This is a genomic window from Thermogemmatispora onikobensis (assembly GCF_001748285.1).
Classification (GTDB): domain Bacteria; phylum Chloroflexota; class Ktedonobacteria; order Ktedonobacterales; family Ktedonobacteraceae; genus Thermogemmatispora; species Thermogemmatispora onikobensis.
In genome coordinates, this window is sequence record NZ_BDGT01000003.1 from 57,672 (window position 1) to 115,342 (window position 57,671).

The following is a 57,671-nucleotide window of genomic DNA, read 5'->3' on the forward strand; positions in this document are numbered from 1 at the left end:
TTACGATCGGCCTCACCAGCCCCCTGCTGACAACTTTCTCTACGCTCCTGCAACCTCAGGAGGCGGCTGACCCCCTCAAGAATAGCCAGCTTGTCTCGCTGCTGGCCGGCCACTGGGGCAATATCTGGCTCCAGAGTGAGGTGGCAATCAGCGCTAGCGCTTTGCTGGTCTTCGCGAGTAATACTGCGATTATCGGCGCTTACCATGTTTTCATGGCCCTTTCGCGCATGGAGTTCTTGCCCTCCTTCGTGCTGAAGCGGAACCGCCTGCGTGGCACACCTCACTATTCGATCGCCCTGGCTACCGGCGTTCCAATCCTGGTCTTGTTGTTGGTTCACGGCCAGCTGGACTTGCTCGGCGATATGTACGCCTTTGGCCTGCTGGGAGCCTTCTCGTTGACCTGCCTCGGCCTGGATGTCGTTCGCTGGCGCGAGCGCCACACGGCGCAGAATCGCGCTGCCGCCCTGGCAGAGCTGCGCGCGAGCAGCCAGAATGGTCATGCACCTACAGAGACGGATCTGGCGCTCACTTCCGAGAGTGGCCTGGCCCTTAATGGCCACCATGAGCTTCAGGCCCCACGACACCCCACTCACGGCGAGATTGTGGAGCGCTCCGAGCGCTCGTACGAGGGCTGGCGCGGCCTCTGGTATACCATCGATTTCTATCTGGGGATCATTACCACTTTCCTGGTGACACTGGCCTGGTCGATTAATCTGGTGGCCAAGCCACTGGCTACGGCCTTCGGCGGCTCGGTCGCTCTCCTGGGCATGGGGGTAGCTTTCTATAACTACCGCAGCCACCGCCTGATGGGCCGCCTGCCTGTGCCAGTAACCACAATTGAGGACCACCTCCACGGCTCCATTCTGGCTGTGCTGACAGCCCACAATCCTCATAACGAGGATGTGATCCGTACAGCAATCCACAGTGCCGACGGGCGCCCGGTGGTCTTTCTCTATGTCGGCGAGCCGCGCGTGGCTCGCACGCCACGCCTCTTCGAGGTAGTTGATCCCTACCTGGAGGATGAACAGGCCAAAGAACTCTTCGGCAAGGCCGAGAGCCAGGCTCGCCGCGCTAAAATCAGTACTCGCCGCTACGTCTACCGCCCCTATGAGCCGGGAACAATCGCCCGCGTCTGGCAGATCGTTCACCCTCACGATACGATTGTTCCCGCGAACGAGGTGCCCAGGATCGAGGATATCAATCCCGATCGCATCAGTTACGAGATTACGCCAGGTGGCGGCATGCAGGTCGCACATATGGTGAAGCGTTGGTAAAGTAATGAGGTCGGCAGGCGTTCAAGAGGCCCTCAGCTAGAGGGCGCCGCCGCTCGACTCATGCCAACCGGTCGCCTCAATGCAGAGTGGGCACAGAGCCATGCCCACTCGTAGGGGAGCAGGGCCCACAGCCTGGCCGAGCGACTCGCGCGGTCGCCACTGTCCGCCTCGCTCGGGGCTGCGGTTCTAACCGTGGTACAATAAAGGTTGTGAACTCTCTCTAGCTGAGCTACGCTGACAGATCCTGTTTACCAACGTATTTGTCGCTGTTGATGGAGGAAGGAGCAACACGTATGAACGAGCGCATTCGCGAGATTCTAAGCTGGTACGCCGGCGAGAACCCCGGCGTCTTAACGAACCTGGCCCGTATTCTGAATCATGGCCGCCTGGGAGGAACCGGGAAGCTGGTGATCTTGCCAGTCGATCAGGGCTTCGAGCATGGCCCTGCGCGGAGCTTCGCGCCGAACCCGGCTGGCTATGATCCTCGCTACCATTTCCAGCTGGCGATCGAGTCTGGCTGCAATGCCTACGCTGCCCCCCTGGGCTTCCTGGAGGCCGGCGCCGCAGAGTTCGCTGGCGAGATCCCTCTCATTCTGAAGTGCAATAACCACGACCTGCTCTACGAGTCACGCGATCCTCTGCCAGCTCTCACTTCGAGCGTCGAGGATGCTCTGCGCCTCGGTTGCTCGGCGATCGGCTTTACAATCTATCCCGGCTCGGCTGCCCGCGATACGATGTATGAGGAGCTGCGCGAGCTGACTCGCCAGGCCAAGGACCACGGCCTGGCCGTGGTGGTCTGGTCCTATCCCCGCGGCAGTGGCCTGAGCAAGGAGGGCGAGACAGCCATCGATGTGGTCTCCTATGCCGTGCATATCGCCGCCCAGCTCGGCGCAAACATCATTAAGGTGAAGCTCCCCAGTGAGAAGATTGAAAAGCCGGAGGCGCAAAAGGTTTACCAGAAGTATGAAATTCCGATCGCTACCCTGGCTGATCGCGTGCGCCATGTCGTCCAGAGCGCCTTTAATGGCCGGCGCATTGTGATCTTCTCGGGCGGGCCGGCGGCTGCCGACGAGCAGGTCTTTGAGGAGGTGCGCGCCATTCGCGATGGCGGCGGCTTCGGCTCGATCATTGGTCGCAATTCTTTCCAGCGCCGCAAGGAGGAGGCCCTGCGCTTCCTGAGCACCGTGATGGGCATCTACGAGGGGTCGAGCCGCTAGGCGTAGCTGTCCTGCCCACAAGCGCGCTGGGTTGCGTTGTCCAGCGCTGCTGCCTGAAATGTCCCTGGGGCGGGTCACTTTGGTTTGGAAGCGACCCGCCCTGGTTATTGCTTTGGCTCAGCGCTAGAATGGGCAGCAAGCAGCTCGGCCCGCCTCAGCGCTTGACCTGGCTACCTGTTTTTCTTTTCCAGAATGGCTTGTTTCCCTCACCATCCTGCCTTCTTGTTCGCTTGTTTGCCTCTTTTCGCCTTGTCTGGACTGCCCCTTGAGCGGGTTTGCTCCGCGTTGACTGCTCTGCTAGCGCGCTCCCCGGACCTGCTTGATGGCGAGGGTGCCGATGGCAAAATAGAGCGTGGTCACAGCAAAGAGGACAGTGTAGCCGAGATGATTGGGCAGGCTCTGCAGTAGCTGGAGGATGACGCCGCCGATGGCCGTCCCTATGACCTGGGGGAGAATGCCCATCATTGACCAGAAGCCCATAAATTTACCGGCCTCGTTGGTTGGTGGCAGCACATCGGTGGTCAAGGCCCAGTCGACGCTCGTGTAGGCCCCGAAGCCGATACCGAAGATGAGACCCGCAATTAAAGCTCCATATTGGGTCTGAAAGAAGATGAAGACCAGACAGACAATGGCCATCATTGCCCCAGAAAGATAGACCAGTCCTTTACGGCCCCAGTGATCCGAGGCCCAACCGCCGACGATCGAGGTCAACAGAGCCGTGAGCAAGAGCGCCGGTTGAAAGACGAGTCCGTTGAAGAACTCACCCGAGAAAGGGGTATTGTAGATAATGGTCCGTACCCCGGGCCCTCCCAGAACGTTGTCAAAGTAGTATTGCAGGAAGTAGTAGACGGTCCAGATCCCCATCATGACAAGAAGCCTGGCGAGCAGTACCCAGGCCATGTCAGGATAGTGGAGGGGATTGAAGAGAAAGCGTCTGACGAAGCGTCTGAAGCTGAAACGCTCCTGACCTACCAGGGAGAGGGGCGTTTCTTTGACGGTGAGAACCGTGTAGGCAACGAAGATGATCTGGACAGCAGCAATAAGGAGGAAGATCTGAACAATCTCTTGACGGTAAACGGGAAGGGGATCGTGCTTGTTGACAATGGCTCCAGCTACCAGCGAGCCGACGGCTGTTCCCAGGAGCGAAAGAAGTCCATTGAAGCCGGCAGCAAGGCCACGCTGGCTCTGGGGAACTTTGTCAGCAATGATAGCGCTCCAGGGAGAGTTAGCGACGTTGTTGGTGATCTGGAGAAGAATGAAGAGGACGGCAAAGAGGACGAGCAAGGCCGTCGAGCTGGCCCAGCCGGGGGCAAAGGCGAAAGCTACCAGGACGACGATATTGAAGATGGTGCCGATGATCATGAAGGGACGCCGCCGCCCCAGGCGGAAGGTGGCATAGTCAGAGATGGCCCCGATCAGCGGATTGACAATTACGGCGACAATGGTCCCCCAAAGAACAACAGTGGTGAGGTTGATGGCTTCCTGGCTGACCGGCAGGAATTTGGCCACCATGCTGGGGATGACAATGGCCAGCAGCGCCTGCCAGTGAAAGTTGTTGGCGAACCAAAAGACGTTGATGTTAATATGTTCGAGGAGCGACACTCGACGGATGGGAAGCTCCGCAGCCGCTGCGGCGCTCATGGCCACTTCGCCTGAGTCTTTGCCGATTTCCATGAGGTTTCTCCCCCTCTCTTCTCTTGGCCTGGGTCTGACCTCCGGTCTGGCTGACGGCTCAGACACGGGTGAGAGACCAGCTGATCTGCCTTGCCAACGCTGGCGGCACACTACATTGCCTCTCCCTCTGCCCGTGCTTATAGCAAGACTGTACCCGCTCCTCTGCACATCTGTCAAGTCTTGACTCTCTATGCCCTCTTCTGCCCGCATATGACCCCGGCTGCCAGGCACTTGACGCCCCGCTCTCTGGCTGGCATCCTTTTTCTGCGTGGAGCAGGGAGATGGTCCAGGCGACAATCGCCAGCGGCGGCCTCTCCGGGACCGCGTCGCCAGGCTGCGGCTTCGCTCCGTGATCCGCAAGTCTGGTCATGACTGCTCGTGCTTGCTCCAGTCTGGTTAGCAAGGAAGGGTTCTTGATGCACTTTTTCTCATTTGAAACACGACGCAGTGCACCCTGGCGTATTTTTGCAGCCTGTCTGACGCTGCTGATTCTGACAGTGCAATACACGAATTATAGCCCGCTGATCCCCGAGCTGCGAGCCACGCTACAGATCAGCGCCGGTGAGGTCGGCCTCTTCTCAACCCTCCTCTTCCTGGGTCTTTCCCTGGCCTATTTGCCTGCAGGCGTGCTGATCGATCGCTACGGCGCTCGTCCGGTGCTGCTGGCCTCGACGCTGCTGGCCACCGGCGGGGCTTTGTTGTTTCCCTTGATTCCACACTTCGGCTGGTTGTTGGCGATGCGGCTCGTGACGGGGTTGGGAATCGGTGGGGCTTTCGTGGCGGGCGCCAGCGTGGCGGCAGGCACTGGTCGCCTGGCGGCCCTGGGCCAGGGTCTCTACGGCGGCTCAACTCAGGTCGGGGCGGGCCTGGGCCTGCTCCTGAGTCCTTATCTTGCACGGCTGTTCGGCTGGCGCGGTGCTTTCTTTTGCTGGGGCTTGCCGGGCCTGCTCGGCGCGGTGATCTGGCTGCTGGTGGACGTTGAGGAGCAGCGCCCGCTGCGCCAGGGAGGACTCAGAGACGGGCTACGTTCGAGAGCGGTTTGGAGTCTGGGACTGGCCCACATGGGGACCTTCGGTTTGGGGAACGCCATCGCTACCTGGCTCGCACTCTACCTGGTGCAGTTGGATCACCTGCCGCTGACGCTCGCAGCGACCTGTGGCTCGCTGGCCTTGCTGAGCGGCATGCTCTTCCGTCCGTTAGGGGGCCTGGTCCTTGGGCGGCACTGGCTGGGAAGTATCACCCTCCTGCGTCTGATGGCCTTGCTCTGCTCGGGAGGTGTCATCTGCCTGGCACTGCCCTGGCATAGCACCCTGCTGAGCGGAATCGGCATCACTTTGACAGCGATTGGCTCTAGCGCTCCCTACGCGGCCATCTTCAATGAGGCCGCTTCGCTGCGCAGCGTTGGCAAAGGCGTGGCCCAAAGCCTGGTGAGCGTGATCTCTTCGCCTACGCTGATCATGGGTCCACCCCTGATCGGTTTCTTGCTCGACCAGACGGCCAGTTACAGCGACGCTTTCGGGACAATGCTCCTCTTTAGCGCCGTGGCCATTGTTGCCGCACTGGTCGCTGGACCAGCTACCGCCCGCGAGCAGTGGAGCGCCTCCTATCCTGCGATTGACCCTATTCAAGGCGCAGCGACTACCTCGGATGACCCTTTGCCCTCCACTCGCAGCGAATGACTGGCAGCAAACCTGCAGCCAGCTGGCCTCGATTTTAGCCAGCACGCGCGATGGTGGTCCCTGTGAGAAAAGTACTTGACAAATGGCAAAGGGTAGGATATGATACTTGCCGTCAGCAAGTGAGTCGCTCATGTGGCGCATTCGTCTAGCGGTCTAGGACACCGCCCTCTCAAGGCGGAGATCACGGGTTCAAATCCCGTATGCGCTACCCCTTCCTGCCCGAGGCGTGCGCCTCGGGCCTTTTACTGTTGCGTGCTCCTTTCTCCTTCTCTACCGCACCACCGTCTTAGCAATCAAGCCATACGCTCGTCTGTATCCATCCCCCTCCCCTCCGATCCGCTGCTTTCGCAGGAGAGTACTCCAGGGCTTCGGCCCAGGCGGCCTTCAACCACCTCACTGCCGGGCTTTTTCACCGGAAACCCTTGACAGATGGCCACGAATAAGGTATGATAACCGCTGCCAGCAGGTGAGCACCTGCTGACGCAAGTGAATCGCTCACGTGGCGCATTCGTCTAGCGGTCTAGGACACCGCCCTCTCAAGGCGGAGATCACGGGTTCAAATCCCGTATGCGCTACCCTTCCTGCCCGAGGCTCACTGGTCGGCTACGCCTCGGGCCTTTTACTTTTGCTTGCGCGGCAGCTCCAGCGCACGACCTTACGCAAGGAGAGGTCCTTTTCTCTTCTCGCCACCGCTGGCTTTTGCTATAGTTATTAACAGGGCACCGCACCCGTTCATGCAGCGGGCACTGCACTACCTACCTGGCCAGTGACGCTGGCTCCCGGATCAGCTGGCCCGTGCCAGGCTGATGACAGCAGGATCTCGCTCGCCTGCCCCTTGCTATCTCTCCATGACGAAAGGGATGTCTTTCTATGTATAAAAAGGTTGTTACGGGTCTGGTACTTCTGGGACTCCTCACACTGGTTCTGGCAGCCTGCGGTATTCGCGATACCGCCGCGGGTGCTGCAAACACTGGTCCGACGGTGAAGATGAGTTCAACAGCGTTCGAGGTAACGCAGATCACCATCAAGAAGGGCCAGGCGCTTACTCTGGTGGACGATGTGGCCGTTCCTCATGTGATTAAAAACGGTGTCTGGAAAGGCTCTAACCCCGCAGTGGAGAAGGAGGGTGGCGCCCCCACAGTGGATCTGAACTTCAATGGAGTTCAGGGCGAAAGCGCCAGTACTCCGCCTTTCACCACCGCTGGCACCTATCATCTGCTCTGTACCATCCATCCCAATATGCAGCTTACTGTGATCGTCCAGTAGCAGGACCAGCGAGGCCGTTCCCAGACTAGCCAGAAACCGCACGGTTTGTGCATGAGCAGGAGGCCGCTGAAGGCGCCCCTTTGATGTGGAACAGCGGCCCACCGCATAGAAGCGAGAGGGCCGGGTCGCCGGAGATCGCTCTTTCCTGCCACTGAGGACAGGAAGCCCTCTGGTCCGCCGGCCCTCGCATTGAGGTCTTCTTCCCCCCAGGTCTCCCTTGCCATCGGATGCCGTTGCTTCCTCCCCCGAGCTATCTCCCCAGGCGAGCAGCAGCCGCTACTGCGGGTCCTACTTACCCGCTAGTACTTTTTGTCACAAGCAGCCGCTGATCTGTGGCTGGACAGGGCCAGTATGCTATACTCAAGTCAGCCTAAGCAGCGGCCCCTCCTCCGGCAGCCTGAAATGCTGGCTGAATAGAAAGCAGTTGCTGCTATCTTGTAGATGATGACTGATGAAGAGGACACCTTTTCCTTCTTCCATTTATAAAAGTGTATTGAAGTTTAGCTCTCTGGGTCTGTTTTTAGCTTTTTGCGCAGTAATTGCAGCCTGCGGCAATAATAGCTCGCAAGCGAACCTGGAGAGTCCGAGCGCAACGGCTACCATTGTCTTTGGCACGAACGATTCTCCCACACCGTCCCTGCCAGACTATCTCTGTGGCGCGTGGGCAACCGATACAACACCGCGTCTCAGCCAGACTAAGATGATCATGGTTTATGCGAAGTTTGTGCACACCGTCGATGGGAACCCTGTGGGAGTGGGAGATGCAACTGCGACAGCCACAGTGCGCTGGTGGGATGGCAGCAAGACGACGCAAACAGCGCAAACAACCAGCGACGGCCTGGCCGTATTTTCAGTCCCACCCCGAGCGGACTCGATCGGTAAGCTGACGCTGGTGAATGTGACCTTCAGTAAAGCAGGGACGCCAGGCTGCACTGTGCCTCAGCCCGCCTATTTCACAATTAGTGAGGGCGCGGCACCCACAGTGACCAGGACGGCTAGCCCGCAGGCAACCGGCAGCCCGACGCAGGGGACGCCAACGGCTACGGCTACTGCCTCTCCCTCGCCGTCCCCAAGCGTGACGGTCACCGTGACACCTCCTCCTGGCTCACCCCGGGGAACGGTCACACCTCGTCCGTGAGATCTTTCTCTGGCTCGCTTGCCAGGTAGCGAGTTGAGGAGCGACCCGGCCCAGCGCTCGAAGGCACGCAGGCATAAGATGCCAGGAGCGTCTGAGGCCGGGCCGCTTTTTTGCCTGCACTTCTCTTCTCTCAGGAGCGTTTCCCGCCACTGTCCCGGACGACACAAGGCTAGATCCCTTGAAACCTCTCTTAATTCGAGGCATAATTGCTGTAGAGAGAACTGTACCGGCGTGATATGCTTCTACCTCGCTGCTCCTTCAAGCAGGTTAAGAAGCGTGCTATACTATCATGTGATAGATAGTGTTTGCTGATATCTCTCCATTGTTCAAGACGAAGGCTGTTTCAGGCGTATTTAGATATAGGAAAAGTACCATGACACGCTCTTCAGAGGAGAGACCACCCGAGCGACGTATTCCAACCCCCGACGAGAGTCAGCACTCAGCCAACGAGTATGAGGCCGCCTCCGCCAGCACGCTCAAGTCGTGGTCAAGCGGTCAGAACCGCGAGATCGGCCTGGCCCAGGCCCGTAACCTTCAACGCCAGCTTGTCATACTGCGCGAGGAGAATAAGCGCCTGCGCGGTGAGCTGGCCGAGCAGCGCGCCGAGCTGGAACGCCTGGTCACCGCTTATAACGCCCAACAGGCCAGCTTCGATGAGGAACTGGCCGCCCTGAAAGAGGGACACCAGCAACAGATCGAACAGTATCAAGCCCACCTCCGCGATATGTTGGCTGAGAATCGCCAACTCCAGGCGGAGAAGCAACGCATTCAAGAGCAGTATAAAGATCTTCAGAGGAGTTTTCAGCAGTCAGTCGAGGAAGAAGCCCACAAAATGATTGCTGAGGCGGCCAATACGATCATCATGCGCCCTGAGCATGTTCCTTCCCTGCTTCAGGATGTTAAAAAGACAATTGAGTTGCAGATACGCCAGGAAGAAGATAAACAGGCCGCCGCCACCCTCTATCTGATCCGCAATGCCCAGCTCCGGGCCCGCGAGCTTGAAGAGGAGCTGGCCCGCGAACGCCAGCAAATCGCCAGCGAGCGCCAGCAGCTTTTGCAGATGCAGCAGAGTATTCGCGAGCAGGCCGAGCTCCGCTACAAGACCCTGACCTCCCACCTTGGCGGACGCTGGTCGTTGGCTGTGACCCTCTCGGTTCTCTTGCTCATCGTACCTCTTCCAGTGCTTCAGTCGCTCTTCTACTTCGTCTTACACTTCTCAACAGCTGTTTCCTTCTACGTCCCAATTCTGATCTGCCTGGGACTGGTCGCCATCTTCGCCCGCCTCCGCGTCGCAATGGCAACATACTACGCCAGCGCTCCTAGAAAATCTTCTACTTCTAAAACTTGATATACTGCAAGCATAGGAGATGTGGCTCATAGCAACTCCCTTCTTGCCCTTCTCTCCCCTATTTTTCTTGTATAACAAGAAAACCTGAATTACTCTAGACAAATCTTTGTCTTTCATGTACCCTATTCAGAGGGAGAGTAACAACTCCCTAGTCTACGGTCGCTGCCCCCGTTCGTGGCAAGGAAGGAACGGAAAGGGGAAGGTTATGTCGAATCAGTTGCAACTGGAACAGGCCACTGAACAGGACGAGATCATCAATGAGGTCTGCGACTTAGCCAGCAAGCTGGCCAGTGTCTTCCATGAGCCTCCCTGCTACTGGACCGCCGCCATGCTCCGCAAGTGCTATCAGCAATCATACCTGGCTTTCTCCGAGGCGCTACGCTCGCCCAGGGAGCAGCGTCGGCACTGGTGGGTCATTCACTATGCAGACATGGCGCTCTATGCGCTCTGTTGCCGCGCTGAAGGAAGCTTTGAGGAACTGGAGGACTTTCAGGATGTCACCCAGGCCCTCAATCGCACCTATGGGTATCGCATCACCCTCCGGCAGGCCGCGAATGCCGCTATTGCTCGCCATTCGCTCTACCTGCGCGGCTCCCTGCCCTCGCGCGAAGAGACTCGGCGCGCCGTGTTGGAGGCTCTTCACATTGAAGCCTGACGCCTGTCCCTGGCCCGGCTTCTTCTCTCCCTCTCGTGGTCCAGTCCAAGCATGCCGTCAGCTCACTTGGTGTCTGGCTTTCGCCTGCGCCGCGCCGCACCGCTTTTCCTCGCCGCTCGGCAGACACAGGCGAGAGCTGACGGCACCCCGGTCGTAACCTAGGCCAAGACGCTGAAGCTTCGCCGCCTTTCTGTGAGTGTATTACTTGGGGCCAGGCCAGGGCGGGACTGCGAGCCTTGCTTACACAGCCTGCTCGTTTCTTTTCCGCCATCGCCTGGTCCTCCTACTTACTGATCTCTGCCGTCGATCGTTCCGTTGGGCACGCGCCTGATAGCCTGCCCGTCTTCGCCGGCAGAGCGCTGATTGAGATGTTTCTGGCCAGATAGCAAGATAGCAGCTGGCCAGCCTCTCTGCTACAATGAGGGTAGGGAACACAGAAGACCGCTGGCCGGCCCTTTTCCTTATCCGCAACGTGCCCCTGATCTGATTTAAAAAGACCGGTCCAGACGCCAAGGAAGCAGGAGAGACCTCGATGGCAAATGGTACACAGGTAGAACCCTCCCTTCAGCCTCACGTTATCTGGCAGGATGGTATTCATCCTGAGCCTTGCATTGTGGTCATTTTTGGAGCTACAGGCGATCTGACCCGACGCAAGTTACTCCCAACCCTGGCCCACCTGATGCATGCCCACCCGCAGCCAGAGGGCTTTATGGTGGTCGCTTTCGCCCGTCGCCCTTTCACACAGGAGCAGTGGCGCCAGTTTGTTGTACAGGCTCTCGCTGAGAATAGTCCACCCGAGTTGGGCCTGGATGAGGAGGCCAGACAGTCCTTCGCTCAACGCACTTTCTATTGCCAGGCGAGCTTGAACGAGTCTGCAGGTTATCAGAAACTTGCTCAGCTACTTGAACAGTTGGATCAGCAGTATCAGACCCGCGGCAATCGCATCTTCTATCTGGCTATCCCCCCCGATCTCTACGCCCCAGTGGTGCACCAGCTTGGCGAAAGCGGCCTCGTCCATCGCCCCCACGGCGGTCACCGCCCCAACCATCATGGACCCTGGAGCCGCGTGATCATCGAAAAGCCGTTTGGGCACGATCTCCCTTCTGCTCAGCGACTCAACCGCGAAATTGCCCGCATTTTGCACGAGGATCAGATATACCGGATCGACCACTATATGGGAAAGGAGACAGTGCAGAATATTCTGGCGATGCGCTTCTCAAATGGCGTCTTTGAGCCGCTCTGGAATCAGAAGTATATCGATCACGTGCAGATCCTGGTTGCAGAAGATATCGGTACCGGCGGGCGGGCCGAGTACTATGATAAGGCCGGAGCCATTCGTGATATGGTACAAAATCATATCTTCCAGGTGCTCTGCTTGACGGCAATGGAGCCTCCCGTCGCCTTTGAGGCTGACGCCATTCGCGACGAAAAGGTGAAGCTGCTGCGCGCTATTCCTCCTCTGACGCCCGAGGAGGTGGCGCATCAGGTGGTGCGCGGCCAGTATACGCGCGGAACGATCAACGGTCAGGAGATCCCCGGCTACCGTGAGGAAGAAGGGATTCCTGCCGATTCGTCAACCGAGACCTTTGTGGCGCTCAAGCTCTTTATCGAAAATTGGCGCTGGGCCGATGTACCTTTCTATATTCGTACGGGAAAACGCCTTCCGAAGCGCTGCACTGAGGTGACTATTCAGTTTAAGCGCGTGCCCCATCTGCTCTACAAGCCGAGCGAGGCCCGCGAGCTGGTTCCTAACCGCCTGACGGTACGCATCCAGCCCGAAGAGGGGATCACGTTGAAGTTTGGGGCCAAGGTGCCCGGCGCTGCTCAGCGACTTAAGTCGGTTGATATGACCTTCTCTTATGCGTCAGCTTTCCAGATGGAGCCGCCCGATGCCTACGAGCGTCTGATCGCTGATTGTATGCTTGGGGATTCGACGCTGTTTATCCGCCGCGATGAGATTGAGACCGCCTGGCGCATCATTGACTCTATTACGGCGGCCTGGCAGCAGATGCCGGCGGAGAGCGTGCGTCCCTATGCCGCCGGGACCTGGGGACCAGCCGAGGCGGATGAGCTGATCCAGCGCGATGGTCGCGAGTGGGATACCCCTTGACGGCAGAGCGGCTATGCTGGCTGTTCCGCCCATAGGCTCAGTTCGGGGCCTGGTTCGCTCGACCAGGCCCCTCTCCTCTCCCTGGTTCCAGGGAGGGCGCTAGCCTGGCCAGGGTCCTGCCGTCACCTCACCAGTCGCCATACCCTTCATCGGAGAACTCCGTCACGGAAACAGGACGAGCCACCTTCTCTAGCGATTGCCGCTCTGCATCAACCCCATAAACCATTTCGATCCCTCCGGCAGCCGCCATGACTACAGCCCCCAGCAGGTAGCCGAAGAAGACATTGATGGCTTCGCCAGACTGGATCAGTAGACCAAACCAGCGGCTTGATAATATGCGGGCATCTGGCAACCAATACGTCGATTCTCTCAGCCCCGGTTTCAGCCCCCGCTATTGCTCTCGGACAGGCTCGTGAGCGTCTTTTCGGCACCAGCCGGGGTTTATCTATCTACTGCTTTCGTCTGTAGTCTGTGCAGTCTGCCTGCAATTTTATGGTATCATGTATACAAACAGACACGCTCGCCTCGCTCGTATGCAGGCCGGCTATTTCAGTCAGCCCACTGAAGGGCAAGGAGAAGAGACGCGCATATGAGCCACTCTCAAGGGGGAGATCAGCTTCCTGAGCTGAAGCTGAGCCAGGAGCAGCTGGCGGAGCTTCGCCAGCGCTATGCCGAGCTGATTGGTTTTGTTCCCCCGCGTGTTCAAGCCCGAACCGATCTGCTAGCCCGCCTCGATCCCGACTTCCTTCTGCTCCAGGAAGAGATCCGCCGGCGCGCTATGTACCCCTCCTGCTTCGATACGAAGACAGCTCAGCTGATGCTCTTTGGCATGCTGCTGGTGCTGCTCTCCGATGCGGCTCATCTGCATGCCCGCGCCGCCCGGCGCGCTGGCGCCACCTGGGAAGAACTCAACGCGGTGGTCAATCTGGCTTTTCTCTTCCGCGGGTTGCCCGCCGGCAACCTCGGCGCTCAAATTCTTCAGCAACTGGTCGCGGATGAGGACCAGCACGGTTCAAAGGAGTCGGAACCACGCTGATGCGACGCGAGACGGCAGAGCAGGAGATGAGCCTTGTCGGCCACAGGCACCGGTCTCTATTCCGCGCTGTGCTCAGCGACTGGGGCCTATCGCAGCCGCAGGCAAGGCCCGGGCCTGTTCTCCGCCGCGCTGCGCTGCAATGCCGCAACCAAGAGAGGAGATGGCCCCATGACGGATTTTCAGGAGCCAATCAGGGACGTTGCCCACTTGGGCCATGTCGAGCTGCTTACCCCTCGACCTGCCGAGAGCCTCTGGTTCTTCACGGAGGTGCTCGGGATGACGGTGACCGACCGCCAGGGCCAGTCGGTCTACCTCCGCGCTTACGGCGATTACGAGCACTGTACCCTCAAGTTGACTGAGGCCCCGCATGCCGGCCTCGGCCATGTCGGATGGCGCACAGTGAGCCCCCAGGCGCTGGAGCGACGCGCTCAGGCGCTGTCTTCTCAGGGCTACGGCCAGGGCTGGATCGATGGCGATGTCGGCCACGGACGCGCCTACCGCTTTACTGATCCCGATGGGCATGTCATGGAACTGTACTATGAGGCCAAAAAATATCTGGCCTCGGCAGAGCTGCGCTCTCGCCTCTATAATCAGCCCCAGAAGTTCACCGGCCACGGTGTGGGCGTGAAGCGCATCGATCATGTGAACCTGATGTGCCACGATATCACTCCTAATCGCCTCTTCTTGCAGGAGCAGCTTGGGTTCCGCCTGCGCGAGCTGCTGCAGCCAGAGGAGAACGGCGTTGAGGAAGGGGCCTGGCTCAGTGTGACGCCGCTGACCCATGACATTGCTTACATGCGCGATTTCAGCGGCGCGCATGGGCGCCTGCATCACCTCGCTTATTGGCTCGATAGTCGAGAGGAGGTGCTGCGCGCCGCCGATATTCTTGCTGAGCATGATATCTTTATTGAGGCCGGGCCTGCTCGCCATAATGTCTCTCAGGCGTTCTTCCTCTATCTGTACGAGCCTGGCGGCAATCGGATCGAAGTCTACTCGGGCGGCTACCTCGCCTTTGCTCCCGATTGGGAGCCGATCGTCTGGCGCCGCGAGCAGCGCGGGCGCGGCGTCTATTGGGGCGGCGCTTTGCCCGAGAGCTTTAAGACCTACGGGACGCCGGTCATCGAGCCTGTGCAGGCCGGCCAGGGTGAACAAACACCAGCTCCTGTCTTCGATCCGCTCTGACCTGCGGCGAGAGTATCCTGCTCTCGCTTCGCCACGCCCGGCCCAGCCGGCGGCCATGTCACTGATCTCCATCGGTTCCTGCCTGGAGCGCCCGCGCCAACCAATGACTGGGCGTGCTACTTGCTCCAGGACCGCACCGTCTCTCAATCGGGCCTCACAAGACAGGACCTGATGCGACGGTTGCTCCCCCGCCGCTCAGGTCAGGTCGAGATGTTGTTTGTTGGCTGTTCGCCTTTTCGCGTTCGCCAGCCAGGCCCCAGCCCAGAGGACCAGCAGACCAGCAGCAGGTATGAGAGAGCCACAGCCCCCGCCAGGGTGTAGCCTGGCCAAGATAGCTGGCAAACCCCGCCCTCTTGATCACGGCTGCCCGCCAGAGGGAGAGGAACCAGCCAGGCGATGCGAAGTGCATGAAGAAGGAGATGCGCAATGGCCTACCATAGCGAAGTTATCGGCAGCTTGCTACGTCCCCCCTATCTCCATCAGGCACGTCAACAGCTAGAGGAGGGAGCGATCAGCGCCGCTGAATTTAAGACGATTGAGGACCGGGCCGTCGATGAGGCGATCGCGCTGCAGGAGGAGGCCGGCATCGAGGTGATTACCGATGGAGAGCAGCGGCGCTATGCCTTCTTCGGCCATCTCATCGAGGCCCTCGATGGCTTTGATAAGTATGGCGGCTGGGCTATTCCTTTCCGCGATGAGAGCGGTGAGGAGTTAGTTATGCGCCGTCCGGTGGTGGTGGATCGCTTGCGCTGGCGTCGCAATATGTGCAGCGAAGAATGGGTCTATCTGCGTGCGCACAAGAAGCACGCGGGTAAGGTGACCATGATTAGCGCCCAGCAGGCGGCAGCCTACTACGATCCCGAGAAATCAAAGGGCGCTTACCCTACGCTCGATGCGTATCTCGCCGATATCGTGGATATCTCGCGCCGCGAAGTCGAGGAGCTGATCCGCCTGGGTTGTACTTATATCCAGATCGATGCCCCTCAGTACGCCGCTTTGCTCGATCCGCAGATCCGCGAGGGCTATCGTCAGCGTGGCAACGATCCTGAGAAGCTGATCGATCGCTGCATCGAGCTGGATAACGCTATCATCGACGGCCACCCGGGGATTACCTTCGGTATCCATATCTGCCGCGGCAACAATCAAAGCAAGTTTTATGCCAGCGGCGACTATGGACCGATCGCACGCATTTTCCAGAAGACGCATTTCCAGCGGTTCTTGCTGGAGTATGACGATGAGCGCTCGGGCGGCTTTGAGCCACTGCGCCACATGCCAGAGGACCGCTTCGTGGTCTTGGGCCTGGTGACAACCAAGAAGCCGCAGCTGGAGAGTCGCGATGAGCTGCGTCGGCGCATCGAGGAGGCGGCGCGCTATATCCCGTTGGAGCGCCTGGCACTTAGCCCACAGTGCGGCTTCGCTTCTACGATCGAGGGAAATCGTCTCTCATTGGAAGACCAGCGCCAGAAGCTGGAATTGGTGGCGAGCGTGGCCCGCGAGGTCTGGGGCTAAGCCACCAGGCAGGTAAAGATCGCTGCGGACGTTTCGCACTGCTCTTCTTCCTCTCCCAGCCAGGCGACGACGGGCCAGGAGCCGGAAAGAAGGATGGCCTATATCCCTCCTGACCCGTCGTTGCTGCCCTGCCCGTTCTTGATGACCTGCCTAGCCCAGGCGTGAGAGTAGCTCCTCCGCCGAAGCTCAACTCCTCTTCCTCCTTCATCACGAGCAGCCTTCCCTCTGACTCCACCTGCCAGAGCTGGCGCACAGGTGAGACAGGCCCATTCTTTGAGAGAATCCTGAGACACACCCCCGAGCCCCTGCCTCTTTTTTGACCGTTCTCAGGCTATACTGGTCTTTGTCGAGGATAGGTAATGGCATGGCAGCAGTGGAGAGAGCAGTGGTTTCGCCTGCCTCTGCTGCCTTGCCACGGCGGGAGGCGCTATATCATGGCGAGCTTTGGGGCCACTATTCTGGTGGTCGAGGATGAGCCGGAACTGGCCGGCGCTCTGGAGCGCAGCCTGGTTGCTCACGGCTACCAGGTTCTGAGTACCGGCAGCGGTGAGGAAGCGCTGGCGCTGTTCGCTCGCATTCATCCTGACCTCGTGCTGCTCGATTTGCTGTTGCCCGACGTGAGTGGCCTGGAGGTCTGTCGACGTATCAGAGTCGTTTCGGCGACGCCGATTATCGTGCTCTCGGTGAAAAATAGCGAGCACGACAAGGTGGAGGCCCTGGATTTGGGAGCCGACGACTATGTGGCCAAGCCCTTCGGAATCGCTGAGGTGCTGGCCCGTATCCGCGTGGCTTTGCGCCGGGTGGAGCGACAACACGGAGACGCCACGGAGGGACAGGTACGTATCGGGCCTCTGGTGGTCGACCTGGGAAGTCATCGTGTTCTGCTCAATGGGCACGATATAGCCCTGACCCCTACCGAGTATGAGCTATTGAGGATCTTTGTGACACATCGTGGTAAGCTGCTGACCCGCCAGATGCTCCTGCAAATGCTCTGGGGTGCCGCCTCGCATGATCGTATGCACAGCCTCCATGTCTATGTGGCACAGCTCCGCCAGAAGATCGAGCCTCGTCCCAATGAGCCACGCTTGATCCTGACTATTCCTGGGGTGGGCTACCGCTTCAGCGACGAGGTCGAGGCTGCTCGCGAGCTTGATTCTTGAAAGCCTTGAGTTTGTCTTGAGGCATTGCCCCGCTCTCTGGAGAAAAGTTTGAGCAAAGTGAGCCAAACTCGGAACGCATCCTGAGCGTTCTTGCTCTACACTGTGGCTGAGAGCAAGTCGAAGTAGTGCTGTGCCAGGACTTCGCTATCGTCGGCGATGGCGAGGCCGAAGAAGGGAAGGAACAGATCAAGATGACTCGACGCTGGCTCCTCCCTTTTAGCTGGGAGGTCAATGTAGAGGCAATCGATGCCATCGTGCGTCTCGCCGCGCTGGAGGGCGCAAGCTTGATCGCGCTCTCTTTGCTGCCAGGCACGATGATACACTCACCCCAGCGCCTGCGCGCTGAGTATTGGCAGCAATCGCAGGATTTTCTGGAGGTGGTGCGCTGGAAGCGCCAGCGCTACGGGGTCCAGGGCGAAGCCTACGAGCTAGTGAGTGAGGACCCCGGACAAAGCATTGTGAGCTTTGCTTACGAGTTCGCCTGTGATCGGGTGCTTGTCATTCGCCGCCGGTATGGCGATGCGTTGTTGCCCGCTTCACAGGTCCAGCGACTTTTGCGCGAGCGCCTGGTGCCCCTGATGCTTTTGTATTGGCCGGAGCAGTCCGCCGATCTCTCGCTTGTGCAACGGCTCCGCTCCTGGCTGCAAACCCACAGGCCCAAACCGCTGGCGCGCCTTGGTAGCGCTCGTTGAAGAACAGAGCCGCCCATGACTCGTCAACTCCGTTACGCTCGATAGAGTAGAGGGGTATATCCAGCGATGAAATCAGGGAATATCGTGATTGCGACAGGTGATGCATTCCTCGGCCCGCTGTTGCAGCGGGCGCTGCAGGCTCAGGGCTATGAGACCGTACTGTGCACTCGCGCGGCGGCAGCTCTGGCTCTGCTGGCTGCACGAAGGCCCGTTTTGCTGATTGTCGATCAGGCTTTGAGCGACGATACTGGCTGGGGTCTGCTCCGTCAAGCCCGCGCGCATGACCTGCTCGCTCCACACCTTACGGATCAGGGCGACTCCTGTCTCCCTGTCATCCTGTTGTCTGCTAATCCTCTCCAGACGCGGCCTAGCCCCGAGTTGCGTCCGTTCGCTTGCCTGCCCCGTATCTGCCCACTCGGCGCCGTGCTGCGGCTGGTAGCACAGGCTTATGGCCTGAAAAAGCAGGAAAGGGGAGAGGAGGGACAGGCCGGCCAGAGTGCCCCAACTCACGAGGTAAGGCTTCCAGGAGAGGAGAAGCTCTATGCTTGATGTCGTGATTGTTCTGGTGACGCTGTGCATGTTCTTGCTTTTCGTCGGCTTCACAGTAGCCTGCGAGCGCTTGTGAACAGGTTTCCATGATCTACCTAAAAGGAGCGTCTCGATGAATACACCTCTGGAATACCTGCTGACTGGTTTGAGTGCCCTGCTGCTGTTGATCTACCTGGTCATCGCTCTACTGAAGCCGGAACGCTTCTAAGCAGCTCACTCATCTATAGAGGATGGCATTTGCGATGTCCATTACGCTCAATAGCCTTCTACAGATTGCTCTCTTTGTAGCACTTGTTTTGGCGCTCACGAAGCCGCTTGGCCTCTATATGACTAGGGTCTTCAACGGTGAGCGCACCTGGCTGTCGCCGGTCTTTGCTCCGTTAGAGCGCTTCATCTACCGCGCCAGCGGTATTGATCCCCAGCGGGAGCAACGCTGGACCGGCTATGTGATCGCCATGCTGGCCTTTAATCTGGCTGGCATGCTCCTGCTCTATGGGCTGGAGCGCACGCAACAATGGCTGCCGCTCAATCCGGCGCATCTGGGGCCGGTGGAGCCGCAGCTGGCGTTCAATACAGCTGCCAGCTTTACGACCAACACAAACTGGCAGAATTACGCCGGCGAGCAGACCATGAGTTACCTGACTCAGATGGCTGGCCTGGCTTACCATAACTTTGTCTCGGCGGCCACTGGCATGGCTTTGGCTGTGGCCCTGGTGCGTAGCCTGGCACGCCGCAGCGCCGAGCAGCTTGGCAATTTCTGGGTCGATCTGACGCGTGCTACCCTCTATATCCTGCTGCCGATCTGCCTGGTCGGGGCCCTGGTATTGGTTTCGCAGGGCGTGGTCCAGAATTTCAATGCTTACACGGTCGTCCATACCCTCGATGGCGGCCTGCAGGTCATTGCTCAGGGACCGGTCGCTTCCCAGGAGATCATCAAGGAGCTGGGCACGAACGGGGGCGGTTTCTTCAACGCTAATTCTGCCCACCCTTATGAGAATCCAACCGCTCTGACTAACCTGATCGAGATGCTGGCCATCATTGGCATCGGCGCCGGCATGTTTTACATGTTCGGGCGCATGGTCGGCGACACCCGGCAAGGCTGGGCTTTGTGGGCGGCTTCGGCCATCATCTTCATTCTGGCCCTGGCCGTAGCCCTACCCGCCGAGCAGGGCGGCAACCCTCTGCTAGCGCATCTGGGGGTCAACCAGCAGGCTTCCGCTCTGCAGCCCGGCGGCAACATGGAGGGCAAGGAGGTGCGCTTCGGCATTACAGACTCCGTGCTCTTTACGGTAACGACGACGGCTACTTCCTGCGGCGCGGTCAATAGCTTTCTCGATAGCTATACGCCACTCGGCGGCATGATCCCGCTGGCCAATATCGCCCTGGGCGAGGTGATCTTCGGCGGCGTCGGCTCCGGTCTCTATGGCATGCTGATGTTTGCCATTCTGACGGTCTTCATCGCCGGGCTGATGGTGGGACGCACACCCGAGTATCTCGGCAAGAAGATCGAGCGTAAGGAGGTCATGATGGCTGCCCTGGCGCTGCTGATTGGCCCGGCTACGATTCTGGGCTTCGCCGCTCTGGCCAGTGTCTTGCCCCAGGGCCTGGCATCGCTGACGACTAATGCCGGTCCGCACGGCCTCTCGGAAATCCTCTATCTGTATACCTCTTCGAATGGCAACAACGGGTCGGCCTTCGCCGGCCTGGCTGGCAATACGCCTTTCTACAATTGGACCGGGGCTTTTGCTATGCTGATCGGGCGTTTCGCCTTCTTGATCCCTGTTCTGGCCTTTGGCGGCTCGCTTGTCGGGAAGCGCGTGGTGCCCGCTGGACCAGGAACCTTCCCAACGACGGGACCGCTCTTTGTCTCGCTGCTGGTAGGGGTCATCCTGATCGTGGGTGCCTTAACCTACTTCCCGGCCTATGCCCTCGGACCCATTGTTGAACACTTGCTGATGCTGGCAGGAAGGACCTTCTGAAGAATGAGCAGCCACACACTGGAAGTGCGACCGTGGAAGACACGGCGCAAAGGCGCGGTGTCTTCCTTTGATCCGCAGATCGTGCGTCGCGCCTTATTGGAGGCATTCCGCAAGCTTGATCCGCGCTGGCAGATCAAGAATCCGGTGATGTTTGTAGTAGAGGTCGGCAGCCTGATCACGACGATTGAGTTTGTGCGTCTGCTATTGACCACTCCCGGGCCGGCCTTCCCTGCCGAACGCCTGCATAACGAGACGCTTTTTGTGCTGGCCGTCAGCCTCTGGCTCTGGTTTACGGTGCTCTTCGCCAACTTTGCTGAGGCGATGGCCGAAGGACGGGGCAAGGCTCAGGCCGAGACGCTACGTCGCGCGCGTACGACGACGACGGCCAAGCGCCTGCGTCGTCCCGAGCGCTCAGCCCCTTGGGAGGAGGTGCCCGCGCCTGCGCTGCGCAAGGGCGATTATGTGCTGGTGGAGGCCGGCGATGTCATTCCCGGCGATGGCGAGGTCGTCGAGGGGGTGGCAGCGGTCGATGAGTCGGCGATCACCGGCGAGTCCGCCCCGGTTATCCGCGAGAGCGGCGGCGACCGCAGCGCCGTGACCGGCGGGACGCGCGTGCTCTCGGACTGGATCGTCGTGCGTATCGGGGCCAACCCCGGCGAGACCTTCCTCGATCGGATGATCACCCTGGTCGAAGGGGCCCAGCGCCAGAAGACGCCTAATGAGATCGCTCTTAATATTCTGCTCGCCAGCCTGACGATCATCTTTCTGCTGGTCGTGGTCTCGCTGGAGCCGTTCGCCATCTACTCGGGGAGTCCGGTCTCGATTGCGACCTTGATCGCCTTGCTGGTCTGCTTGATCCCCACGACAATCGGTGGTTTGCTCTCCGCCATCGGGATCGCCGGCATGGATCGCCTGGTTCAGCGCAATGTGCTGGCTATGAGCGGGCGCGCCGTGGAGGCCGCCGGCGATGTCGACGTGCTCCTGCTCGATAAGACAGGGACTATTACCCTGGGTAATCGCCAGGCGACGCGCTTTCTGCCTATGCCCGGCGTCGACGAGCAGACCCTGGCCCGCGCCGCCTTGCTGGCCAGTCTGGCCGACGAGACACCCGAGGGCCGCTCGATTGTGACCCTGGCCCGCGAGCGCTTCGGAGTCGAGGAGGATAATAGCCTCCAGCAGCATCAGACCAGCCGCTTTGTGCCTTTCTCGGCCACGACACGCATGAGCGGCCTCGACTTGCTGGCCGATGCCTATGCGAGAGTGGTGGGGACAGCCAGCATCACCAGCGCAGATAAGGAGGCAGATCCTCCGCAGCGCACGATCCGTAAGGGCGCCGCCGATGCTATTCTGGCCTATGTGCAGGCACACGGCGGCGATGACGGGCATAGTGAGCTGCTGCAGCGCACGGTCGATGAGGTCGCCCGCGCCGGCAGCACCCCGCTGGTGGTCGCTGAGACCTGGCGCACTGGCCAGGATCACCAGGAGCAGGCTCGCGTGCTGGGCGTGATCGAGCTGAAGGATATTGTCAAGGGCGGGATGCGCGAGCGCTTCGAGCAACTGCGCCGCATGGGCATTCGCACGATTATGATCACGGGCGATAACCCCCTGACCGCGGCAGCAATCGCTCGTGAGGCTGGCGTCGATGACTTTCTGGCCCAGGCTACCCCTGAGACGAAGCTGAAGTTGATCCGCGAGCAGCAGGCCGGCGGACGCATGGTCGCGATGACCGGCGATGGAACGAACGATGCCCCAGCTCTGGCTCAGGCTGATGTCGGCGTCGCCATGAACAGTGGTACCCAGGCCGCCAAAGAGGCCGCCAATATGGTCGATCTGGATTCGAATCCGACCAAGCTGATCGAGATCGTGGAGATCGGTAAGCAGCTGCTGATCACACGCGGGGCCCTGACAACCTTTAGCATCGCCAACGATGTGGCGAAGTACTTCGCCATTATCCCGGCGGCCTTCTCGGCCACCTACCCAGAGCTGAATGCCCTCAACATCATGGGTCTGGCCACCCCACACAGCGCGGTGCTCTCAGCAGTCATCTTTAATGCTTTGATCATTATCGCGCTGATCCCTCTGGCTCTGCGCGGCGTGAAATATCGTCCGATCGGAGCCGGGCCTCTGCTACGGCGTAATCTCTTGATCTATGGTCTGGGCGGCATCGTGGCCCCTTTCGTGGGTATCAAGCTCATCGATCTGCTGCTCTCACTGCTGCATCTGACACTCTAGACCGTCTTGTTCAAGGGGATGAGCACTATGCATCTCTCATGGAAGTTTCTTGCGCGTGAGTATCTCCGCCCGGCACTGATGCTGACGCTGCTCTTGACGATTCTGCTGGGCCTGCTCTATCCCGGGGTGGTCACCGCCCTGGCCCAGCTGCTCTTTCCTGATCAGGCCAACGGAAGCCTGCGCTACTCCAATGGCCGCCTGGTCGGCTCGGAGCTGATCGGACAGTACTGGACCTCGCCCCGCTACTTCCACGGACGCCCCTCGGCTACGCTCAGCGATGACGGCAGCAAGACCCAGCCCTATAACGCCGAGAATTCCGGCGCCTCTAACCTCGGGCCGACCAACAAGGCCCTGGCGCAGACCGTGCAGCAGCGTATCGCTGAGCTGAAACGTGAGAACCCCGATGCGCCACCGGGACCGGTGCCTGCCGACCTGGTGACAGCCTCCGGCTCGGGCCTGGACCCCGACATTTCGGTAGCCGCCGCTCTCTACCAGGTGCCGCGCGTGGCCAAGGCTCGCGGGCTGAGCCAGGAGACGGTGCGCCAGCTCGTGCTGAACCATGTGCAGGGGCGCTTTCTGGGTATCTTCGGCGAGCCACATGTGAATGTGCTCGACCTGAATCTGGCACTCGATGCCCTTCAGCATTAACGTTGTCCAGGCCCTGAGCCTCCCAATGAGGAGGCCCAGGGTGTACCAGGGAGGAGCCTGTCAATGATGAGCAAGCAGAGAGCCAGGCGCGAGACCAACGATGGGCGCCCTTCTCCCGAGGAACTGCTGCAGTGCTACGGCCTGCGCGACGAGGATCTGGCCGGGCAGCAGGAATCTCAGCAGGGAAACAGGGTAGCTGGCGGCGACCAGACCCCGACACCGGCACTAGCAGCGCGCTCTCCACGCCCCTCTTCGAGCCGTCGCGGGCGGCTGCGCATCTATCTGGCCGCCGCCCCAGGAGCGGGCAAAACGTACGCAATGCTCAATGAGGGCCACCGACGCAAGAGTCGCGGGACCGACGTGGTCATCGGCTATGTCGAGACCCACGGTCGCCCACGCACTGCCGAGCAGATTGGCAATTTGGAGATCATCCCTCGCAAGAAGCTCGTCTACCGCAGCCTGACCTTTGAAGAGATGGACCTGGAGGCTATCCTGGCCCGTCGCCCCCAGGTGGTGCTGGTCGACGAGCTGGCCCATACCAACGTCCCTGGCTCCAGGCATGAGAAGCGTTATCAGGACGTGTTAGAGCTGTTGGAGGCCGGTATCGATGTGGTGACCACCCTCAATATCCAGCACCTGGAGAGCCTCAACGATATCGTGGCCAACATCACTGGCGTACAGGTGCGCGAGACGCTGCCCGACTGGCTTCTTGACCAGGCCGACGAGGTCGAGTTGATCGATATCTCGCCCCACGCCCTGCGTCAGCGCATGAAACATGGTAATATCTACCCTCGTGAACGCATCGACGCCGCCCTCAATCACTTTTTCCGCGAGGGCAACCTCACGGCCCTGCGCGAGCTGGCGCTCCGGCGCACCGCCGAGAAGACCGAGGCCCAGCTGCAGCAATACATGGCCTCGCATAAGATCAACAAGCTCTGGCCCGCTTGCGAGCGCATCCTGGTCGGCTTCGATCACCGCCCTCACAGCCGCCAGGTCATCCGCGATGCCTGGCGCCTGGCCCACAGCCTTCAGGCCCAGCTGATTGCCGTCTCCGTTGAGCCAACCGGCTTCGCCGCTCTAACGGCGCGCCTGGTGCGCCTGCTCAAACATGGCCGCCGCTTGCGCGCCGAAGAGGAGGCCGCACGGCGCCGTCTTGAAGAGCACGCCCAGCTGGCCGAGGATCTCGGAGCCGAGGTGCTCCATGTGCGCAGCCGTGACATCGCCCAGGCGCTCGCTACTCTCGCCCACGAGCGCCGCATCACCCTGATCGTCCTGGGCCTCCCGGCACGCCGCCGCTGGGAGGAGCTGCTGCGCGGCTCGCTGGTTAATCGTCTGCTCCGCCTCAGTAGCAACATCGATATTCACCTCGTCCCGCGCCGCCCCGACAGCGAAGCGGAGGACTCCCCCCTATCCTATGTATAAGCAGCAGTACCAGCTTAGCTGGTGAGCAGGCCAACGCAGCGGTTCGCATGGTGCGACAGGCCGGCGCGCAACCCACAGCCACAGCTCGTCACCAGGACTTGACAGCCTCACACCCAGGCTGCTATACAACCTCCTATATACTGCTGATGAGACTTCCCCCTACCTGAGCGGAGAAGAGGAGCTGTTGACGGATGGAGCTACGCGGGAAACGTGTTTTGGTCATGGGACTGGGCTTGCAGGGCTCAGGCGTCGCCGCAGCCCGCTATGCCGCGGAGCAGGGCGCCATTGTGCGTGTCACCGATAAGAAGCCGGCAGAAGTACTGGCCCCCAGCATTCGCGCGCTGGAGGGTCTCCCTATTGAGTTTATCCTCGGCGAACATCGCGAAGAAGACTTCCGCTGGGCCGAGATCGTGATTCGCAATCCAGGTATTCCACGCAATTCTCCCTACCTGCAGATTGCTCAGGCCCACGGCGCCCAGATCGAGATGGAGCTGGCGCTCTTCATGCTCGCCTGCCCGGGACAGACCATCGGTGTCACCGGCACACGCGGCAAGACCACCACTACCACCCTCATTTACGAGATCCTGCGCGCCGCCGGTAAGCCCGTGATCATCGGCGGCAACGTCGCCGGGGTCGAAACACTCTCGCTGCTACCCCAGGTCACACCCGAAACCCTGGTGGTTCTGGAAATGTCAAGCTGGCAATTGGAGGGCTTCGAGCAACACCACATCAGTCCCTCCGTGGCCGTCATGACGAATCTCTACCCCGATCACCTCGACACGTATGCCAGTATGGAAGAATACGGCGCGGCTAAAGCCAACATTTTCCGCCACCAGCGCCCCACAGACCTGGCCGTCTTCAACTACGATAATCCCTGGACACGCCGCTTCGGCGAGGAGGCGCCAGGTCGTACCTGGTTCACTAGCCTGGAACGCGGCGGCAGCTTTCCCCGTGGCTCCGACGAGCTGCGGCCTTTTACCTTCCGCGATACCCCCCTGCCAGGGCGGCATAACCTGGAAAATGTGCTCCTGGCTACCACCGTCGCCCACCTGCTAGAGATTCCCGATGAGATCATCGCCAGCACCGTGCGCCAGTTTCGCGGCGTCGAGCACCGCCTGCAAGAGGTGGCCATCATCGATGGCGTACGCTATATCAACGATACGACCAGCACGACGCCCGTAGCCGGGCGGATGGCTCTGACAGCCTTCAATGAGCCACTGATCCTGATCGCCGGAGGCAATAGCAAACACCTGCCTCTGGAAGACTGGCCGGCCCAGATTGTGGCCCGCTGCCGCGCAGTGCTCTTGCTGCAGGGCAGCGGCACCGAGGAGCTGCTGCCCGCCCTGCGCGCAGAGGTCGCCAGGCAGGGACGCCCCGACCCGGTTCAGGGAATCTTCGACCGCTTCGAGGAGGCGCTCGATGCCGCTGTGGCTTTGGCCCACCCCGGCGACGTCGTCCTGCTCTCTCCAGGCTTCACCAGCTTCGGCATGTTTCAAAATGAGTTCGAGCGCGGTCGCCGCTTCATCGCCTACGTGCGCGCTTTGCAGGAGCGCAAAGGGCAGCAGCAATAGCCAGAGCATCCCTACTAACAAGGGGAGGCTGAGCCCCCACTGCCGGCCAATACCTCCCTGAAACCATGAAAACATGAAAAAAGGAGGGCACACTGACAAGAGTCTGCAGTGCAGCCCTCCCTTCTCTACCTGGCCGGGGCGCCCTCCTCACCAGTAGGATAGCAGCTCAGCGTGGCCCGGCAGCGCGCACTTCCTCGCCCGGCAGCGTAAACTGCTTGAAATTCTCCTTGAAACGCGCCGCCAGCTCGCTGGCCTGGCGATCGTAGGCTTCAGGGTCAGGCCAGGTGCTGCGAGGATTGAGCAGCTCCGCTGGCACACCAGGGCAGGCTACGGGGACATGCAGCCCGAAGACGGGGTCGGTGATCGTCTCCACGCTCTCTAGCTCGCCGCTGATCGCCGCTCGCACCATCGCCCGCGTATAGTTGATGTTGATGCGTCGTCCCACTCCATAGGGGCCACCGGTCCAGCCCGTATTGACCAGGTAGCACCGCACCTGGTGAGCCACAATGCGCTCGCGTAGCAGATTGGCATACTCTCCGGGCCGCAACGGCAGGAAAGGCGCCCCAAAGCACGGACTGAACGTCGCCTGCGGTGTTGTCACTCCCGACTCCGTCCCCGCCAGCTTACTGGTGTAACCGGAGAGGAAATAGTACATCGCTTGCTCGGTAGTCAGGCGCGAAACCGGCGGAAGCACCCCAAAGGAATCCGCCGAGAGGAAGATGATGGCCTGGGGATGACCAGCATGCCCCTCCAACACCACATTGTCGATGAAGTCGACCGGATAGGCCGCGCGCGTATTCTCGGTAATTGAGGCATCCTCATAGCGGGGCTCGCGCGTCTTCTCATCGAGGACGACATTCTCATAGATGGCACCGAAACGCATGGCATTCCAAATCTGCGGCTCATGCTCGCGCGAGAGATTGATACATTTCGCATAGCAGCCGCCCTCGAAGTTAAAGATACCCGTGTCGCCCCAGCCATGTTCGTCGTCGCCGATCAGACGCCGCGTCGGATCAGCTGACAGGCTTGTCTTGCCGGTACCAGAGAGGCCGAAAAAGAGCGCCACATCGCCTTTCTCTCCCACATTGGCCGAGCAATGCATCGGCAGGACTCCCTGGGCTGGGAGCATAAAATTGAGCACAGTGAAGACCGCCTTTTTCATTTCGCCGGCGTAGTGAGTTCCAGCGATCAAAATCAGGCGCTCCTCAAAGTCGATAATGATGGCCGTCTCCGAGCGCGTGCCGTGGGTCCGCGGGTCGGTATGGAAATTGGGCACACAGAGAATCGTGAAGCCCGGGCGCTCGCTGGCCAGATCCTCGTCCTTTACACGCAGGAAGAGCTGGCGTGCGAATAAATTGTGCCAGGCCAGTTCCGTAATAACCTGCAGCGGTATGCGGTAAGCCGGATCAGCCCCGGCTGCGGCATCCAGCACATAGACGTCGCGCCCCTGCAGATAGGCAGCCAGGCTACGACGCACCATTTCGAAATGCTCCGGCGCCATCGGGTGGTTATTCTCCCCCCACCAGATGCGTGACGCCGACTCCTCGTTCGAGACAATGTATTTATCCTTGGGAGAGCGCCCCGTATGTGGGGCGGTCTTGGTGGCAAGCGCGCCATTCGAGGCCAGCATTCCCTCGCCGCGCGCTAGAGCATGCTCAACCAGGATGGCCGGGGCAAGATTCCAGTGGATCTTGCCCAGGTTCATCAGCCCATATTCTTCCAGGGCCTTCCGGCTCATCATCATTGTCATAGAGTGTTCTCCTTTTAGGGCACGTTGGCAACGGCTCTGTCCTGCCGCCGTATGCTCAGCCGCCCAGGCTCCCGAGCGGAGACCGAGAAAAAACGAACGCCATAGCCCGATAAATATCCCCAACAAGCGCAATGAATAAAGAGAAGTGAGGCGCTCAGGCAAGCCCGGCGCTCGGCATACCAGCGTGTGCGTATCCGTCTTTGAGTGTCCGCACAGCAACGTTGATGCCCCTACCGGTCGTTAGTTTATCAAACTTGACCGGGACAAAGCAACCCATTGAGTTGCGGGCCTGATCCCCTTCTCCCAGCCCCTCCAGCCGCCAGACAACGGAATGGATCGGGCTACAGTGAGCTGCGCAGGTGGTGTTAACCTAACGGTTGCTTATCCATTGGCAAAAAAATTTGAATAGGTTGCTGGCACTCACCAGCCCTTCTACACGCCGAGACAGGAGTGGCAGGCTCCAGCAGCATCTCCTGCCCGGCAGGCAGGCGGACAGACAGACAGACAGACAGACACGCACCCTGTTCTTCCACCACCCGCTCTCTCCCCTCAGCGACAGATCTCTGCGACTTCGAGCCTATTTATTCGTTTTTCTCTATAGAGAGACAGCCGGGTATCCACATGTCTTCAGGACAGCCTATTGCTCCCGCTACCTCTTACTCCTTTCTTCGTGGAAACAGGTGCCTGGTCACGCTCGCCTGCCATCCCTCAACCCAGGGACGCGGGAGCCACCGCCAACCGTCACGCCAGAATGTGGATCACCTGCTGTCTAGCACCGCACCGGGAAGGAAAGAACATGGCTCGCTTTCTACCCGCTTTTCGTTCCGCCAGTCCGTCCCCTACCGTTAACAACGGCGGGGAGGTTGCTTCGCACTCGTTTGTCAGGCTGGCGTTCTGGCGCCTACGCCGCACCTGGGGCCTGCTTTCGTTGACAGCTCTCGGACTGCTGGCAGCGGTCACCATTCTCTGCACTGTGCCTCTCTACTCTGCCTTGACACTCTCCCTCGGCCTGCAAGACGCTTTTCGCTCTCAGCCCCAAAGCGCCGATATTGTGGTAGAGAGCAACGCAGAGCAGCTCTCCGCCTCTGGACTCAGCCACGCTTCTGCTCTGCTCGATCAGGAGTTTCGACGCTTGCTCGGAAGCTATCTGAGCGATGCCAATCTCTCCATCGCCACGCCCCTTGTACCGCTGGTGAATGCAGACACTCAGACGATTAGCGGCAGCGAGGTCCAGCTGGTCACCGAACCGGCAGCCAACCTGACCGCTCACGCTTCCTTGCTGGCAGGCCGCTTTCCCCAGGCAACGCTACCTTCCTCTTCAACGGATATCCTGGAGATCGCTCTCTCTTCGCAGGAAGCCAGCCAGCTGAAGGCCCGGCCCGGCTCGACCTTTATCGCACAGTTTGCTTACGTGCAGATTCCTACCCAGCGCGTCGTCTACAATGTGACTTTGCGCGTGGTGGGGGTCTTCTCTCCCCACCCCGACCCGTCGTTCTGGCAGGGCGCCACCTTTACGACTTCCCCCCGGGGAGTGAGCAACGGCCAACAACTGGGCCAGCAATCGACGTTTCTGACAACGACTGAGAGTCTGCTGGCCCTCTTCGACCGCTTCGGGCAACAGACGCATGGCCTCGTTTTGGAGGAGCCTTTCACACTCTCCTGGCTCTACCGCATCGATCCTCAGAAGATCAGCATCGGTGATCTCCGATTGCTTTTCACCAATATCGATCAAGTTGAAAGTAATATCATCAACAACCCAGGCTTGAATACCCCGCCTCTGATAGAGCATCTGCAGGTGAATCTGCCCAGCGATGCTTTGCAGAAGTTCTATGATCAGATGAGCACGCTCACGATCCCTCTTTTCTCTCTAGTAGCGCTGGTAATGGGCCTGGTGCTCTTCTTTGTCGCGACTATAACCGATCTGCTGATCGATCGCCAAAGCGAGGCCGTGGCGATCTTACGCAGCCGGGGCGCCAGCCGCCTGCAGGTCGCTGGCATGTTCCTGGTTCAGGCACTACTGCTGACGCTTCTGGCCCTGGTTGGTGGTCCACTGCTGGCCCTTGGCCTGGCACTCAGTCTGGCGCATGTGCTTTTGCCAGGCAACGAGCAGCTTTTGCAGCTGTTACTGATCAGCCAGCCGCTGGAGACACTCTTTTCGCTCAGCGGCTATGCGCTGGCTGCCGCATTGGTGGGCCTGCTGACAATGGCCATCACGATCGGACGCGCGACACGCTCCGATGTGCTGGCCCTGCGCCGTGAAGCCGCCCGCACCAGCCAGATTCCGCTTTGGCAGCGCCTCCATCTTGATGTGGTGGCTGCGCTGCTGATGATCCCCGGCTATGGGATGGCGCTCTATCTGACAAATTCACAGGCGCTCGATGGCCACACCCGCCTGATCCTGCTGACCCCGCTCACTCTGCTGGGAGCACTCTTGTTGATTCTCGCCTCATTGCTGCTCCTCCTGCGCCTTTTCCCACTCATTCTTACTGCAGGTGCGCGCCTGGCAGCAGCTCGCCGGGGCCTGGCTCCTCTCCTGGCTCTGGTCCAAATGGCGCGCGCTCCCCGCCAGTCCCTGCGCATGACCCTCCTTCTGGCCCTGGCAATCGCCTGCCTGCTTTTCACTCAGGTGCTGTTGGCCTCGCAGGTTCAGCGTAGCGACGATAGCAGCTCCTTTCAGGTGGGTGCCGATCTCAGCGGTCGGCTCACACAGCCTCACACCCCCAGGGAGCTGGCAACCTTGACAGCGGCCTATCGGCGCTTACCAGGAGTGCTCTCGGCCTCGCCAGGTCTGGCGACGACCCTCTCAGGGGGCGGAACCCAGGATGTATCGATCGCCCTTCGCGCTGTTGATGCTGCAACGTTCACTCAGACAGCCCAGTGGAGGCGAGCAAACTCGACTGTGCCTCTGTCAACGCTGATGCAGTCGCTGGTCAGCGCAGGGAGGGACGCGGTCATGACTCACGTCGTGCCTGCTATTGTCGATGCCAATGCCGCACGCTCGTTGCAGCTTGAGCCACACAAGACCTTTACACTGAGCAGCAGCGATGGTCAACTCTCGCTTGCCTTCCTCGACGTGGCCACGGTCGATGCTATTCCAACCATCGTCTCCTCATCGTCGCCGAGTGGCTCGCCGGGTGATGACGTCCCTGATGGCGGCGTGCTCGTCGACTACGGTACCTACGTGAGGGTGCTGCAGAATCAGTTTCAGCAGGAGTTTGTCGCCCAAGAGGCCCCGCTGAATTATGTCTGGCTGAGAACCGTGGACGATGGAAACCAGCTAGCCGCGTTGCGTCAACAACTCAGCCAGACAGGAGCGCTGGCGCTCTCACCGCTGCTCGATCGGCGCGCGCTCCGCGACCAGCTGCTGCGTGCTCCACTCTATCTGGACCTGGTCGGGGTGCTGACGATTGGGGCCAGCAGCGCACTGCTCCTGGCCCTTTTTGGAAGCCTGACGGCTTCCTGGCTGAGTGTGCGCCGCCGCCTGACGGCTTTTGCTGTGCTGCGGGCCTTGGGGGGCAGTCCTGGACAACTGGCCGCAACGCTGGCCTGGGAGCAGCTCCTGATCTATGCCTTCGCCCTGTTGCTCGGCATCGGGTTTGGAGCCTTGTTCTCCTGGCTGACTGTGCCGGCCCTGGTTTTTACTGCCACTAGCGGCAATGCGCCAGCGGCAACTTCGTCCGGCGCCTTCTATGTGGCGCAGAGCATGCCGCCTGTGCAACTCGCTATTCCCGCCTGGCTCCCTGCCATTCCTGTGCTTCTGCTGGTCCTCTTCGTGCTCGCCTTAGCCCTGATGACGCGCACCGTCTCGCACCCGGCAGTGAGCTACGTGCTCCGTGTCAGCGAGGATTAGGGAGAGTAGGTCGTACTGGTAAGGAGTTTGTATGACGTCAGCGGTCATTGTTTGTGATAATCTGGTCAAGATTTACAAGGTGGCTGATCTGGAAGTGGTGGCCTTACAGGGGCTGGATCTGGAGGTCCAGCCCGGTGAGATGCTGGCCCTGGTGGGGGTTTCTGGCTCGGGCAAAACCACCTTGCTGAATATTCTGGGCGGCCTCGATAGTCCCAGTGCCGGGCGCTGTCTGGTGGCAGGCTATGATCTGGCTCGTCTCAACGAGCGACAGCGCCTCTTCTACCGACGCTTTGTGGTCGGTCACGTCTGGCAACAGAGCGGGCGCAATTTGCTGCCTGAGCTGAGCTTGCAGGAGAACATCGAGCTGCCGCAGCTTTTAAGCGGGGTTGGGCGCCGCGAGCGCCTCCGACGAGCGCGTGAGCTGCTCCACTTGATCGGTCTAGAAGCGGCAGCCCAACGCTTGCCAGCCCAGATTTCGGGCGGAGAGCAGCAGCGGGTGGCCATTGCAGTGGCTCTTGCCAATCAGCCTCAGATCCTGCTGGCCGACGAGCCGACGGGGGAGCTAGATACCCAGACGGCGGGGGAGATTCTCCAACTGCTGCGCCGCCTAAATCGGGAGCTGGGCCTGACCATCGTCCTGGTGACCCACGATCCGGCCCTGGCCGCTAATGTGGATCGGGTGATCGCTATCCGCGATGGGCGCACGAGCACAGAGACGGTGCGCCGCGAGGCGCCCCTGGCCAGCGTTCCCCCTCATCTGACCACCGCCAGCGCGGTGATCGCCTTGCCCAGCGAGACCCACCGTGAGTCGGTGCTGATCGATCGCGTGGGACGGCTCCAGCTTCCCAAAGAGGCCCTGGAGCGCATTCCTTTTCACGGGCGCGCTGAGGTGGTGATTGCCAGCGACCACGTGGAACTCTGGCCCGTTGGCAGCCTGCTCAACGGGAAACCTGCCGTTGGCCCGAACGGCAGTGAGTCAAGGGAGGAGCAACGGTGATGGAAGAGCAGCTTGGCTTTGATCAGCGCCCTCTGTACGGCGAACGAGCTTTTCAGCCTCCGGCACCAGCGGTAGTGGAAGCCTACAACGTCTGGCGCGAGTTTCGCAGTGGGCACAGTGTCGTGTACGCGCTGCGCGGCGTGACACTGCGTATCGAGCCGGGGGAGTTTGTGGTCCTGCGCGGACGCTCCGGCTCAGGCAAGACGACCTTGCTCAATATTTTGGTCGGTCTCGACGACCCCACCGAAGGGGAGGTGATCCTGCTTGGACAGCGCTTGCGCCGCCTGAATGAGCAGGCTCGCGCTCGCTTGCGTCGGGAGGCCATTGGAATGGTTTTCCAAAACGCCCATCTCTTCCCATCGTTGACGGCTCAGGAGAATGTCGAGGTGCCGCTGCGATTGGTGCACCTGGAGCCCAGGGAGCGCCGTCAGCGGGCCCAGGCGGCCCTGGAGCGCGTGGGATTGGCCCACCGGCTGCACCATCGCGGTCTTGAGCTATCCGGCGGAGAACAGCAGCGGGTGGCCCTGGCTCGGGCTTTGGTGCATGAGCCACGCCTGCTTGTAGCAGATGAGCCAACAGGCAATCTGGATACGACCACGGCTCGCGCGATGATGCAGTTACTGCGCGAGCTAGCCCATGAACGCGGCATCGGTCTGCTGATGGCTACCCACGATCCCGAGGCCGTGACCCTGGCCGACCGCGTCCTTGAGATCTCAGACGGTACCCTCCGCTAGCCGGGGTGATAGCTAGAGCATAGGAGAGGAGGTAGAAGCCGATGGCCACCACCGAGAGCAGCTCGCCTGTACAGAGACCCTCGCCTCAACCAGCAGGACCACCCCGACGCGGCAGGCTCGTCCCCGCCCCTTCTGTCTTTCGTCTGGCCTGGTGGCGTGCACGGAGTAGCCGCGGCCTGTGGCTGGTCGCAGGGTTGGGCATATTGGCCGCGGTCATCCTCGCAGCCTCCGGGCCACTCTACTCGACGCTGGCTATGACGGCGGGCCTGCGGGCGGTCCTGCTGGCCAGCCCTCAAAATCGGACGGTGATCGTGCAGGCGACCACCCAGCAGATCAATGCCGCTGTACTTACTCCTATCAGCAGCTCCATTGACCAGGATGTCCATCAATATCTTGGTCCCTTTGTCGGGCCATTGCATCTCTCGCTCGATGTTCCCTGGCAGAAGGTGATCGCACGCGATGGCCAGCGCCTGAATCCTGCAGTCGATGACCTGGCCCTTGTTACACAGCCTATCAGTCAGGCCGCTCAGCATCTGACCCTCGTCTCTGGCCACCTGCCCCCGGCGCTGACAGCGGATCAGGCACGGCATCAGGTGACAACCACTGGGGCCAGTCTGGCGATCGCCCTCAGCCAGCAGGAAGCCCAGCGCTGGCAGGTCCACGTCGGCGAAACAGTGGCTATTCAGCTGGTCTACAATCTCCCAGGACTGACGACTGGCGTGGACCCCTTCAACTTGCGCCGCGTCCGCACGCTGACGCTCCACATCACGGGCATCTTCTCGAACCAGCACCACGGGACCAGCCTGGACGAAGATCCTTTCTGGCATCAGGAGACTTTCCTCAGCGCCGACCACCAGGGCGTGGGCCTCAATGGCGAGGGGGCAGATTATACGGCATTGGCCGATACCACGACACTGCTGGCGGTGCTCGATAGTTTCTATCAGCAACTGCAACATGAGCAGAATCCTGCGACGCTTACAACTCAGCCCGTGCTCAGCTGGCTCTATGAGCTGCAGCCAGCTCAGATCACGATAGATCAGCTCTCGGCCATCACCTCCGGTGTGCATAGCCTGCAGCTCGATGTGGCCAATCGCAGCGCTGAGGATAGCCCGGACGCCCTGACGCAGGAACCGTTTGTCATGGGAACAACCGTGCTTCTTCCTTCCAATACACTCCTGCAATATCAGGATCAAATTGGATTGGTAAACATTCCGGCCACGGCAGTGCTGGTGCTCATCGTGGCGCTGCTGCTCTTCTTTGTGAGCATGATCGCCGATTTGCTGGTCGACCGCCAGAGTGAGGCCATCGCCGTGCTGCGCAGCCGTGGCCTGAGCCGCAGCCAGGTTTTCGCCCTTTTTGCCTGGCAGGGTCTGCTGTTGAGCATACTCGCGCTGCTCGTGGGCCTCGGCGGTGCCGGGCTGCTGGTGCAGTTGCTGGCTGTTTGTCTGCTGCCTGCAGATGGCCCGAGCGTGCTCAGCCTGGTAGCCCAGGATTGGCCGGCGCTCCTCTCATCTCTGGGCTGGCCTGTAGGGCTGACCGCCCTGGCCGCCCTGGGGGCTTTGCTCACAGCACTCTGGCGCCCTCTCCGCACGAATATCGTCAGTCTGCGCCGCGAAATGGCACGCTCTACGCATCGTCCGCTCTGGCGCCGCTTTCATCTGGACATCGTCTTTTTACTTCTGATGCTGGCAGGCTACGGTCTCTCGCTCTATTTTGTGAACAGCAACGTGCTCGATGCCCGCTTGCGCCTGCTCTTGCTCTCCCCGCTTTCACTCCTCGGTGGGGTCTGTCTGCTCCTGGCAGCTATTCTGATATTTTTACGTCTTTTACCGCAGTTGTTGGCCCTGGCCAGCAGGTTGGCAGCCAGACGGCGCGGGGCTGCTCCACTCCTGGCAGTGGCCCAACTGGCGCGCTCGCCGCGCCAGCCAGTGCGTATGACCCTCTTGCTGGCCCTGGCCACAGCCTTTGCCATCTTCAGTCTCGTTTTTCTCAGCTCGCAGACGCAGCGCGCCATCGATGTCTCAACCTACACAGTGGGGGCCGACTTCAGCGGTCCTCTGACTTTCCCCGGTCGGCTCGATGATCTGGCCGATTTGACCGCCACCTATCGGCACCTGCCCGGGGTAGAGGCTTCCTCCCTTGGTTTTGTCACAACCGCCAGCGCTGGTGGTTCTCTGCAGCTCCCCATTGGCCTGCGTGCCGTTGATAGCGCAACGTTTCCCCGGGCTGCGCTCTGGCCGCGCCAAGGCTCCGGTCCCGCCCTGCCCACGCTGATCGCGCTCTTGCAGGCTCGCCGCAGCTGGGGCGAAGCCCATCACCTGGTACCTGCGATCATCGATGAAGCCGCGGCCCAGTCGTTGCACCTCTCCATTGGCTCAACCCTGGTGCTCACAGTCACGGCGACGCCGGGTTCGCCGCCCATCGAGACCTCTTTTCTGGTGGTTGCGCAGGTGCAGGCGATTCCTACTGTGCTCTCCAGCCCCCAGGGCAATGTCGCCAACGGCATTCCCGCCGGCGGCGTCCTGGTCGACTACCAGACCTACGCCGATATCTTTGAGGGGCCAGCCCTGGCCGCTGGCAGCGATTTGCTCCCGCTCAATTATGTCTGGCTGCGCACTTCCGAGAAAGCCTCTGATCTGCAGCATCTCCGCCTGCTGCTGGCCAACAGCGATCTAGAGCTGACACAAGTGTATGATCGACGCATGTTGTTAGAAGAGCTTCGCTACGAGCCGCTCTATCTCGATCTCCTCGGCCTGTTGACGCTCGGGGTAACCGCAGCGCTCGTGCTGGCTCTCGTAGGGAATCTGCTGGCATCGTGGCAAAGCGCTCGTAGCCGCCTGCTGCAGTTCGCCGTGCTCCGCGCTTTGGGAAGCAGCACCCGCCAGCTGGCAGCCACACTGGCCTGGGAACAAGGGCTGATCTACGTGATGGCAATCGCCTTGGGAACTGTCTTCGGCTTCGTACTTGCCTGGCTGGTGGTGCCAGCGCTGCTCTTTACTGGCGCTCCGAGCGGTGGCTCCGGTAGCAGTTCCGGTAGTACCGCCCTCTATGTTTCGCAGCGCGTCCCTACCGTTCAGCTCATTTTTCCACCGGCCCTGTTCGCCCTCCTGGCAGCTTTGGTGCTCATCTGCGTCCTGGCGCTGATCTTGCTTGTCAACCTGGTGACACGCCTGACCGTAGCTCGTACACTGCGCCTGAACGAGGATTAGTGACCAGCGATACGCAGATAAACCTCCCGGACGCCGTCAAAACGAAAAGCGAGCGCGGACGATGGCAATCGTCTCGCGCTCGCAGTCGTTCTTGACGAAGACCTCTCTACTTGTCGGTTCCCCGCCCACCGGAAGGAGCGACTGGCTGGGTCTCGCTGACCAGCGCACCGGCCTCAACTTCATGAATATAACGCCGGCCACGCAGCAGCGAGGCCACCGCAGCCAGCAGGCAGAGGACGAGCGAGAGGTAGAAGACTGCCCGCAGACCGACCATGAACGGCGAGGCAATGAGGTTGGGGAAGAACATCTTACCGAGCAAGTGGGCACGCTGCGCCGGCGCAATATGCTGCAGGACTGCAGCCGGCAAGAGCGTGGCCATCGGGTTGTAGCCCAGGAACGCCGCAAAGAGGGCCGAGGTAGGCGGCAGATGGGCAATCGTATCTGCCACAGCCGCAGGCACCCCGGCAGCCGTCAGGCCCGAGGAAAGCGCTGGCGGGAGAGCCGTGGCCAGACCAATGGTCACTACACTAAAGAAGATGCCAATGCTCATGACCGTGGCTGAATTCTGGAAGGTCGAACGCATACCAGAAGCAACGCCACGCCTGTCCGCCGGCACACTATTCATAATGGCCGTTGTATTCGGAGCTGCAAACATTCCTTGCCCAATCCCCATGAGCAGCAGAATGAGCGCAAACCAGAGGTAGTTGAAGTTCGCCGGCAGGAACGTCAGGAGCAGGAAACCCAGGGCCTGGATGACCATGCCCAGGGTCGAGAAGAGACGCGCCCCAAAGCGATCAGATAACCAGCCACTCAGCGGCCCGAAAGCGATGAAGCCGATCATGAGGGGCAGCATGTAGATGCCAGCCCACAGTGGCGTCTCCTCAAAGCTGTAACCGTGAAGGGGTAGCCAGATTCCCTGCAGCCAGATGATCAGCATGAACTGCAGGCCGCCACGCGCAATGCTGGCGAGCAGACTACTCAGGTTGCCCGCAGTGAACATGCGGATCTTGAAGAGGTCCAGGCGAAACATGGGATCGCTGATGTGCAGCTCGACGAAGACGAAGGCTACCAACAGAATGATCCCGACCACAATCGCCAGAATGACCAGAGGATTGGTCCAACCCATCGGCTGATTGCCATATGGTTCAAGACCGTAGGTGATGCCAATCAGCAAGATGGTCAGCCCCAGCGCAAAGGTAATGTTGCCCAGCCAGTCAATCTTCTGGTGGCCGCGAATGGTCGCTGTCTCGCGCAGCATCCAGTAGGCCCAGACGGTTCCGAAGAGGCCAAAGGGCACACTGACCAGGAAGACTACCCGCCAGTTGATGGTCGCCAGAATACCGCCCAGGATCAGACCTATGATGGAGCCAAGGATCGAGGCAATCTGGTTGATACCCATCGCCATGCCCCGCTGATGCGGCGGGAAGGCATCAGTCAGAATGGCAGTGCTATTGGCAAAGAGAAAACCACCACCCACACCCTGGATGAGACGGAAGATGATCAGCTCCAGGGCCGCTGTGTTACCTTTGCCTGGCGTCAAGAAGAGGAGAATGCTCCCCAGGGTGAAGATGGCAAACCCCAGGTTGTACATGCGGACACGCCCGAACATGTCGGAGATGCGCCCAAGGGTCACCAGGAGCGTGGCCGTGACAACCATATAGCCCAGTAGCAACCAGAGGAAATAGTTGGTCTCCCCAGGCGCTAGCGGATTGATGCCGATGCCGGTGAAAATCGCTGGGAGGGCAATCAGCAAGATGCTGGAGTTGATGGTGGCCATCAACATGCCGAGCGTGGTGTTCGATAGCGCAATCCACTTGTAATGGGGACTAAGCTGAGGTCGCTCTCCACTTACCTGGACCTGTTGCTGTAATGCCTCACTTCGTGCCATACCGCTCTCGCTCACCTTCTTCCTGCTCTACTTACTCTTCACACAATACATTTCACTTTATGAATACAATGACCAGAGAAAAAGGCCGCCAGTGTCGGGTCGGGGACAGCTCCAGGCCACGGACGGTGAGCGCGCCAGCCCGGCCCGCTCTCTCTGGCCCTGGCGCCGGGCTGGCGCCACTCTGCGCCGTTGTCATTTCCCTCTGGCCGCCTGCTGACAGAGCGCCCTCTAGGCTTTGTCCGAGGCTCGCTCGTAAGGAGGACGCAAATCGCCGGGGCGCCCACTGTAAGGAGCCAGGCCCGCACCTGGGCCAAGCTCCTGCTCCGGTAGGTGCAGACGACGCGCTTTGCGCTCCAGGGCCAGCAGGATCAGATCGACGACGCTATCCAGATCGAGCACATCCGTGTTGACTACCAGGTCATAGAGATGGGCATCGGCGGGATGCCGCCGATATTCAGTCTGCAGATAGCGCTCTCGATCATGGTCCTTGCTCTGGATACGCGAGCGGGCTGCATGCTCATCCAGGCCCTCGCGGCGCATCACATAGGGCACACGCCTCTCCAGCGAGGCCACAATGCGCACATGCAGGACATCCCGCCGTTCTCCCAGCACCACCTGAGCCCCGCGCCCGACAATGACGACGTGCCCGACGGCAAAGGCCCCCCTGATGACCCGATTGACGGCTTCGCGATATTCTTCAGGGTTGGTAAAGAGGGCCACTGGTGTGCTCTCATCATAGATGGCAGGATAAACCGCCGGCGCAATTCCCTGCATGCTGGTCAGGATACGTGAGAGGAGACCCTCGACATGCTCATCACGCGCTGCTGCCTCCTCCTCACTGACTCCCAGCTCCCGCGCCACCTGTACCACCACTTCGTGATCCACTAGATGCCAACCCAGCCGCTCAGCCAGCCTTCTGGCAATCTCCCCTCCACCACTACCATATTCACGTGAGATGGTCACAGCTCTCATCTGGTCGATGCTACCAGACTCTCCGCTCATTACCCTCCCTCCTTTGCCTGGCCGCCGCGCCAACGCTCCCCGCGCGCCAGCATGCGAAAGCGACCAGCCTTTAATTTGATATTCAAATTATCTCACTTACCAACTATACTACATTCAAACTAAATGATCAAGGTCAGCGGGACAGCGATTCCTGCAGTTGAAGAGCGGGAAGGCAGAGAGCGGATGCAAGGCGCAGGGGAAGCCGGGCCGGTATGGCTGGGGCGGATAACAGTCCTGGCGAGGAGAGGCAAGTACTAGGGCGCGACGCGGCTCTCTCACTGGGTTGTTGGACTATATTCGTAGGCGCCAATATCGCAAGCGCCCTGCTGGGGTCGTTGCAGGCCGCGCTGATCGGTCTTCACATCGCAGTCGGCGGCGGGAATGCGGTTGATCGCAGGACTACCTGCCAGCAAGGCATGGGTCTGCGTAGGCCCTCCGTTGGCGCGTAGCTGTGGATCAATGGCAAGCGGTGTTGAGCCTGTATCCACAAGATCAAGATGGTGGCGTTTAGAGGGATCAAGAAAGGTGGCTCCCGCGGCCCGCTGAATGAGGTTATAGCCCCCGCTCGTCACCTGGCCCACCAGATCGGGATCTTGATCGGCTGTATTAGCGGCCACCAGCGAGTTCAAGAGGGTCACCTGCCTACTGTGTCCGCTCTCTGTGACGACAGTCAGGCCGCCGCCGGCAGAGGCATGGTTGTCATAGATCGTGCAGAAGTCGAGACGGGCACTGCTCCCGTCGACGAGCAAGCCACCCCCCAGGCTCCCCCGTTTTCCCTGCGCACTATTCTCGGAAAGTGTGGAATTGACCAGCGAGAGCTTCGTCTCTTGCAGTCCTACCCCAGAAGTTGGGGACAGAGCTAAGATCCCTCCTCCCTCAGCATCGCTGGCAAGAGACTGGGCCTGGTTATTCGCCACGGTGCTGTCCGTCATCACCAGGTTGCCCATAATAGCGAGGCCACCGCCGCTGGCAGATCCGGAGGATGTCGTTGAGACAGCGACGTTCTGACTGATGGTGCTGTTGTTGATCACCAGTATCCCCTCGGCAAGCACACCTCCCCCCACAGCCAGGTCATCCTGAGTGCTGACGCGGTTGCCAGTCACGGTGCTCCCTATAAGGGTGAGCTTTCCACTCGCTCCCCCTGACAAGACGAGACCACCCCCAATCGCAAAGTGAGCTTTTACACTGTTGCCTGCGACCAGGGTATTCTTCAGGGTCACCTGGCTTCCCGAGGCCTGCAGCCCCGCACCCGCCCCCTGCAGGGCTGCGATGATGCTGTTGTTCACCAGTCGCGTGTTAGTGATCTGAACGGTGCTATTGAGGGCAAAAATTCCACCGCCATAGGCATTTTCCAGGCTGTTGACTTGATTGCCAGAGACCACGCTATCAGTCAGGGTCAGAGTGCCTTTGAGACTCACGATGACCCCTCCCGCGGCATCGTTCCCACCACGACCGGTGTCATTGACGCTATTATCTGTGATCTGGCTGGCGCTGACGGTCGCCTTCCCCCCATTGTTGAGAATGGCGGCGGCATGGGCAGCCTGCCCACTAGCCTGGATATGAGTAATGATGCTCTGCTGTAGCGTCAGTTCCCCTTGCTGGCCATTGTCAATGGCACTGCCTCCAGCCAGATCTGAGTTGCCGGAGTTGCCGCTGTCACTGAGCGGCGGGATGGTAATCTGCGCAATGCGGCAGCGCTGTAAGGTTAGCTTCCCCTGATTGAGAAAGAAATCGCCTGGACTCGGCTGTCTCTCGCTGAAGCTAAGGTCGCTGAAAGTAACGCTGGTCCGAGCCAGAATACGAATGGCATAGCTGGCCTCAAGGCCAGGCTGGCCGCTGATGGTGAGCCTGGCAGCCCCCGGGCCACGAATCGTGAGGTTTTTACCAATGTCAAGATTGTGCGTGAGAGAGAGAACGCCGGTCAGTCCGGGCTGCACGCTGATGGTCTGGCCAGGCTTCGCCTCGGCAATGACCTGCCGTAGCGAACCCGGCCCATCATCCTGGAGCGAGGTCACCTGCAAGGGGGCTACCTGTTGATAGAGTAGCCAGCCAGCCGGAATGAGGAGCCCCAAAATGAGGAGGACAACCAGCGCCAGCCTGACCAGCGCCAGCGTGCGGGCCCGCTGACTGGCTCGGAGGAAAGCCGCCTCTCGGGCACTGACAGGGGTACGTTCCTGCCAGCGCAAAGCCTCCTTGAGCTGCGTGCCCCGATAGAGACGGTCCCGTGGCTTGCCACGCCGCCACCATTCCTGCACATCAGCACTGACCCTCTGTTGGAGAGGAAGATCTTCTCCAGCCTGACGCACCCAGTCAACCAGTCGCGGCCATTCCTGCAGCAGGGCCTCATGGCTGACCTCTAACGTCACTTCTCCTGCGCGACGCTCAATCGTCAGCAAGCGTGCCGCTACAAAGGCATCACACGTCTCTTGCATCAGACGGGTCTGCTGCTCGTCTATCAGGGCAAATTCACTTTGGCGAGCCTGACGACGCAGAGGCGCCTGGCCCTCGCGCCCTGGCTGAATCAAGCGCAGGAAGAGCTGACGCGCCAGGAAGCGATGCTGATCGCTGGGAAGCGCGGCATAGGTGGCCTCGGCATGGCGTGCCAGGGCCCCGCGTACCCCTCCAATGGCCTCATAGGCACGCCGCGTGAGACGGTTCCCACGCCGCTGCTGAAAGAGCTGGTCAAGGGTGAATTCAAGCAGAGGCAGAGCGCCTGGCTGCTCGCGAATATCCAGCAGCAAATCAGCTACCAGGTCCTCATCGAAGACTAGCTGGACGTCGGGCAGCAGAGCTGGCTGCTCGATGACGGCCCGCAGCTCGTCGAGAGTCATGGGGCCTATCGGGCAATGCGCTGGTCCCTGCAAGAGCTGCGCCAGGGCAGGATAGGCCAAAGGACGATCGTAACAATCGGCTCGCAGGGTGAGGAGGAGGATCAGCTTGCCGTAAGGGACAGAGACCGCTGCGGCGATCAGCTCAATGAAGCGCCGCCGCTCAGTTTCGGTGACTTCGGGGGCGAATAATTCTTCAAACTGGTCAATCACCAGAACAACGTAGGGATGATCAGGGGCCAGGGTCAGGGCCAGACGGTGTAGGGCAGTACTATCTCCCTGGACAAGGGCGGTGTGAATCGCCTCCTTCTCTTGCTGGCTTCCGCCGGCGGCCAGCACTTCGGCCAGCGCCTCTAATGGCCGATAGGCTGGCCTGAAAACGGCCAGATAGCGCCAGTTTTGACTGCCTGGCAGCGCCCCCGCTTGCAGCCGGGGAAGCAGACCGGCCATGAGGAGGCTCGATTTGCCGACCCCAACACCACCGATGAGCGCCAGCAGACGGGCAGCAGAGGACTGAGACGGTTCCCTGCCCAGCAGAGTAATGAGCCGCGACAGCAGCTCCTGGATAAGCCGTTCACGTCCAAAGAAATCGCCTTGATCGTCTTGGGTAAAGGCCCGCAGTCCTTTGTAAGGATTGCGCGTCTCTATCCTTTCAATAGAAATTGTCTCTTTTTGCTGACTTTGTCTTCCCCACTGCTCGCCTTCAATCTGGCGAATAATCTCATCCAGAGCTTGCCGATAGCGGAGGCCGCTCCCATCGCTGAAGAGGGCTGGAGGCACAGCCTCGGCCAGCTGCCAGGTGCTCCCAGTTGAGGGTGCCGCTCCCACGAGGAGATAGCGTACTGGACGTCGATACAGATGGGCCATTTGCAGAAGCTGCTCGGACACAGGCAGTGTCTGATCCTGAGTGGTAAGTCCCACCAGCAAGAGCTGAGCCGCTCGCATCGCCTGTCTGAGTGCCAGCTCGCCACCTTGCTCGCAGCTTCGCGCCATGATCACAGTCAGGCCACGCTCGTGCAGCGCTTGCTGCAGGTGCTGGCTGGCAGGAGATTGCTCGTCCCCAATAGCGAGAATCACGCGCCAGTTGCGCTCACTGTCGACAGGCCGCACAACAGGATATTCCTCGTCTGGGTGCAAGGTCAGGCTGCGCTCGGTCACCGAATCCGGCAGGGCCTCACTGGCAGCCCTGCCCAGGGCGCGCGCGAAGAGGATGATGGCCGGATAGCGCTCCTCCACCTTCTTGGCAAGGGCGCGACGAATCACGCGGTCGACTGACTCTGGCAGTGAAGGATCGTGCTTGCGCAGCGGCGGTGGCTCTTGAGAGAGGTGCTGGCCGATCAGCTCAGGGCCTCGGCCCTGGAAAGGTCGCACACCACATAATAGCTCATAGGCGATGATAGCCAGGGCATACTGATCGCTGGCAAAAGTTGGTTGACCACGGCATTGCTCGGGGGCCATATAGGGCAATGTGCCAACCAGAGCAGACTCTCCAGCCGGCATGCCATCCTTCCCTAATAGCGGTAGGGCAATCCCGAAATCGCTTAAGAGCAGCCCTTCTCTCCCAAGGAGGATATTGGCCGGCTTGACGTCTCGATGGACAATATTGCGATCGTGGGCATATTGCAGAGCACCTGCCAGCTGGTAAACATAGCTGACGACTGTAGCAAGAGAGAGATGCGAACCGCGCGGATGCCTGTCGAGGAGGGTCCCCCCCGGCAGATAGTCCATGACCAGATAGGGCTGACCACGCTCGATGGCAAACTCATGTACGGGTACAATGTGTTGGTGGCGCAGGCTAGCCAGAATCTGGGCTTCCTTCAAAAAAGCCTGCTCATCCTCTTCTCTCAGGAGCTGGGTAAGAACCTTGATAGCAACCTGGGTTCTCAAGTAGAGGTGCTCAGCCAGGAAGACTGCCCCATATGATCCGCTGCCTAGCAGACGTATCAGACGGTAATTGCCAAGTCGCTGGCCCTGGCGTATCATTGCCAGGCTCCTCCCTTGTTGGGCCAGATAGGCCTCGCTGGTCCAGAACGAAAGGTACTCCCGGTACGCTCATTATGCCTTACTTGCCCGGCATGCGAACCTGCAAGATAAGGTTACTCCTCCTGCTTGTTACTGTCAAGTGATTCAGTTCACAGAAGACGAGCGCCTCGAGAAGGTCTCCCGTGGTTGGCTCTTTCAAGCCTCTCTCACGACTTGTGCGGGTCTCTCCCGTGTCGATGTGTGTCACACAGAAATCTGGCATGGTTATTGCACTAATGGAAGAGTGTAAGCCAGGGCAGCAAAAGAGTGCCTGCCCTCGCTCCAGGTCACAGGACGGACCTAGCAGCGGCTTATCTGATCGACCTGAGTCGCCGACGACCCTTCAACCGACCAGTCAAAGCCGAACAAAGGAGAGACTTCATGGGCAGCAACACGCATGATGCAGCACCACCCGACTCTGTGCACTGGCATGCTGCCTGTGCCAGGTTTTCGCGCCTCGGGCGCTCTGGCCTGCTGGCGCTCCTGCTTGTCTGTGCGCTGCTTCTTGTCAGCGGCCTCCCCCAGGCGAGAGCAGCCGGCACAGCTCCCAACGGGCCGGGCTACGCCTCTACCTGGTCGCCCTCGAACAAGGCTTTCCTTGGCACCGCAGCCAACACCACCAGCGATGTCTGGTTCACCGGCTTCAACGGGATTATCAGCGAGGTCTTTTTCCCTACTGCCGATACGGCCAACACCACCGATCTACAGTTCCTGATTGGCGACAGCGGCCATACCTGGGTCGATGAGGAGAAGGTCGCCACAACCTCTACTGTCCAGCTCTACAATGCCCACTCTCTTGCCTGGCAGGTGACAAATACGGCCAGGAGCGGGCGCTACCGGATCACGAAGATCATCTACACCGATCCCAGCCGCAATTCACTGATTCAACAGGTGACATTCACTGCTCTCAGCGGCACCCTCTCCAATTACTCGCTCTATGTCCTCTATAACCCGGCCATTCACAACGCCGGCAACAATAATACCAGTTCAACCCAGACCTATAATGGCCGCACCATGCTGGTGACAACCGATAGCACCGGCAACTATGCCAGCGCCCTGGCCGCCTCGATCCCCTATGTCTCCGGCATGACCAGCTCAGGCTTTGTCGGGGTCAATGATGGCTGGACTGACCTGAAAGCCTCCAGTAACTGTGGCAGCAGCCCTTGCCCAGACTATACGATGAATTATACGTATAGCCTGGCCAGCAATGGCAATACGGCCCAGACGGGCCTGCTCGATCTCTCAAACGGCGGCAGCGTCAATACGACTACCGCCACTTCGATCACCTTTAACCTCGTCCTCTCTTTCGGCCAGACCAGCGGCAGTACCTCCGCCTCCACCGTCGCCGAGCAGACACTCAATGCCACGCTGAGCGATCCTTCGAATATGCTGGCGACCTATGTAGCACAGTGGAACAGCTTCGACAACAGTCTCACTAGCCCACCAGCGATTGGCGGCACAACGGCGATCCAGCAGGCGCGCCAGCAGGAGTACTACCTGGCCGCGAACGTGCTGAAGGCCTCTCAGGATAAGCAGACAGGAGCCTTTGTAGCCGGTCTGGGCGCCCCTTGGGGCGACAGCAATGGCGATAGCGACGCCGGCTATCACCTGGTCTGGGAGCGCGATATGTACAAGATCGCCAGCGCTCTGATCGTGGCCGGTGATAGCGCAGATGCCCTGCGCGCCGTGCAATGGGCCTTTAATACTCAGCAGCAGGCCGATGGGCACTTCCCCCAGAATAGCTATGTCAATGGGACACCCTACTGGAATGGCATCCAGATGGATGAGCAGGCTTTCCCGATCATCCTGGCCTGGAAGCTCGGAGTGACTGATAACAGCACCTTTGTGAACCACATCAAGAAGGCCGCCGACTATATCGTCAATAATGGCCCGCGCACCGGTCAAGAACGCTGGGAGGAGAACAGCGGCTATAGCCCGTCAACGATTGCGGCAGAGATCGCCGGCCTGCTCTGCGCCGCCGATATTGCCCGGATCAATGGTGATACGAGCGATCAAACGCGCTATACCAATGCCGCCGACTATTATCAGGGCATGGTCCAAAACTGGACCTTCACAACCACTGGCCCGCTGAGCGGCGGCTACTACTTCGAGCGCATCGACGGCAATGGCAACCCCAACGATGGAGCCTCCTTGACGATCGCTAATGGCGGGGGCACCTACGACGAGCGGACTATTGTGGACGCCGGCTTCCTGGAGCTGGTTCGCCTGGGAGTGATGCCGGCCAACTCTCCCTATATTACGCTCTCTTTGCCTGTGGTCGATGCCACCATCAAGGAGACGATTAATGGCTATCCTTACTGGTTCCGCTACAACCATGATGGCTACGGTGAGCATAGCGATGGCTCGAACTACAATGGTACGGGCATCGGACGCCTGTGGCCAGTCTTGACGGCTGAGCGCGGGATCTATACGGTCGCTGCCGGCGGCGACGCCGATCTCTACCTGAGCGCACTCATGGCCGCGGCCAATTCCTCGGGCATGATTCCCGAGCAGATTTGGGATGTGGCCGCCCCCAGCGGCTATACAGCCGGGACCCCGACAAAGTCGATGAACCCGCTCAACTGGGCAATGGGCGAGTATATCGTCTTGCTCTTCTCCCAGGCCAATCACCGCGTGGTGGATCTGCCTTCGATCACCTACAGTCGCTACGTGACCAACGCTTACCAGCCCCATAGCGGCTGGGTGGTCGACTACGACCCCAATCAGCTCCATCGCGGCAAGGCCCTAACGATTTACTATAACGGCTGGCTGGCCTCACATACTCATGTCTATATCCGCTGGGGAGAGAACGGCTGGCAGAATATTCCTCCCGATGCAGCCCTGGTAAAGCGCAGCGACGGCTTCTGGCAGGTCACTATCAGCGTGCCGACCGATGCTACGCAGATCAATTTCGCCTTCCATGACGACGCGAATAACTGGGACAACAATGGCGGCGGGAACTGGAATGTTCCAATCACAGCCTGAGCATGCTGACATCGGCCTGTGAGCAGGCCCAGACCAGGACGCCCCTGCTCGTTGACAACGCTTGCTAGACATTCTCCCTTTCCCCAACGAGCACAGTTGGCCCTGGTAGGGAAGGAGCGAGGGTATTGCGCCCACTTCCTCCGTGAATTGCTCTCGTTCCTTCCCTCTCTTCTTCTTGATACAGCCCAAGAGGGTGAATCAGCTCAGGCCCTTGCCCAGCCTCTCACCCAGAAAGGAGAGCTCGGGCCTGAGAGCGCTAGCGAGAGAGCAGCAGCCACCTCTAGGGCACTGGCAGATAGGGACGCATCATCTCGTTATCTTCGTGATCGAGAATGTGGCAGTGCCAGACATAACCCGGCCCTGTGGTTGGATCAAAGGGATAGAGATTCTGGCCCGGACGCACCCCATTGACCGGCGTGGCGATCGGCGCCCAGCGCACAACCAGGCGCGTGACCTGGCCAGGATACATCTTGATCGTGTCTTTCCAACCCTCCTCACCAGGATCAGGAGGCAGCAGCGGGCCACATAGATAGGGAGTGAGATCGGGATTGCCCCCCAGCGCGCCATCGGCATTCGGCTGACTGTAGGGCAAAGGCGGCCCATAGCCCGGAATAAAGACGCCCTCCGGATAGTGGACCGGCCCCCAGGAACCATCAGGACGAAGACCGTTATAGGTTCCCCCAGGGAAGAGTGAGTCGTAGCGCGCACGATAACCTTCAACATCCAAGGCCTGGCGATTGAGCAACTGGAACTGGACAAGATGAATGTGAATGGGATGAGCGTCCTCAGTGAGATTCGCGATCTCCCAGAGTTCGGTCGCCCCTACACGCGGCAGCTCAGTCAGATACACCCCCTGTCCCTGCCTATCAAGCTGGGCCCCCAGCACTGGCTCGTTGCTCCCTTCGCGTACTCCCCCCCACTTGGTGTTATTAACCAGCACCTCAACAGGTCCCCTCGGCCCTTCCACCTCAACAAGCACCAGCTGCCGCCTGACCGCCAGCCTCACACCAGCCGCCAGGACACCCCTTTGCGGATCGGTCAGGCGCACGATAGCTGATGGCCGCTTGAACCTCCCCCGAAGCGGCAAACCACTGGCCGGATTATAGGTCGTGTCAGGTTTCACCAGCGGCCACGAGACGCGAATCTGCATGATCCGCCCAGTAGTGGCAGGATCAGGCGGGTCACCATCAGGGAAAGGAGCCGGGGCGCTATTGACCAGGAGCAGGGTGCGACCGGCATAGGGAGCAAAGTCAATGATGACGTCGGCACGCTCTCCTGGCGCCAGGAAGAGCCTCGGAGCTGCTGGATCACCAGGATCATTGAGCTTGACCGGCCTGTCAAGTAGACCACCATCCGTGCCAATCTGCCAGAAGATCGGCCCCGGCTCCCGAGTCTGGGCATCGACCAACCGCATCTGGAAGAAGCGAGCGTTGGCCGCATTCACAAAGCGAAAGCGATAGCGCCGCGGCTGGACATTCAGATAGGGCCAGGCTTTACCATTGACGACAATGACATCGCCGAAGAACTCGGGAATCCAGTAAGGATGAATAGAGGGATTGGGAGGCGTCCCATTGAGGCCAGTGGGATTGTTGGGCGGCGTCCCATCGGGAAAGAGCAACTGCCCATGCGTGTCAAACTGCCGATCCTGGATCATCAGCTCAATCTCCTGGGCACCAGCCGGCAGACCGAGCGGATTGTCTGGCCGCCCGGTATCGTGAGCATCGCGGATCAGATAAAAGGCCTCCAGCCCCGCGAAGAGGGTCAAACGGGTCACGCCCAGCGTGTGATCGTGGAACCAGAGCGTCGTCGCTGGCTGCCTGTTGGGATACCAATAGACCGCGGCATTCGGTGCCGTCGGCCTAGCAGTGCAGTAACCTTTGCCATGCCGCCCGTCGGGAGTAAACCAGGCCTCGGGCGCCCCATCAAAGGCGGAAGGAACTTCGCCACCATGCAAATGGACCACCGTCGGAAAAGCCCCTACAAAAGGCACGGTCGAACCCATTTGCCCCAATGGATCAGCCCAGTGAATGGTCTGGTCAACAGTAAGGAGTGGCAAAAGCTTCGATTGATGCGCTAACGGTAGAGCATTGACATAGGTCACCATCGTGGGTATCCCTTGCCGGGCCTCAACCGTATAGCCAGGGTAATGCGGCGAACGCCCGTCTACCTGATACCCCCAGACATAGGTGCCGGCATTGAAGGGAGGGCGAAGACGGGCATAGAGACAAGCCGGCAGAACGCGCTGCTGAAATTCGACCATGTGCACCCGAAAATACGGGCCGCTGACTCGCGCACCAGCAAAGGTGGGTAGCGGCTCGACAAACTGCGGGATCTCAGCCCCCGGCAAGGGTGTCTGGGCAACACGTAGCGAGGCAGAGACACGCGAAGCCCTAGGCAGCGAGAGGGGAAGTAGACCTCCAAAACCCAGGGCAGCACCAATTTTGAGTAGCTGCCTGCGAGTCGGCATATGCTGATGCTCCTTTCCAAGGACGTTTCGATAAAGCGAGTACTCCTTGCAAGCTGCATTACAGGGAACTGTCTTATGAAATAAAAGGAGCAACAAACTCTGGTGTAGCCGGCTTCCTGCTGAACAAGAGGGACAAAAAGAAGAATCAGAGGAGTAACGAGAGACCGGTCAGACCAGGGATCATTGTAGAGAACAAGCGAGTATGCAGCGTCTCGGGCTCCCTTGCCAGGCCAGTCGCTCGCGGCAAGCCATGTCACAGGAAGCGAGGAACTCGTGTTGCGCTTGGCTCTTCCTCTGTTCTTTGGGGGATAGTCTCGCGAGGTCCTTTCCGCTGGGAGGGGCGATGAATGAAGGATTACACAATGGCTATGTTTTCGATCCATTGTGTATATATACAAGCAACTGAGACCTTTGAGAGTAGAGCCGTGAGGAAGGCTCGTCCCTGTTGTCCCTCACTGGCCCTGGCACGGTGAGAGAGTAGCAGACTCCCTCTTGAGAGGGTAAAAAAGACCGTCACGTATTGTCAAGAGGCATTGCTTATGAAATATTTTTCAGCAAAAGCTCTGCTAGCATGCCATGCCTTTTTCGTAGGTGATACAGCAGTCGAGGACCTGGCGATCTCAGGTTCTCAGCTATAGTTGAGGCCAGGGCGCCTCTCCTCACGACAGAAGAGTTATTCATCTTTCCCATGCCCTTGGGGTCATAGGGACATGGTGGGTCCTTGCCTTCTCCTTTGTAGAGAAGCCCGGCGCCGGCAACCGAGAAAGCTAGCGGTCCTGCGGCAGGCCGTCTGGTTTGGGCCAGCGTCCCAGTTTACCCTGGGCGACCAAAGCCCCCAGGACCTCCATGATAATTCGTCCAGCCAGCAGGGCCGTCAGATCGGCCACATCATAGGGAGGGGCCACCTCCACCAGCTCCATGCCCTGTAGACCCTCGCGCGCCGCCAGACGGACCATCCTGAAGACCTCACGCGGCTGCAGTCCCCCTGGTTCGGGTGTTCCTGTCCCCGGGGCAAAGGCCGGGTCCACCACATCAATATCAAAGGAGAGCCAGACCGCACTCGCTCCTTTCCAGGCAACTTCTAGCGCGTACTCCATGACACGCTCGATACCATAGCGATCGATGTCGTCGAGCGTGATCACGGTTGCCTGCCGCTCATGGGCCAGGCGCATGCCTTTCTTGGAGCCAGTCCAGCCACCGATACCGATCTGCACCAGGTTGGTGGGGGGCACATTCGGCAGGGTGGTGGCATGAAAGAAAGGCGAGGCATGCATGCGCTCGTCGTAGGTCCGCTCGCTCAGGTCGCTGTGCCGGTCAAAGTGGATCACGCCCAGCTTGCCCTCAACATGTGGTGCGACTCCACGCAGAGTGGCGTAGCCGATGGAGTGATCGCCGCCAAGGACGACGGGAAAGGCACCCCGTCCGACGATGTAGCTGAGAGCGCTTGTGATCTGATCGAAACTTTTCTCGATGTGAGAGGGAATGACCTGAATATCGCCGACATCAACCATGACCAGAGCTGCATGCAGATCAATGCCGCGCTCAGGATTGTAGCCGTAGCTTAGCGCGGAGGCCCGGCGAATGGCCGCCGGCCCAAAGCGTGCCCCTGGGCGGCAGGTGGTACCGCTGTCCAGGGGCACGCCGACAATGACTACATCCTGCCCTCTTAGCTGCTGCATATCATGGAGAAAAGGCACCTGCAGAAAGGTAGCCTCCCCCGTTCCTCCTCCCAATGTCCAGGGTTCGCGCCGAAAAAGGGTAAGGGAGCGATCCTCGATGCTAGCGGCTGCCTCCAACCCATAGCGCCGGGCCTGCTCCCGTCGCGTCCTGGCCTCCTCCCCCTCCGGCTGCTGAGCCTGCCAGTGCATGGCCCACGTTCCTCGCAGGTCCTCGCGCCGCAGCTGCCAACCGTCCTTTTGCACTTCTTCGCCATGACTGCGCGCGCTGTCCACCATGATAAGACCATCCTTTCTTTCCGTTTTCTCCACAACGCGAAAGAGTGTTTTCTCCCCGTGTGAGTTGCAATGAGCATCTTGAGGGAAGATCATAGCTCTGGGAAGCCCAGAGTAGCCGCTGCTTCAACGCCGGGTAGGCCACGCCGCGATGGCCGGAGCCGCCTTGAATGGAGTCGAGACCGAACCGGGCCATACCCTCTGGTCTGGTCGGCCCGCCGTGTCGCTCGCTGGCAGGAGGCACGGCGGGCTACAAGCGTTTATGAGGCAGCACGCCAGGCCAGAGCCCGTACAGGGGAACCATCAAGGCCACGCAGCGGCAAGGGCAGGAAGGAGTACTGATAAACGACGCCGCTAACCAGCCGATCCAGTCGCGCCAGATTCTCGACAATGAGCACATCATTGCCAAGCAAAGTAGCATGAGCATGCTGGGTACCCTGTACGCTGGAGTCGACGCTGAGGGCATCGATGCCTACCAGCGAAGCCCCAGCTTCGACCAGCAGCTGCGCCGCCTCTGGGGAGAGATAAGGATGGCGTAAGTAGCGCTCGCTCTTCCAATAGAGATCCCAGCCGGTACGCAGCAGCACCGCGCCACCCGCCGGCAGCGCCTCCAACTGAGACCGCAGCGCCTCCGCCGTGATCGGCGCGTCCTCCCCAGATCCCTCCAGGGGCACCACAATGCCAGTCAGCAGAAAGCGCTCAGGGGGATACTGCGTAATGGTCTTTCCTTCCGGCACCAGATGAGAAGCGGCGTCAATATGAGTGCCGGTATGCGTCCCCAACACCAGGCGCGACACCTGCCAGGGGGGTTCAGTCTCTACCACCTCAATGCATGGCTCTGGATCACCGGGGAAGACCGTCATTCCCTGCTCGATTGCATGAGAAAGGTCGATGAATTGCATCAGATTGACCTTTCCCTCCTTTCGCATGCCAGTTGCTTTTTCGCGTCCCTCACTGGTTGAGTGCCTTCGTTTTCCCCTCTCAGCCTTGCCTGCTCCCTGATCACGCCGACTGGCTTTCATCTTGCGGCGCAACCAGCTCAACCTTGGGCAAGAGGGACTGACTCAGATCCTGTAGCCACTCCTCTGGCGCTCCAGGCCAGGGGCGTAGCAGATAGCGCGTCTTTAGTTCAGCGCCGGCGATGCGCGTCACGTCGGCTACTGCCTGGAAACCGGCCACTTCGATGCCTCGCCGCGAGGCATAATTGCTGGCATCAGCCCCTATCCAGAGACGGCGCAGACCCTGCTCTTGTAATACTCTGGCCATAGCGATGAGCAGAGCAGGATAGAGCCGCCGGCCACGGTACGGCGGCAAGGTGGCACAATCCCAGATGTAAGCCCTCCCTGGCCGAAGACGGATCGTGAGTCCCAGCTCACCAATTTCTTCATGATTGAAGGAGATCCAGCCATAGGAGGCCAGGACCTTTCCCTCCTCCAGATAAGCTACATAACAGTGACATCCCCGCGCGAAGCGCTCCACTACTACGGCAGAACTGGCCACCTTCATCGCCGCTGCCAACTCCTCAGCCCGCTCCGGACCCACTCGCAGGAAGGCAGCCGGTAGCCGCGCCGGCGAGTTGGCCATGATCGGACGGTCAAGATCGAGGGCCCAGAAGGTTCCCGTGTGTTGCATCACAGAAGCAGCCACATAACTCATCGGGTGCGTGCCTCCGCTCCCTCTTCTACCGTCGCAGGCGCGCGTCGCTGACTGAGTTCGGCAATTGCTTCAGCTAGATGCTCCTCTTGAATATTGTACGCCCCCGCCGCTACACGCACCTTGTGAGCCATCGCCAGGACATCGGCAATCGTGTAGCCCTGCGGCGGTTCAAACTTGTAGCAGGCCATCTCTAACAGCTGCCCGTTCGGATCACGAAAGTAGATCGAGTCCATAAAGCCGCGGTCAATGTTGCCTGTGTTCCAGATGCCACGCTCGTTGAGTCGACGGGCAACCTGGGTATAGGTGGCACGCGAGACCGTGAAGGCCAGATGATGCAGGTTTCCAATGCCTTCGGGGTTGGGCGTCGGATCATTAGTCCGGTCAGCTCGCACAAAGAAGGTGATCAGGCGCCCATCTCCAGCATCAAAATAGAGATGGGTCTCCTCCGGTACATCAAGATTGGGCTGCTCCATGATGAGAGGCATGCCGAGGAAGTCTCGGTAGAATTCGATGATCGCTTCGCGATTGGAGCCAACAAAGGTAATATGGTGAACTCCTTGGACCTGAAGTTTTGCCATTGCTCTCTTTCCCTGACAATGCAATCTCGTGTTTACCAGCTTGCTATATTATATTCTCAAAAAAGATGACCTGCGAAATCAACTATCTGCAGACCAGGAGAGCGCCCCTTTTCCAAGGAAAAGCGAGCGCTGGGCGGCCTTCGACAGACCCGCGTCAGACCGCCTCTCGTCCCGAGTCTGCCCTGCCAGACAGAGCTGCAATCGGTGAATGGGATGAAACAAGATAACAAAGCCAATCGAAGCTAACAATGGCTGTATGAGGACCTTGGTGGTAATTAGCAGGCTTCTCTTCTAGAGAGGGGTCCGCAACTTCCTTCGCTCCTCTTCCCTGGGGGAACCAGCCAGCGACCCGCCCGCAATGGCCGCTGGCGTTCTGGCCTTGCTCGAAGCAGAGCACTGGAGCGCGCGCGGAGAGCCACGACGATCTCGCTCGGGCCAACACGAGGATCTGCCAGTCGCTCTCCACGCGCGTTTGGCAAGCTGCCACTACTTAGCATAAGCGGTGGCTGTCAACGCAGCGTCATTGCCTGGCCCGGCTTACAATGTCGCGACCAGCGGCAGCTGAGCCAGGTCGCCGCGCGCCTGGTACCTTTCCAGCATGCCCTGCGCCTCTTGTAAAAGCACAACCGCTTTCGCGCGCAGAGCAGCCGATCCCGCTTGCAGCGCCGCCTGAGCCTGGAGGACCTGGATGCGGGCTTGCTCCAGCGGCAGATCCAGCTCTTCAGCCAGCCTGGCAGCCTCGCGGAAATGGCGCTCGGCCTCCTCCCAGGTCCCACACATTGCCCGATACCAGGCCCATAAAGTCGCAGCTCGCATTGCCAGCAACCGGCGCTGCTGCTGCTGAGCCGTGGCCAGGGCTGTCTCTAGATAAGGAGCAGCCTCGGCAGGTTGAGCACGTAGCAGCCAGATCTCAGCCAGCCACAGCTGAAGACGTGTGCGCAGATGGTGATAACCATAGTCATCGATGAGCGCCAGGGCTTCCTCCAGCAGAGCCGTCGCCTCCTCCAGACGCCCTTGACTGCGCGCACAGAGGGCCAGGCCCCCACGATAGCCTGCCTGCCGTTCAAGATTGCCCAGCTCTTCAGCCAGCGCCAGCCCTTGACTCAGGACCTCGGTCGCGGCGCGCCACTCCCCCACATAGAGATGCAGCTCCCCCTGCGTACTCGAGAGATGAAGCAAGGCTCCCAACAGCTCGTAGGTCTCAGCGATTCTTCGCCCCTCAGCTAAAGCGGCCTTGGCCGCCTCCAGCTCCCCTAGCAGGAGATGATGATAGGCAGCATTATTGTAGGAGAGCGCCAGAAAATAATAGTTATGAGTCGCCCGAGCAGCTTCAGCCGCCTCTCCATAGAAACGCAGCGCCTGACGCAGCTGGCCATATTGAGCCGCAATATTGCCTAACTCAAAGAGAGTCGCGCAGAGGTCGCCCAGATTGCCACACTGACGGAGCGCATACGCCGCCTCTTGGAGATGAGCCTCGGCGACCACCAGATCGCTGCCCTCCATCGCCAGCGCCGCACCCAGCAGGCGCTGACCAGCGGCAAATAGCGTCTGCCGCTCGTCTTCCCGGGGCGAATCAGGCACTGCCAACCCGGCTTCAGCGCATGCAATGGCTTCGCGATAATCGTTCATCATCAGGGCCAACTCCCCCAGCTCGAAATAGGCGCTCTTGCAGGCCGCCCGATCATTCAGCTGGCGGGCCAGCGTCAAGTAGCGCCGGTACCAGTCAGCCGCCTGCTGGAGCTGTCCCAAGGCGCGGTAGACCTGCCCCAGCGCCATCGTCAGGCGCAGCTCCTCCTCCAGGGCTGCTGCAGGTGCTACCAGGTCGTAGAGCTGTTGTAAGAAGAGAGCCACCTCCGTGCTGACGTTTTCGCGCGCCAGCTCATCCAGAATCTGCAATCCATAGCGCCGGGCTCGCTCGCTGTCGCCCCCCATCACCGCATGCAGAGCAATTTGCCGCCGCGGAACATCCTGCTGCAGCGCCGGACATCGCTCCAGCATGGCCGCCAACTCGCGGTGAATCTGCTGCACCCGCACCTGGCTCAGGCGATGCATGACCGCCTCACGCAAGAGAGCATGCGAGAGACCATAGCAGCCTGAAGCCGTCTCCCTAAGCAAACCACGCCAGAGTAGCTGATCCACGATAGACATGAGAGGCAAATTATGCATTTCTGGCATCTCTTGCAAAAGAGCCAGCGGCAGGGGTTGATTGGCAATTGCCAGAATTTCCAGCAGCAGGCGGACCTCAGTATCGAGATCGATCAGGCGCCAGAGCACTAAATCATAGGCGGTCTCTGGGAGCGCATGCATAACTCGCCAGCGCAGCCAGCGCCGCACGTCTAGCCGCCTTTCCCCAGCACTTTCGCTCAGGACCCCATCGGCCTGCAGCTGACGCAGCAGCTCCAGCAAGATAAACGGGCTGCCCCCCGAGCGCTCGTATAACCATGCCGGGAAGGTGGAGGCCCCCGGCAAAGTCACAATGCGCAGAGCTTCCACCAGGGCGGTCACCACCTCCGGAGTCAAAGGCGCCAGCGAGAGCACCTGGACATACCCATGCCGTCGTCCGAGTGTCAGCAATCGTTGCAAAGCTGGAACCAGCTCAACCGAAGCGCTCGTTCCAATGAGTAGGATAGGAAGCTGGTGAGCACGCAGGGCCAGAAAGCCAAAAAGCTGGAGCGTCGAGCTATTGGCCCAATGGAGATCGTCGATCGCCAGAAGCAAGGGAGCCGTGCGCGCCAGGGTCCGTAGCGTCTGCCAGAGCGACCACATCAAGCGACCCTGCTCCTCCGGCAGAGCGCTCCCAAGGGAGGGAGAGGCCGACACCAGCGTCTCAGCGAGAGGATCTAAGCCGAGTCCTTGCAAAGCTTCCCAAAAAGGGCCGTAAGCCAGCAATTCATCAAACGGCGAACAGGTCCCTCGCAGCATGATCCAATCCACTGAGAGCGATTCGAGCCGCGCCATCAGCTCATCCAATAGCCGGGTCTTGCCGCTGCCATCCTCGCCCTGAATCAAGACCGTTGCTCCCTGACCCGTTCTCGCCACCTGCGCAGCCAGCTGCAGTAGATGGTCAAGCGGCTCCTCTCGCCCAACAAAAGGCAGCATCTGCCCGCCAGGCCCATTGGAGCCAGAGCATCTTCCCCCGGCTCGACCACCGTCACAGGCAGCAGCAGCCCGGCGGTTTGTCAAAGCCTCTCTCATGCGCTCCTGCAGATCAGCCGGTGGCGAAAGACCGAGTTCCTGCTGCAAAAATCTCTCGTATTGCGTATATTGCAGCCAGGCCCGCCCGAGAGAGCCACAGCGCAGAGACAACTCAATCAGCCGGCGTTGATCAGCCTCGGAGAAGGGATCTTCGCGAACCAGACGCTGCAGGTATTCAATGGCCTCCTCCCAGCGCCCTGCTTGCTCAGCATAAGCT

General features: G+C 60.0%; 37 protein-coding genes and 2 tRNA genes (2 of these 39 cut by a window edge). 27 read left to right on the forward strand and 12 right to left on the reverse strand.

The genetic code is table 11. The features are described from left to right. Both BGC09_RS02315 and BGC09_RS02320 read left to right on the forward strand, forming a co-directional pair. Positions 1 to 1,274, forward strand: the 3' portion of a protein-coding gene (locus BGC09_RS02315) for an APC family permease (RefSeq protein WP_069801698.1). Its footprint begins 745 nt before the window's first position; 1,274 of the gene's 2,019 nt are visible here — the last part of the coding sequence; the start codon falls outside the window, past its left edge; the stop codon is at positions 1,272 to 1,274. A gap of 293 nt (positions 1,275 to 1,567) precedes the next feature. After that, positions 1,568 to 2,491, forward strand: a complete 924-nt coding sequence (locus BGC09_RS02320) for a class I fructose-bisphosphate aldolase (protein WP_069801700.1) — start codon at positions 1,568 to 1,570, stop codon at positions 2,489 to 2,491. A gap of 297 nt (positions 2,492 to 2,788) precedes the next feature. On the opposite strand, the gene BGC09_RS02325 is transcribed toward BGC09_RS02320, so the two are convergent. Then, on the reverse strand, positions 2,789 to 4,165 hold the full coding sequence (locus BGC09_RS02325; RefSeq protein WP_069801702.1) for an MFS transporter: 1,377 nt from the start codon (positions 4,163 to 4,165) through the stop codon (positions 2,789 to 2,791). Between the two features lie 416 nt (positions 4,166 to 4,581). On the opposite strand from BGC09_RS02325, the gene BGC09_RS02330 reads away from it, so the two are divergent. From BGC09_RS02330 to zwf, 8 genes are all read left to right on the forward strand, one after another. Then, positions 4,582 to 5,844, forward strand: coding sequence for an MFS transporter (locus BGC09_RS02330; protein WP_069801704.1), 1,263 nt, complete (start codon positions 4,582 to 4,584; stop codon positions 5,842 to 5,844). A gap of 134 nt (positions 5,845 to 5,978) precedes the next feature. Continuing rightward, a tRNA-Glu gene (locus BGC09_RS02335) sits at positions 5,979 to 6,052 on the forward strand. A 293-nt stretch (positions 6,053 to 6,345) separates the two neighbouring features. Then, a tRNA-Glu gene (locus BGC09_RS02340) sits at positions 6,346 to 6,419 on the forward strand. 295 nt (positions 6,420 to 6,714) lie between these two features. Then, positions 6,715 to 7,110 carry a cupredoxin domain-containing protein gene (locus BGC09_RS02345; RefSeq protein WP_069801706.1) on the forward strand — a complete coding sequence of 132 codons (396 nt, stop codon included), beginning with the start codon at positions 6,715 to 6,717 and terminating at the stop codon, positions 7,108 to 7,110. Between the two features lie 451 nt (positions 7,111 to 7,561). Further along, the gene (locus tag BGC09_RS22445) at positions 7,562 to 8,248 is read left to right on the forward strand and encodes a hypothetical protein (protein ID WP_141727597.1); all 687 of its coding nucleotides are present in this window, start codon (positions 7,562 to 7,564) and stop codon (positions 8,246 to 8,248) included. 373 nt (positions 8,249 to 8,621) lie between these two features. Further along, positions 8,622 to 9,596, forward strand: a complete 975-nt coding sequence (locus BGC09_RS02350; RefSeq protein ID WP_069801708.1) for a hypothetical protein — start codon at positions 8,622 to 8,624, stop codon at positions 9,594 to 9,596. Between the two features lie 205 nt (positions 9,597 to 9,801). Beyond that, positions 9,802 to 10,251: a hypothetical protein gene (locus tag BGC09_RS02355; RefSeq protein WP_069801710.1), complete on the forward strand. Its 450-nt coding sequence runs from the start codon at positions 9,802 to 9,804 to the stop codon at positions 10,249 to 10,251. Between the two features lie 532 nt (positions 10,252 to 10,783). After that, a complete protein-coding gene (gene zwf, locus BGC09_RS02360; RefSeq protein WP_069801712.1) occupies positions 10,784 to 12,361 on the forward strand; it encodes a glucose-6-phosphate dehydrogenase in 1,578 nt (525 codons plus the stop codon). A 127-nt stretch (positions 12,362 to 12,488) separates the two neighbouring features. Here zwf and BGC09_RS02365 read toward each other — a convergent pair whose 3' ends face one another. Beyond that, positions 12,489 to 12,713: a hypothetical protein gene (locus BGC09_RS02365; protein ID WP_069801714.1), complete on the reverse strand. Its 225-nt coding sequence runs from the start codon at positions 12,711 to 12,713 to the stop codon at positions 12,489 to 12,491. A 237-nt stretch (positions 12,714 to 12,950) separates the two neighbouring features. On the opposite strand from BGC09_RS02365, the gene BGC09_RS02370 reads away from it, so the two are divergent. The 12 genes from BGC09_RS02370 to murD all read left to right on the forward strand — a co-directional run bounded on the left by BGC09_RS02370 (position 12,951) and on the right by murD (position 26,341). Further along, positions 12,951 to 13,397: a carboxymuconolactone decarboxylase family protein gene (locus BGC09_RS02370; RefSeq protein WP_069801716.1), complete on the forward strand. Its 447-nt coding sequence runs from the start codon at positions 12,951 to 12,953 to the stop codon at positions 13,395 to 13,397. Between the two features lie 168 nt (positions 13,398 to 13,565). Then, entirely contained in the window at positions 13,566 to 14,579 is a 1,014-nt protein-coding gene (locus BGC09_RS02375) for a catechol 2,3-dioxygenase (protein ID WP_069801718.1), read from the forward strand. Positions 14,580 to 15,005: 426 nt separating this feature from the next. Continuing rightward, positions 15,006 to 16,088: a cobalamin-independent methionine synthase II family protein gene (locus tag BGC09_RS02380; protein WP_069801721.1), complete on the forward strand. Its 1,083-nt coding sequence runs from the start codon at positions 15,006 to 15,008 to the stop codon at positions 16,086 to 16,088. Between the two features lie 359 nt (positions 16,089 to 16,447). Next, positions 16,448 to 17,248 (forward strand): response regulator, encoded by an 801-nt coding sequence (locus BGC09_RS02385; protein WP_218103935.1) that lies wholly within the window; start codon positions 16,448 to 16,450, stop codon positions 17,246 to 17,248. 191 nt (positions 17,249 to 17,439) lie between these two features. Continuing rightward, a complete protein-coding gene (locus tag BGC09_RS02390; protein ID WP_141727598.1) occupies positions 17,440 to 17,940 on the forward strand; it encodes an acyl-CoA thioesterase in 501 nt (166 codons plus the stop codon). A gap of 66 nt (positions 17,941 to 18,006) precedes the next feature. Then, the gene (locus BGC09_RS02395) at positions 18,007 to 18,489 is read left to right on the forward strand and encodes a response regulator transcription factor (protein ID WP_069801725.1); all 483 of its coding nucleotides are present in this window, start codon (positions 18,007 to 18,009) and stop codon (positions 18,487 to 18,489) included. Positions 18,490 to 18,601: 112 nt separating this feature from the next. Continuing rightward, positions 18,602 to 18,697, forward strand: coding sequence for a K(+)-transporting ATPase subunit F (kdpF, locus tag BGC09_RS02400; RefSeq protein WP_069801727.1), 96 nt, complete (start codon positions 18,602 to 18,604; stop codon positions 18,695 to 18,697). 34 nt (positions 18,698 to 18,731) lie between these two features. Continuing rightward, entirely contained in the window at positions 18,732 to 20,468 is a 1,737-nt protein-coding gene (gene kdpA / locus BGC09_RS02405; protein WP_176728824.1) for a potassium-transporting ATPase subunit KdpA, read from the forward strand. Positions 20,469 to 20,471: 3 nt separating this feature from the next. Next, a complete protein-coding gene (kdpB, locus tag BGC09_RS02410; protein WP_069801729.1) occupies positions 20,472 to 22,700 on the forward strand; it encodes a potassium-transporting ATPase subunit KdpB in 2,229 nt (742 codons plus the stop codon). Positions 22,701 to 22,727: 27 nt separating this feature from the next. Then, a complete protein-coding gene (gene kdpC, locus BGC09_RS02415) occupies positions 22,728 to 23,348 on the forward strand; it encodes a potassium-transporting ATPase subunit KdpC (protein WP_069801731.1) in 621 nt (206 codons plus the stop codon). Positions 23,349 to 23,411: 63 nt separating this feature from the next. Beyond that, positions 23,412 to 24,770, forward strand: coding sequence for a universal stress protein (locus BGC09_RS02420; protein WP_245688565.1), 1,359 nt, complete (start codon positions 23,412 to 23,414; stop codon positions 24,768 to 24,770). Between the two features lie 191 nt (positions 24,771 to 24,961). Then, positions 24,962 to 26,341, forward strand: a complete 1,380-nt coding sequence (gene murD, locus BGC09_RS02425) for a UDP-N-acetylmuramoyl-L-alanine--D-glutamate ligase (RefSeq protein WP_069801733.1) — start codon at positions 24,962 to 24,964, stop codon at positions 26,339 to 26,341. Positions 26,342 to 26,507: 166 nt separating this feature from the next. Here the strand turns inward: murD and pckA are convergent, their stop codons facing one another. Continuing rightward, positions 26,508 to 28,091: a phosphoenolpyruvate carboxykinase (ATP) gene (gene pckA / locus BGC09_RS02430; RefSeq protein ID WP_084657854.1), complete on the reverse strand. Its 1,584-nt coding sequence runs from the start codon at positions 28,089 to 28,091 to the stop codon at positions 26,508 to 26,510. Positions 28,092 to 28,887: 796 nt separating this feature from the next. Here pckA and BGC09_RS02435 point away from each other — a divergent pair. From BGC09_RS02435 to BGC09_RS02450, 4 genes are read left to right on the forward strand one after another with little or no spacing between them, the layout of a single operon-like run. Next, positions 28,888 to 31,941, forward strand: a complete 3,054-nt coding sequence (locus BGC09_RS02435) for an FtsX-like permease family protein (protein ID WP_069801735.1) — start codon at positions 28,888 to 28,890, stop codon at positions 31,939 to 31,941. A gap of 31 nt (positions 31,942 to 31,972) precedes the next feature. Further along, a complete protein-coding gene (locus BGC09_RS02440) occupies positions 31,973 to 32,938 on the forward strand; it encodes an ABC transporter ATP-binding protein (RefSeq protein ID WP_069801737.1) in 966 nt (321 codons plus the stop codon). Beyond that, a complete protein-coding gene (locus BGC09_RS02445; protein WP_084657856.1) occupies positions 32,938 to 33,672 on the forward strand; it encodes an ABC transporter ATP-binding protein in 735 nt (244 codons plus the stop codon). The genes BGC09_RS02440 and BGC09_RS02445 overlap by 1 nt, the downstream gene beginning before the upstream one ends. A gap of 41 nt (positions 33,673 to 33,713) precedes the next feature. Next, on the forward strand, positions 33,714 to 36,881 hold the full coding sequence (locus tag BGC09_RS02450) for an FtsX-like permease family protein (protein ID WP_069801739.1): 3,168 nt from the start codon (positions 33,714 to 33,716) through the stop codon (positions 36,879 to 36,881). A gap of 106 nt (positions 36,882 to 36,987) precedes the next feature. On the opposite strand, the gene BGC09_RS02455 is transcribed toward BGC09_RS02450, so the two are convergent. The 3 genes from BGC09_RS02455 to BGC09_RS02465 all read right to left on the reverse strand — a co-directional run bounded on the left by BGC09_RS02455 (position 36,988) and on the right by BGC09_RS02465 (position 44,582). After that, positions 36,988 to 38,769, reverse strand: a complete 1,782-nt coding sequence (locus tag BGC09_RS02455; RefSeq protein ID WP_084657857.1) for an MFS transporter — start codon at positions 38,767 to 38,769, stop codon at positions 36,988 to 36,990. Between the two features lie 228 nt (positions 38,770 to 38,997). Beyond that, the gene (locus BGC09_RS02460; protein WP_069801741.1) at positions 38,998 to 39,771 is read right to left on the reverse strand and encodes a cytidylate kinase-like family protein; all 774 of its coding nucleotides are present in this window, start codon (positions 39,769 to 39,771) and stop codon (positions 38,998 to 39,000) included. A 275-nt stretch (positions 39,772 to 40,046) separates the two neighbouring features. Next, positions 40,047 to 44,582, reverse strand: a complete 4,536-nt coding sequence (locus BGC09_RS02465; protein ID WP_069801744.1) for an nSTAND1 domain-containing NTPase — start codon at positions 44,580 to 44,582, stop codon at positions 40,047 to 40,049. Positions 44,583 to 45,002: 420 nt separating this feature from the next. Here BGC09_RS02465 and BGC09_RS02470 point away from each other — a divergent pair, with 420 nt between their 5' ends. Then, positions 45,003 to 47,606 carry a glycoside hydrolase family 15 protein gene (locus BGC09_RS02470; protein WP_069801746.1) on the forward strand — a complete coding sequence of 868 codons (2,604 nt, stop codon included), beginning with the start codon at positions 45,003 to 45,005 and terminating at the stop codon, positions 47,604 to 47,606. Between the two features lie 280 nt (positions 47,607 to 47,886). Here BGC09_RS02470 and BGC09_RS02475 read toward each other — a convergent pair whose 3' ends face one another. From BGC09_RS02475 to BGC09_RS02500, 6 genes are all read right to left on the reverse strand, one after another. Then, a complete protein-coding gene (locus BGC09_RS02475) occupies positions 47,887 to 50,073 on the reverse strand; it encodes a multicopper oxidase family protein (protein ID WP_069801748.1) in 2,187 nt (728 codons plus the stop codon). A gap of 767 nt (positions 50,074 to 50,840) precedes the next feature. Further along, complete coding sequence (speB, locus tag BGC09_RS02480; RefSeq protein WP_084657858.1) at positions 50,841 to 52,028, reverse strand: agmatinase; 1,188 nt, start codon at positions 52,026 to 52,028, stop codon at positions 50,841 to 50,843. 257 nt (positions 52,029 to 52,285) lie between these two features. Continuing rightward, complete coding sequence (locus BGC09_RS02485; protein WP_218103936.1) at positions 52,286 to 52,954, reverse strand: cyclase family protein; 669 nt, start codon at positions 52,952 to 52,954, stop codon at positions 52,286 to 52,288. Between the two features lie 73 nt (positions 52,955 to 53,027). Continuing rightward, the gene (locus BGC09_RS02490) at positions 53,028 to 53,681 is read right to left on the reverse strand and encodes a GNAT family N-acetyltransferase (RefSeq protein ID WP_069801752.1); all 654 of its coding nucleotides are present in this window, start codon (positions 53,679 to 53,681) and stop codon (positions 53,028 to 53,030) included. Beyond that, positions 53,678 to 54,259 carry a VOC family protein gene (locus BGC09_RS02495; protein ID WP_069801754.1) on the reverse strand — a complete coding sequence of 194 codons (582 nt, stop codon included), beginning with the start codon at positions 54,257 to 54,259 and terminating at the stop codon, positions 53,678 to 53,680. The genes BGC09_RS02490 and BGC09_RS02495 overlap by 4 nt, the downstream gene beginning before the upstream one ends. Before the next feature lie 537 nt (positions 54,260 to 54,796). Next, positions 54,797 to 57,671: the 3' portion of an ATP-binding protein gene (locus BGC09_RS02500; protein ID WP_069801756.1), read on the reverse strand. It continues 500 nt past the right edge of the window; only the last 2,875 of its 3,375 coding nucleotides appear in the window; the start codon falls outside the window, past its right edge; the stop codon is at positions 54,797 to 54,799.

What these genes read in the sequence shown, in the direction of transcription:
- BGC09_RS02320 (WP_069801700.1), top strand. Translation starts at nt 1,568, where the DNA reads ATGAACGAGCGCATTCGCGAGATTCTAAGCTGGTACGCCGGCGAGAAC.
- BGC09_RS02325 (WP_069801702.1), bottom strand. Translation starts at nt 4,165, where the DNA reads ATGGAAATCGGCAAAGACTCAGGCGAAGTGGCCATGAGCGCCGCAGCG.
- BGC09_RS02330 (WP_069801704.1), top strand. Translation starts at nt 4,582, where the DNA reads ATGCACTTTTTCTCATTTGAAACACGACGCAGTGCACCCTGGCGTATT.
- BGC09_RS02345 (WP_069801706.1), top strand. Translation starts at nt 6,715, where the DNA reads ATGTATAAAAAGGTTGTTACGGGTCTGGTACTTCTGGGACTCCTCACA.
- BGC09_RS22445 (WP_141727597.1), top strand. Translation starts at nt 7,562, where the DNA reads ATGAAGAGGACACCTTTTCCTTCTTCCATTTATAAAAGTGTATTGAAG.
- BGC09_RS02350 (WP_069801708.1), top strand. Translation starts at nt 8,622, where the DNA reads ATGACACGCTCTTCAGAGGAGAGACCACCCGAGCGACGTATTCCAACC.
- BGC09_RS02355 (WP_069801710.1), top strand. Translation starts at nt 9,802, where the DNA reads ATGTCGAATCAGTTGCAACTGGAACAGGCCACTGAACAGGACGAGATC.
- zwf (WP_069801712.1), top strand. Translation starts at nt 10,784, where the DNA reads ATGGCAAATGGTACACAGGTAGAACCCTCCCTTCAGCCTCACGTTATC.
- BGC09_RS02370 (WP_069801716.1), top strand. Translation starts at nt 12,951, where the DNA reads ATGAGCCACTCTCAAGGGGGAGATCAGCTTCCTGAGCTGAAGCTGAGC.
- BGC09_RS02375 (WP_069801718.1), top strand. Translation starts at nt 13,566, where the DNA reads ATGACGGATTTTCAGGAGCCAATCAGGGACGTTGCCCACTTGGGCCAT.
- BGC09_RS02380 (WP_069801721.1), top strand. Translation starts at nt 15,006, where the DNA reads ATGGCCTACCATAGCGAAGTTATCGGCAGCTTGCTACGTCCCCCCTAT.
- BGC09_RS02385 (WP_218103935.1), top strand. Translation starts at nt 16,448, where the DNA reads ATGGCATGGCAGCAGTGGAGAGAGCAGTGGTTTCGCCTGCCTCTGCTG.
- BGC09_RS02390 (WP_141727598.1), top strand. Translation starts at nt 17,440, where the DNA reads ATGACTCGACGCTGGCTCCTCCCTTTTAGCTGGGAGGTCAATGTAGAG.
- BGC09_RS02395 (WP_069801725.1), top strand. Translation starts at nt 18,007, where the DNA reads ATGAAATCAGGGAATATCGTGATTGCGACAGGTGATGCATTCCTCGGC.
- kdpF (WP_069801727.1), top strand. Translation starts at nt 18,602, where the DNA reads ATGAATACACCTCTGGAATACCTGCTGACTGGTTTGAGTGCCCTGCTG.
- kdpA (WP_176728824.1), top strand. Translation starts at nt 18,732, where the DNA reads ATGTCCATTACGCTCAATAGCCTTCTACAGATTGCTCTCTTTGTAGCA.
- kdpB (WP_069801729.1), top strand. Translation starts at nt 20,472, where the DNA reads ATGAGCAGCCACACACTGGAAGTGCGACCGTGGAAGACACGGCGCAAA.
- kdpC (WP_069801731.1), top strand. Translation starts at nt 22,728, where the DNA reads ATGCATCTCTCATGGAAGTTTCTTGCGCGTGAGTATCTCCGCCCGGCA.
- BGC09_RS02420 (WP_245688565.1), top strand. Translation starts at nt 23,412, where the DNA reads ATGATGAGCAAGCAGAGAGCCAGGCGCGAGACCAACGATGGGCGCCCT.
- murD (WP_069801733.1), top strand. Translation starts at nt 24,962, where the DNA reads ATGGAGCTACGCGGGAAACGTGTTTTGGTCATGGGACTGGGCTTGCAG.
- pckA (WP_084657854.1), bottom strand. Translation starts at nt 28,091, where the DNA reads ATGACAATGATGATGAGCCGGAAGGCCCTGGAAGAATATGGGCTGATG.
- BGC09_RS02435 (WP_069801735.1), top strand. Translation starts at nt 28,888, where the DNA reads ATGGCTCGCTTTCTACCCGCTTTTCGTTCCGCCAGTCCGTCCCCTACC.
- BGC09_RS02440 (WP_069801737.1), top strand. Translation starts at nt 31,973, where the DNA reads ATGACGTCAGCGGTCATTGTTTGTGATAATCTGGTCAAGATTTACAAG.
- BGC09_RS02445 (WP_084657856.1), top strand. Translation starts at nt 32,938, where the DNA reads ATGGAAGAGCAGCTTGGCTTTGATCAGCGCCCTCTGTACGGCGAACGA.
- BGC09_RS02450 (WP_069801739.1), top strand. Translation starts at nt 33,714, where the DNA reads ATGGCCACCACCGAGAGCAGCTCGCCTGTACAGAGACCCTCGCCTCAA.
- BGC09_RS02455 (WP_084657857.1), bottom strand. Translation starts at nt 38,769, where the DNA reads ATGGCACGAAGTGAGGCATTACAGCAACAGGTCCAGGTAAGTGGAGAG.
- BGC09_RS02460 (WP_069801741.1), bottom strand. Translation starts at nt 39,771, where the DNA reads ATGAGCGGAGAGTCTGGTAGCATCGACCAGATGAGAGCTGTGACCATC.
- BGC09_RS02465 (WP_069801744.1), bottom strand. Translation starts at nt 44,582, where the DNA reads ATGATACGCCAGGGCCAGCGACTTGGCAATTACCGTCTGATACGTCTG.
- BGC09_RS02470 (WP_069801746.1), top strand. Translation starts at nt 45,003, where the DNA reads ATGGGCAGCAACACGCATGATGCAGCACCACCCGACTCTGTGCACTGG.
- BGC09_RS02475 (WP_069801748.1), bottom strand. Translation starts at nt 50,073, where the DNA reads ATGCCGACTCGCAGGCAGCTACTCAAAATTGGTGCTGCCCTGGGTTTT.
- speB (WP_084657858.1), bottom strand. Translation starts at nt 52,028, where the DNA reads ATGGTGGACAGCGCGCGCAGTCATGGCGAAGAAGTGCAAAAGGACGGT.
- BGC09_RS02485 (WP_218103936.1), bottom strand. Translation starts at nt 52,954, where the DNA reads ATGCGAAAGGAGGGAAAGGTCAATCTGATGCAATTCATCGACCTTTCT.
- BGC09_RS02490 (WP_069801752.1), bottom strand. Translation starts at nt 53,681, where the DNA reads ATGAGTTATGTGGCTGCTTCTGTGATGCAACACACGGGAACCTTCTGG.
- BGC09_RS02495 (WP_069801754.1), bottom strand. Translation starts at nt 54,259, where the DNA reads ATGGCAAAACTTCAGGTCCAAGGAGTTCACCATATTACCTTTGTTGGC.